Source organism: Nostoc sp., assembly GCF_036917315.1.
GTDB lineage: Bacteria > Cyanobacteriota > Cyanobacteriia > Cyanobacteriales > Nostocaceae > Nostoc.
Genome location: NZ_JBALDR010000068.1, coordinates 1 through 57671, shown reverse-complemented (window position 1 = coordinate 57671; position 57671 = coordinate 1). Strand labels below are relative to the sequence as shown.

Annotated in this window: 41 protein-coding genes (1 of these 41 running past the window's edge); 18 read left to right on the top strand and 23 right to left on the bottom strand. The window is 41.2% G+C overall.

Annotated features, from left to right (window positions below):
• On the top strand, positions 1-1545 hold the 3' portion of the coding sequence (gene mutS / locus V7K84_RS32290; protein ID WP_334844322.1) for a DNA mismatch repair protein MutS. 1068 nt of this gene lie to the left of the window's left edge; only the last 1545 of its 2613 coding nucleotides appear in the window; the start codon falls outside the window, past its left edge; its stop codon occupies positions 1543-1545.
• 199 nt (positions 1546-1744) lie between these two features.
• On the opposite strand, the gene V7K84_RS32285 is transcribed toward mutS, so the two are convergent.
• From V7K84_RS32285 to rpmI, 6 genes are all read right to left on the bottom strand, one after another.
• Positions 1745-2314 carry a peptidylprolyl isomerase gene (locus V7K84_RS32285; RefSeq protein ID WP_292738596.1) on the bottom strand — a complete coding sequence of 190 codons (570 nt, stop codon included), beginning with the start codon at positions 2312-2314 and terminating at the stop codon, positions 1745-1747.
• Positions 2315-2432: 118 nt separating this feature from the next.
• Positions 2433-4415, bottom strand: coding sequence for a primary-amine oxidase (locus V7K84_RS32280; protein ID WP_334844319.1), 1983 nt, complete (start codon positions 4413-4415; stop codon positions 2433-2435).
• Positions 4416-4589: 174 nt separating this feature from the next.
• On the bottom strand, positions 4590-5114 hold the full coding sequence (locus V7K84_RS32275; protein WP_334844317.1) for a tetratricopeptide repeat protein: 525 nt from the start codon (positions 5112-5114) through the stop codon (positions 4590-4592).
• A gap of 127 nt (positions 5115-5241) precedes the next feature.
• Complete coding sequence (locus V7K84_RS32270; protein ID WP_334844314.1) at positions 5242-6057, bottom strand: transporter substrate-binding domain-containing protein; 816 nt, start codon at positions 6055-6057, stop codon at positions 5242-5244.
• A 12-nt stretch (positions 6058-6069) separates the two neighbouring features.
• Positions 6070-6426, bottom strand: a complete 357-nt coding sequence (gene rplT, locus V7K84_RS32265) for a 50S ribosomal protein L20 (RefSeq protein WP_094350283.1) — start codon at positions 6424-6426, stop codon at positions 6070-6072.
• A 19-nt stretch (positions 6427-6445) separates the two neighbouring features.
• Positions 6446-6643, bottom strand: a complete 198-nt coding sequence (gene rpmI / locus V7K84_RS32260; protein ID WP_094350284.1) for a 50S ribosomal protein L35 — start codon at positions 6641-6643, stop codon at positions 6446-6448.
• Positions 6644-6758: 115 nt separating this feature from the next.
• Here rpmI and V7K84_RS32255 point away from each other — a divergent pair, with 115 nt between their 5' ends.
• Complete coding sequence (locus V7K84_RS32255) at positions 6759-7298, top strand: GrpB family protein (RefSeq protein WP_334844312.1); 540 nt, start codon at positions 6759-6761, stop codon at positions 7296-7298.
• Between the two features lie 4 nt (positions 7299-7302).
• Here the strand turns inward: V7K84_RS32255 and V7K84_RS32250 are convergent, their stop codons facing one another.
• The 3 genes from V7K84_RS32250 to V7K84_RS32240 all read right to left on the bottom strand — a co-directional run bounded on the left by V7K84_RS32250 (position 7303) and on the right by V7K84_RS32240 (position 12219).
• Complete coding sequence (locus V7K84_RS32250; RefSeq protein ID WP_334844310.1) at positions 7303-8025, bottom strand: hypothetical protein; 723 nt, start codon at positions 8023-8025, stop codon at positions 7303-7305.
• Positions 8026-8467: 442 nt separating this feature from the next.
• Positions 8468-10894 carry an ATP-dependent helicase gene (locus tag V7K84_RS32245; protein ID WP_334844308.1) on the bottom strand — a complete coding sequence of 809 codons (2427 nt, stop codon included), beginning with the start codon at positions 10892-10894 and terminating at the stop codon, positions 8468-8470.
• A 236-nt stretch (positions 10895-11130) separates the two neighbouring features.
• Positions 11131-12219 carry a RuBisCO accumulation factor 1 gene (locus V7K84_RS32240; RefSeq protein ID WP_334844305.1) on the bottom strand — a complete coding sequence of 363 codons (1089 nt, stop codon included), beginning with the start codon at positions 12217-12219 and terminating at the stop codon, positions 11131-11133.
• Between the two features lie 310 nt (positions 12220-12529).
• On the opposite strand from V7K84_RS32240, the gene V7K84_RS32235 reads away from it, so the two are divergent.
• The 3 genes from V7K84_RS32235 (at position 12530) to V7K84_RS32225 (ending at position 15642) form a co-directional block, all read left to right on the top strand.
• Entirely contained in the window at positions 12530-13474 is a 945-nt protein-coding gene (locus V7K84_RS32235; RefSeq protein WP_334844303.1) for a response regulator, read from the top strand.
• 82 nt (positions 13475-13556) lie between these two features.
• Positions 13557-14261 (top strand): bifunctional demethylmenaquinone methyltransferase/2-methoxy-6-polyprenyl-1,4-benzoquinol methylase UbiE, encoded by a 705-nt coding sequence (ubiE, locus tag V7K84_RS32230; protein ID WP_334844301.1) that lies wholly within the window; start codon positions 13557-13559, stop codon positions 14259-14261.
• A gap of 145 nt (positions 14262-14406) precedes the next feature.
• Positions 14407-15642 carry a DUF445 domain-containing protein gene (locus V7K84_RS32225; RefSeq protein ID WP_334844298.1) on the top strand — a complete coding sequence of 412 codons (1236 nt, stop codon included), beginning with the start codon at positions 14407-14409 and terminating at the stop codon, positions 15640-15642.
• 184 nt (positions 15643-15826) lie between these two features.
• On the opposite strand, the gene V7K84_RS32220 is transcribed toward V7K84_RS32225, so the two are convergent.
• A complete protein-coding gene (locus tag V7K84_RS32220) occupies positions 15827-16642 on the bottom strand; it encodes an Rpn family recombination-promoting nuclease/putative transposase (protein WP_334844296.1) in 816 nt (271 codons plus the stop codon).
• 96 nt (positions 16643-16738) lie between these two features.
• Entirely contained in the window at positions 16739-17335 is a 597-nt protein-coding gene (locus V7K84_RS32215; protein ID WP_334844295.1) for a Uma2 family endonuclease, read from the bottom strand.
• Between the two features lie 420 nt (positions 17336-17755).
• Here V7K84_RS32215 and V7K84_RS32210 point away from each other — a divergent pair, with 420 nt between their 5' ends.
• Positions 17756-22408, top strand: coding sequence for a DEAD/DEAH box helicase (locus V7K84_RS32210; protein WP_334844294.1), 4653 nt, complete (start codon positions 17756-17758; stop codon positions 22406-22408).
• On the opposite strand, the gene V7K84_RS32205 is transcribed toward V7K84_RS32210, so the two are convergent.
• Both V7K84_RS32205 and V7K84_RS32200 read right to left on the bottom strand, forming a co-directional pair.
• Positions 22409-23764 (bottom strand): cytochrome P450, encoded by a 1356-nt coding sequence (locus tag V7K84_RS32205; RefSeq protein ID WP_334844293.1) that lies wholly within the window; start codon positions 23762-23764, stop codon positions 22409-22411.
• Positions 23765-23834: 70 nt separating this feature from the next.
• Positions 23835-24785 carry a Rieske 2Fe-2S domain-containing protein gene (locus V7K84_RS32200; RefSeq protein WP_334844292.1) on the bottom strand — a complete coding sequence of 317 codons (951 nt, stop codon included), beginning with the start codon at positions 24783-24785 and terminating at the stop codon, positions 23835-23837.
• Positions 24786-25118: 333 nt separating this feature from the next.
• Here V7K84_RS32200 and V7K84_RS32195 point away from each other — a divergent pair, with 333 nt between their 5' ends.
• Positions 25119-25775, top strand: coding sequence for a TetR/AcrR family transcriptional regulator (locus V7K84_RS32195; RefSeq protein ID WP_334844290.1), 657 nt, complete (start codon positions 25119-25121; stop codon positions 25773-25775).
• Positions 25776-25850: 75 nt separating this feature from the next.
• Complete coding sequence (locus V7K84_RS32190; protein ID WP_334844288.1) at positions 25851-26030, top strand: DUF4160 domain-containing protein; 180 nt, start codon at positions 25851-25853, stop codon at positions 26028-26030.
• A gap of 96 nt (positions 26031-26126) precedes the next feature.
• On the opposite strand, the gene V7K84_RS32185 is transcribed toward V7K84_RS32190, so the two are convergent.
• The 5 genes from V7K84_RS32185 to topA all read right to left on the bottom strand — a co-directional run bounded on the left by V7K84_RS32185 (position 26127) and on the right by topA (position 33780).
• Entirely contained in the window at positions 26127-28844 is a 2718-nt protein-coding gene (locus tag V7K84_RS32185; protein WP_334844287.1) for an HD family phosphohydrolase, read from the bottom strand.
• Positions 28845-29073: 229 nt separating this feature from the next.
• Positions 29074-30018 carry an ADP-ribosylglycohydrolase family protein gene (locus V7K84_RS32180; protein WP_334844286.1) on the bottom strand — a complete coding sequence of 315 codons (945 nt, stop codon included), beginning with the start codon at positions 30016-30018 and terminating at the stop codon, positions 29074-29076.
• Between the two features lie 79 nt (positions 30019-30097).
• Positions 30098-30547 (bottom strand): type II 3-dehydroquinate dehydratase, encoded by a 450-nt coding sequence (gene aroQ / locus V7K84_RS32175; protein ID WP_414518646.1) that lies wholly within the window; start codon positions 30545-30547, stop codon positions 30098-30100.
• 22 nt (positions 30548-30569) lie between these two features.
• Positions 30570-30710 (bottom strand): hypothetical protein, encoded by a 141-nt coding sequence (locus V7K84_RS32170; protein WP_012410890.1) that lies wholly within the window; start codon positions 30708-30710, stop codon positions 30570-30572.
• 418 nt (positions 30711-31128) lie between these two features.
• On the bottom strand, positions 31129-33780 hold the full coding sequence (gene topA / locus V7K84_RS32165; protein ID WP_334844283.1) for a type I DNA topoisomerase: 2652 nt from the start codon (positions 33778-33780) through the stop codon (positions 31129-31131).
• A 445-nt stretch (positions 33781-34225) separates the two neighbouring features.
• Here topA and V7K84_RS32160 point away from each other — a divergent pair, with 445 nt between their 5' ends.
• The 3 genes from V7K84_RS32160 (at position 34226) to V7K84_RS32150 (ending at position 36707) form a co-directional block, all read left to right on the top strand.
• Entirely contained in the window at positions 34226-34519 is a 294-nt protein-coding gene (locus V7K84_RS32160) for a hypothetical protein (protein ID WP_334844281.1), read from the top strand.
• Complete coding sequence (locus V7K84_RS32155; RefSeq protein WP_334844280.1) at positions 34506-35540, top strand: DUF6745 domain-containing protein; 1035 nt, start codon at positions 34506-34508, stop codon at positions 35538-35540. The genes V7K84_RS32160 and V7K84_RS32155 overlap by 14 nt, the downstream gene beginning before the upstream one ends.
• A 63-nt stretch (positions 35541-35603) precedes the next feature.
• Positions 35604-36707 (top strand): DUF6745 domain-containing protein, encoded by a 1104-nt coding sequence (locus tag V7K84_RS32150; protein WP_334844278.1) that lies wholly within the window; start codon positions 35604-35606, stop codon positions 36705-36707.
• A gap of 123 nt (positions 36708-36830) precedes the next feature.
• Here V7K84_RS32150 and V7K84_RS32145 read toward each other — a convergent pair whose 3' ends face one another.
• The gene (locus V7K84_RS32145; protein ID WP_334844275.1) at positions 36831-37910 is read right to left on the bottom strand and encodes a hybrid sensor histidine kinase/response regulator; all 1080 of its coding nucleotides are present in this window, start codon (positions 37908-37910) and stop codon (positions 36831-36833) included.
• A gap of 12 nt (positions 37911-37922) precedes the next feature.
• Positions 37923-43703 (bottom strand): PAS domain S-box protein, encoded by a 5781-nt coding sequence (locus V7K84_RS32140; protein ID WP_334844274.1) that lies wholly within the window; start codon positions 43701-43703, stop codon positions 37923-37925.
• A 661-nt stretch (positions 43704-44364) separates the two neighbouring features.
• Between V7K84_RS32140 and V7K84_RS32135 the strand changes: the two genes are divergently transcribed.
• The 4 genes from V7K84_RS32135 (at position 44365) to V7K84_RS32120 (ending at position 50522) form a co-directional block, all read left to right on the top strand.
• Positions 44365-44661 carry a hypothetical protein gene (locus V7K84_RS32135; RefSeq protein ID WP_334844272.1) on the top strand — a complete coding sequence of 99 codons (297 nt, stop codon included), beginning with the start codon at positions 44365-44367 and terminating at the stop codon, positions 44659-44661.
• A 281-nt stretch (positions 44662-44942) separates the two neighbouring features.
• Positions 44943-48281, top strand: a complete 3339-nt coding sequence (locus V7K84_RS32130) for a PAS domain S-box protein (RefSeq protein WP_334844270.1) — start codon at positions 44943-44945, stop codon at positions 48279-48281.
• Between the two features lie 157 nt (positions 48282-48438).
• Positions 48439-49173, top strand: coding sequence for a response regulator transcription factor (locus tag V7K84_RS32125; RefSeq protein WP_334844268.1), 735 nt, complete (start codon positions 48439-48441; stop codon positions 49171-49173).
• A 257-nt stretch (positions 49174-49430) separates the two neighbouring features.
• Positions 49431-50522: a hybrid sensor histidine kinase/response regulator gene (locus V7K84_RS32120; protein WP_334844265.1), complete on the top strand. Its 1092-nt coding sequence runs from the start codon at positions 49431-49433 to the stop codon at positions 50520-50522.
• A gap of 323 nt (positions 50523-50845) precedes the next feature.
• On the opposite strand, the gene V7K84_RS32115 is transcribed toward V7K84_RS32120, so the two are convergent.
• The 3 genes from V7K84_RS32115 to V7K84_RS32105 form a co-directional block, all read right to left on the bottom strand.
• A complete protein-coding gene (locus tag V7K84_RS32115) occupies positions 50846-52174 on the bottom strand; it encodes a dihydroorotase (RefSeq protein ID WP_334844263.1) in 1329 nt (442 codons plus the stop codon).
• 317 nt (positions 52175-52491) lie between these two features.
• A complete protein-coding gene (locus tag V7K84_RS32110) occupies positions 52492-53844 on the bottom strand; it encodes a histidine phosphatase family protein (RefSeq protein ID WP_334844261.1) in 1353 nt (450 codons plus the stop codon).
• A 411-nt stretch (positions 53845-54255) separates the two neighbouring features.
• Positions 54256-54609 carry a hypothetical protein gene (locus tag V7K84_RS32105; RefSeq protein WP_334844259.1) on the bottom strand — a complete coding sequence of 118 codons (354 nt, stop codon included), beginning with the start codon at positions 54607-54609 and terminating at the stop codon, positions 54256-54258.
• Positions 54610-55186: 577 nt separating this feature from the next.
• Between V7K84_RS32105 and V7K84_RS32100 the strand changes: the two genes are divergently transcribed.
• The 3 genes from V7K84_RS32100 (at position 55187) to V7K84_RS32090 (ending at position 57305) form a co-directional block, all read left to right on the top strand.
• Entirely contained in the window at positions 55187-55582 is a 396-nt protein-coding gene (locus V7K84_RS32100) for a hypothetical protein (RefSeq protein WP_334844257.1), read from the top strand.
• Between the two features lie 598 nt (positions 55583-56180).
• On the top strand, positions 56181-56579 hold the full coding sequence (locus V7K84_RS32095; protein WP_334844256.1) for an NINE protein: 399 nt from the start codon (positions 56181-56183) through the stop codon (positions 56577-56579).
• Between the two features lie 21 nt (positions 56580-56600).
• Positions 56601-57305 carry a helix-hairpin-helix domain-containing protein gene (locus V7K84_RS32090; RefSeq protein WP_334844253.1) on the top strand — a complete coding sequence of 235 codons (705 nt, stop codon included), beginning with the start codon at positions 56601-56603 and terminating at the stop codon, positions 57303-57305.
• The last annotated feature ends 366 nt before the right edge of the window (positions 57306-57671 follow it).

The following is a 57671-nucleotide window of genomic DNA, read 5'->3' as shown; positions in this document are numbered from 1 at the left end:
ATTCGGGCGCGGCAAGATACCATCCAAGAATTGATGGAAAATACCCCCCTGCGTCAAGATTTGCGACATTTATTAAGGCAAATTTACGATTTGGAACGCCTCACAGGAAGGGCGGGTTCTGGTACAGCGAATGCTAGAGATTTAGTAGCTTTGGCAGATTCCCTCTCACGCTTACCAGAATTATCCAACTTAGTCGTTGAGACGCGTTCTCCTTTCCTGAAAGCTTTGCAGAAAGTCCCCAGTGTGTTGGAAGAATTGGCACAAAAGTTACACGCACATCTTGTAGAGTCGCCACCCATACTAATTAAAGAAGGCGGATTAATTCGCCATAGTGTAAATCCCCTATTGGATGAAAGGAAGGCGACTGTAGAAGCAGACCAGCAATGGATTGCCAACTTGGAAGTTGATGAGAGGGCTAAGACAGGAATTTCGACACTGAAGGTAGGATTTAACAAAACCTTTGGTTATTACATCAGTATTTCTCGTACCAAAGCCGACCAAGTACCCGCTAATTATATCCGCAAGCAAACTTTGACCAATGAGGAACGTTACATCACCCCTGATTTGAAGGAACGAGAAGCCCGGATTTTGACGGCGCGAGATGATTTAAATCAGTTGGAATATGAGATTTTTACGGCGTTGCGGGAAGAGGTAGCACAAGAGGCGGAAGTAATTCGCAATTTATCTCGTGCAGTGGCGGCGGCGGATGTGTTGTGTGGTTTGGCGGAGTTGGCGGTACATCAAGGTTATTGTCGTCCCGAAATTTTGCCAGGAAGAGAGATAAACATTGTTGATGGTCGTCATCCTGTGGTGGAACAGTCTTTACCTGCGGGGTTCTTTGTGCCGAATTCGACGCAATTGGGAAGTGAGGAAACGAACCGCCAAGGCGCAGAGGACGCAGAGGAGAAGGAGAAGAGTTTTCCCGCACCTGACTTAATTATTCTGACTGGGCCAAACGCCAGCGGCAAAAGTTGTTATTTGCGTCAGGTGGGATTGATTCAGTTAATGGCGCAGATTGGTAGTTTTGTACCAGCTAGATTTGCCAGATTGGGAATATGCGATCGCATTTTTACCCGTGTTGGTGCAGTAGATGATTTAGCAACGGGTCAATCTACCTTCATGGTGGAGATGAATGAAACCGCAAATATTCTCAACCATGCTACATCTAGATCGCTGGTACTATTAGATGAAATTGGTCGCGGGACAGCAACATTTGATGGTCTTTCTATAGCTTGGGCGGTGGCGGAATATATAGCAGTTGATATTCGGTCACGGACAATTTTTGCCACGCATTATCATGAGTTAAATGAACTGGCTAGCATTATCCCGAATGTGGCTAACTATCAGGTGACGGTGAAAGAATTACCCGACCAAATTATCTTTTTGCACCAAGTTCAACCAGGAGGTGCTGATAAGTCTTATGGAATTGAAGCGGGAAGATTGGCGGGTTTACCAGCCGTAGTTATTCAACGGGCAAAACAAGTGATGGGGCAAATTGAAAAACACAGTAAGATTGCGATGGGGCTGCAAAATCTTGATGGGTAAGCAAGTTTGTAGTAAGGACTTTAGTCCTTATTTTCTAAGCACTAAGGCAATTTACGTTAATAAATCTACCGTCGCCGTTGGTTTCGACTCCGCTCAACCAACTAAGGGATCGAGAGTTGAGCGAAGTCGAAACTCGTCAACCTGGGTATATTCTTTGTGAGAAATCACCTAAAGTGCTTACTACAAACCGAGGTGTTAATTACTGCCGAAAAATTTCTACTTTTTGTAACACCACTTCTTGATTTGGACGATCTCTAGTTGTAGGCACATTAGCGATCTTGTTGACTATATCTAGACCTTGGACAACTTCACCAAAAACACTGTGTTTGTTGTCAAGGTGAGGTGTTGGTGCTTCTGTAATGAACCATTGCGAACCATTAGTACCGCGTCCGGCATTAGCCATCGACAAGATACCTGCACCAGTGTGTCTCAATTCAGGATGAAACTCATCCTCAAATTGATATCCAGGGCCACCAGTACCCCATCGGTTGGCTGTATCTAGATAACGGCTCAGAGGATCGCCACACTGAATCATAAAATCAGGGATGACCCGGTGAAAGCGAACTCCATCGTAAGCTGGAGTTCCTTTACCAGATTGACCTGTTTTAGGGTCTTTCCAGTCGATTGTTCCAGTTGCTAGACCGACAAAATTTTTGACAGTGTTGGGGGTTCGCTCTTCTTCTAAACGAACTACAATTTCACCCAAGGAAGTAATTAAACGAGCGTGCAGTGTTCCATCACCGGGAATATTAATTTCTGGAAAGTTCATTAGATATCCTATTTTAACCAGTGCCAGTATTTGAACTATATAAGTTTATCAGCATTCAAGTTACCGCCTTTAGACATGAAAAAAACCTGAAGGCAGGAAACTTGAGCCAACAAATACTTTACTCAGGCAAATTTATTGCGGGATTCCGGCTAAAGAATCCTCTAGGGACTAGCTTAAAGCCAACTCGGTGAACAGGCATCACCGGCCAATCTTCCGATCGCGGAATATGAGTTACGCCCATTGTGTACCACAGTACGATATCTTCACCCATCAAGGCTTCATCGTCTGCAATATATTTTGGCAAACCCTGTCCAGGTTGAGTTTGGTTGGGATAATCTCCCCCAGCATAAAGTTCAGTAGGTTTATATTTTGTTACCCACACGTGATGAGTCGCAAATTTTGCCCGTTCCCGGATTTTTGAACCTTCCACAGGGAAAAATATGGAATTTCCTTCAGGCATCAGCATATATCCAGGTGCAGCACCGAGCGTATTCTTTTTGTCTGCGCTAATAATCATCCACTCCCGACTGCTTTTCATATCCAAATCACGCACAGCAGCCGTTTCTTTAGCTAGTGGGGTTTCTGAAAGTGCGATCGCATTTCCTAAAGGATTTTTCTCATCCATCGGCAAAGCTTTCACATTCATTTCCATCACAGAATTCGCCTGACCATCGACATCGAAATCTAGGCGATAATTGAAAAAGTGCTGATGATTTACTCCAAAGATATTCTTAGCAATTAACCGACCATAAGAATCATCATCAGATTGCTTTTGAGCAGCCGTTCCTTGCGCCAGTACGATACCCGTTAATTCATTTTGGACTTCCAAAGTCCCATCTTGGTGAAAGATCCAATTGATGCTGTAATCATAGTTATCAATGGCTACCGTCATCTTCATCACTAATTCTCGACTGCGACGGACATCATTACGTTGAGTATTATACTCATAGTGTTTCCAAAGCATTCCGTTCTCGCGTTCGTAGATACCGATAACCCCTGGTATTTGATAAGGTTCTCCCTGCTCATTAGCAAATACAGCATTTAGCAACAAGCCATTTTCGGGAATTTCTTTACCTAATTCCATCGTATTTGCTAGTAAACCTAAGTTGTATTCTCCAACATCAAAGGCATTTTTGAATGACCAAGTAGGCTTAGGATCGCCATAAGGTACTACCATTTCTGAGAGGCTAGCGCGGTATAAAACTGGTCGAATATTTTCCCCATCTTTATGCGTCACTTGATAGAGCATTAATCCATTACGAGGATGCATTGAATAGCGAAACTTCCAACCTTGCCAGCTAATTTCATTGTCTTCGATCTGGAAACTTCTACCATTAGGTTGGAGAATCTTCAATGCTTTCAGTGGTGACAATAATTTACCCAAGGATTTGAGATCGTAATCCCAATTTTCTTTAGAGAAAGGTACGTTTCCTCTATCAATAAAACTGGCAATTTTCCCCGTGTTTAAATTAACTGTTGCTAAGACTCCCTCAATGGGACTACCGTAATAGTTCCAGCCTTTGCCTTTGTAGTAAGATAAGCCGCGACAAAGACGATTACCTGTTGCTTCTTCCTGTTCGCTGAGAATTCCTGGTGCCCACCAACTGATTTTAACTCGATCGAAATCGGTAATTCCCCGCTTTTGCATCGCTTTTTGCCATCGGGGATCGGCTTTAACTACCTGAGTTGCTAGTTCGTATTCTGAATTAACGATCGCAGGTTGAATAGACGGTATTTCTTTCCAAGAACTTAAGGTTTTGCTTCTTAGGTCAACGATACCTTCAAAAGTTTTGTTTTGCGATCGCTCATAGATTACCAAAAAAACTTTTCGCCCAAAGACTTTACCAGGTGTAAAATTTAGAACTTCTTCTTTATCTGGTTCTTGTAAAGCAATCAGTGGAAAAGCTGCCATTTCGCTCAAAGTTTTTTCTCTTTGGATGACCGAAACAGCCGTGCTAATTTCTACCTCAGTTAGCGAAGTGAGAGGATGGGAAATCAAAGGCTGTTGTGCCGTCAATTTTTCCATTAATCCGATTGAGATAGAAATGATGGAAACGATCGCAATAGATAGCCATAAAAAACGCTTTAGCCGCTTAATCATCTTTTACATTTTTACAAAAGACTTATAGTTACCTATTTCCAAACCTAAGATTGAAAACCGATAAATTAAGAGGCTAAAGCGAAATTAATTATAATAAAATAACCCCACCCCGCTAAAGCACAGCTATGACGGGGTGGGGTTCCGGGTATTAGGCTTAATTACCTGGACATTATCTTATGCAGAAACCAAACGGCGTAAAGATTCAGCACGACGTTTAGCAATAGGGTTATTTGGAGCCAATTTGAGTGCTTCTTCGTAACTTTGTAACGCCTGAGTCGTTAATTTTTTCTTCTCGTAGGCGTGACCGAGATTATTCAATCCTGTTACGTAGTCTGGTTTAGACTTGAGAGCTTCTTTGTACTGACGAATTGCTAAGTCATATTGCTCTTGGGTGAAATAAATATAGCCGAGTCCGTTGTAAATGGGGGCGATATCTTCTTCTTCCTCTTCTTCAGCAGCTTTGAGAGCTTTTTGAAATAGCGCGATCGCTTGAGAGTACATTTTTTTCTCTGAATAAATACTGCCTAACTCATAATATTCTTGAGTCGTACCCTTTTCTTTCTCTAATTTCTTTCGCAATCTTGCAAAAGAGCCTTCAACCTTGCGAGTTTTGAAAATCTGGCGAAACACACTCACGGCTGCAATTGTGAGTATAACCACCAAAATTGAGAGATAAACAACGGCTAGACTGTTATCCATTACTGCAAATACAAATATTATAAAGTTTGTTATTTGTCATTTGTCATTTGTCCTTTGTGTTATTCACTAATAACCAATGACTAATGACCAATGACCAATGACCAATGACCAATGACCAATGACCAATTTACGGTAAACCCCAATATTGAGAGCGTTCCTGGAGCCAACCTTTTTCTAAATAACGAGCGATCGCCTGATTCACATTTCGTCTAAACTCATCGTACTGCAATCCCTTGGGCATTACTACACATAAGGGTTCAGTTGATAATTTTGTTGGCAGTAGACGATATTGAGGATATTGTTGCACCCAACCGCTAAGAACACTAGCATCTGCGGCAAAGGCTACGGCGGCATTATTTTCTATTCTCTCTCGCGCTTCTTTATAGGAATCCACTCCTACTAACTCGGCGTTTGGCAGATAGTACCGCACTTTCGCAATGGTACTGGAGTTGTTGAGTACGGCAATCTTTTGTTTTGACAAATCATTCAACTGCTGTACAGAGGGATCTTTTGTAACTAATACAGTGCCATCCAAATAGTAGGGAACACTGAAACTAACTATGCGGGTGCGTGACTCGGTTGCTGTGACTCTAGCGATCGCAAAATCAACTTTCTTGTCTAAGACTACAGAAAGGCGATCGCGATTCGCTACAGGTTGAAATTTTACAGCCTCGGCTTTACCAACCAAGTCAACTGCCAAATGCTTTGCTAAGTCTATTTCTAAGCCTTGCAAATTTCCGTTGGTATCCTTAAATCCCAAGGGACGCAAGTTATCTTTAACGGCAACATTTAAATAGCCCCGCTGCTGAATTTCTGACATTTCGGCAGCAGATGCAGTTAATCCCGTCCCTACTAGAGAAAAGCAAAAAAGCCAAAAGATAGTGGCGGATAATACCAGATGTAACCGAGTAATTGCTTGCCGTCTGTTACATCTGTTATACATCCCTCACCACCTTTATCCTTTAGCTTGAAGTGCCAATTCAGCAACTTTGCCGAAACTAGCTGGATCGAGGACTGCCAATTGCGCCAACATCTTGCGATTTAGTTGGATATCAGCTTTTTTCAAGTTACCGATCAACTGGCTGTAACTTAAGCCATGTTGCCTGGAAGCAGCGTTGATGCGGGCGATCCAAAGGCGACGAAAATCGCGTTTTTTCTTTTTGCGATCGCGGTAGGCACTCCGTAGCGCCTTCATCACTTGTTGGTTGGCAGTTCTAAACAGAGTTGAATGGGAACCGCGAAAACCTTTAGCTAGTTTGAGAATTTTATTGCGGCGTTTGCGAGCTACATTACCGCGTTTTACCCGAGTCATAACTTATTTCCTAAAATACTTACAAATATGGGAGCATCAAGCGCACGTTAAGTTCGTCGCGTTCGTGTACAAGCGCACTCTTACGCATACCACGTTTTTTGTCAGAAGATTTGTGTTCTAAAAGGTGGCTTTTGAACGCTTTGCGACGGACGATTTTACCGCTACCGGTGGCACGGAATCGTTTTGCCGCGGCTTTACGAGTCTTTAGTTTAGGCATGGTCTAGCTTTGATTCGACACGATCCATTATTATATACTATTAAAATTGCTATAACTGCAATTAAATAAAGGATTTAGCCAACGGCGATCGCTGTAGATAAACTTTGCTTCACTTATGGATGAGGTGAATATAGTTGAATATGACCCACGTTGGGCGACTTTGTTTGCGGAAGAAGCCGAGCGGATTTGGCAGTTACTAGGCAATGACTTAGTTGTAGAAATTGAACATATTGGTAGTACCGCAGTACCAGGAATGGCAGCTAAACCAGTTATTGACATCATGGTGGGAGTGCGTTCTTTGGTAGATGCAAAATCTGCTATTTTGGCTTTAGAATTTTTGGGATACGTTTATTGGTATGAAGATCCGCGTCCTGGACGGATGTTTTTTGTCAAAGGAATGCCACCATACGGAAAGCAACGTACTCATCATATTCACATAGTCGAAATTGACAGCGAATTTTGGGAACGCAAGTTATTTTGCGACTATTTGAGAAAGCATCCTGAAGAAGCGAGACGTTACGAAGTTCTAAAACGGGACTTGGCGGCAAGTTTTCGGAGCGATCGCGAAGCTTATACGAATGGTAAAAATAACTACATCCGTGCTTTGATGGTCAAAGCACGGAATGAGGATATGGGAAAAAACCAAAGCCATTGATTATTTAACTTTTTTCAGTGGCGTTGGCTTTGGGATCTAAAATTATTTGCGAAGTGGATTTGTTCACATGGTAAATCCAAGATTGCTCTTTAACCTTGACAATCACTTCCCAACCTTCCACGGGGTCGTACTGCTGGGTGCAGACTTCGCCAAAGTTGAATTGGCAGAGATTTCCAAAGGTTTTTGGTGTAGTTTGAGTAATTTTTAAATCAGTAATTTCCACCCCAGAACGGCTTGAGGCATCGCTCAAAATTGCATCTGCGATCGCCTTCGGCAATGTTTGTGAAGTAATCACTTTCGGATCTAAAATTATTTGCTTTCCAGATTTATCTACATGGTAAGTCCACGAATCTTGACGGACTTTGACAACTACTTCCCAGCCTTCAATGGGGTTGTATTCCCTAGTACAAACTTCTCCAAATTTGAATTCACAAGGATTACTAAAGGTTTTCGATGTGACTTGGGTAATCTCTAATTCCCGTTTACGCAAGCCAGAATGCCTAGAAGCATTTCGTAAAATCTTATTAGCGATCGTTTTCGGCAACTCGTTTGCTTGGGATTGGGATAATTGAGTGCCGTCTGGGTAAGGAATAGCCCCAGCAGAATTGTTTTCAATGACTCCGAATCCATAAGATAGCAAGCTTGTCAACACCAGCGCCAAGAAAATTCCTCTGGGTGACTTGAAGGTGCTTTTAATTACAGCAGATGCTTGGATGATTGATTTCATAATATATATTGATTGTTAAAGATTGAACGGATAATATCTCATACTTCTCGGTTAAGGGGAAAAGAAAAAAGCTTTAACCCAAACCCAGTAACCTTTTCCCAAAACCCAATTCCGAATTAAAGATGCCTAACCAAGAAGTATTGGGATAATATCGCAATTGAATCATAATTTGTTTGACGTTGCACTCTTAATTCAGTTTCCTTATAAAGAGTGAGCTACGGTGTACACACAAGTCTGAGAGGGTGTTTGAAAAGCCTTGGCGACTAGAAGGCGACTAGAAGTCACGGCTACACAGACAAAACCCACCTACGTAGGTTAAAGAGTTTGATTTTGTGTTAGTCCGCACAGGCGGACTTTGCTTGTGTAGCCGCAATTTCCAATCGCCCAAAACTTTTCAAACATCCTCTGAAATAGCTGATTAACTAAGGTTTTACCCCACCCCTTATACTTGTTTGCTCATTGCCGCTAAATTCACCACACATTCAGGAAATTGGCGTTTTAATGCTGGAAACACCGGACAAGGCGCTTGTTCTTGCAAATTGTCCGGTTTACTCCAAGTAAAGGGAGCTTTCTGCGCCGCAGACATCCACAACAGAAGCTTTGCTCGTGTCATGGCCACATAGAGTAAACGATACTCTTCAGATGTTTTCAAATTTTTTGCCACCTCCCATGCCTGACTAACATCCGGTATGACAGATTCTTCGTGGAGAGTAGCGCGAATTTGGGCGCGGGCTACTTCTGATAAGGTAAAGTCGCCTAGAAATTGGCTTTGGGGAGGAACCCAAAATCTGCCAGGAATCAAGTTTTCGTGGAGAAAGGGAAGAAATACATAGTCCCAATCTAGACCTTTAGCTTTGTGCATAGTGATAATCGTCAGTTGACCGCGACGGGTATAACGTTCTTCCGAATCCTCGGTTTCCACTGGTTCAAACCGTTCGGAACTAACGATTTCACTTAAAGCTGACAGCATTCCCCCCATCGAACTATTGCCAGCTATCTGCTGGTTTACCCGTTCTGCAAGTTTATCAGCAGTTGCTAATTCTGCTTGGTCGTAATTTAAAGTCAAGGCGAGAAAGGAAATTAGCTGGTAAAGAGGCAGTTCTAAACGAGCGCGAAGTAAATTGCGACACAAACGAGCAGCTTTTTGTACTGTTTCTGGCTGGGGTGCTGCTAGGGGACCAGGATACAAAAACTCTTCTGGCAGACTAGCAAGGGCGTTGAGGTCTTGAGTAGGAATTAATTGGCGCTGTACTAATGCTTCTAGCGCAGCTTTGAGGTAATCGGGGGAGTGGGGGCGATCGCAAAATTGCAATAATGCCAAAATTTCTTGAGGAACATGGGAACGGCGATCGCGTTCTCCCACATCATAAAGTGTAATTTTATGCTCTTTGCACAGAGGTGTCAGAGCTTCTGCTAACCATCGTCCTTGACGATTTTCTCGGACTAAAATCGCTGCACTATTTTTTGTTGGATCTTCACCAAATAACTCAATCACCCTTTGAGATAACAATTCAACGGTGTGATGAATATCGCGCGGTGTATAAAGTTCTAAACCTTGTCCTACGGGTGCGGGGTTGGCGTTAGCTTGCGGATCGCCAACTTCCACAGGGCGAATTGTCTGCAAGCGAAACGGTACTTGTCGGTTGTCAGCAGTCTGTTGTTTGTTGTTAGTTTTGGTTGTTGCTAACCACTGATTATTGATCCATTTGAGAGCAAAGTTAGCAGCTTCAATGATAATTCTAGTACTGCGACCAGCTCGATCCATCGTTGCCAATCGTTCGATGCGATCGCACTCTTCGCAAAATTGCCGAAAATAAATCGGATCGGCTGGAGTAAAGGTAGAGTTAATCGCCTGGTTAGGGTCGCCAACTCGGACTAAATTGAGTGGGGAGTACGTAGAGGCGCGATGAATCGCGTCTGTATTCATCCCCTCATATTCCCGATTACTCGCCAAAATTTCTAATAGCTGCGTCTGAAGAGGGCTAGAATCTTGAGCTTCGTCTTCAAAGACGGCGAATATTTGGTTTTGCTCGACGTGACGGGCACTGTCGTTTTCTAAAACGCGCAGTGCAGCTAAAATCATATCGTCATAATCTATAAAATCACGCGATCGCATCAAGTTTTGATATTGCTCGTACAATCCCGCCGCTACGCTCAAAATTGCATATTCGTCTGTGGTTTGTTTACTCCACTCCCGCAACAATTCTGGCGATATCCCAGAACTTTTTGCTTCATGAATTACCGTATTAGCCAATTCCGGTAATACTTCTGTTCGCAGCACCGATTGACGACGCAACCTTTCTGTCTCTTCTCCATCAAATTGATGACCTTCCAATAACCGCAAATATATATCTGGATTATTTACAATCCATTGTTCTACAGCAGTTCGGATAAAACGGTGACTTTGGGTTGGTGTAATTAATATGACATTTTCTAACTGCAAACCTGACAAATCAGAATGGCGGTTGGCAATGTTCAACGCTAAACCGTGTAGGGTATAGACAAAAAATCCTGTCTGAGGTAGAGATAAATCATCTCGTAAAAATTTACGAATCTTCGCTTTAATATTGGCAGCAGCGGAGCGAGTAAAAGTAACGACTACCAACTGACGGCGGGAAGATGAACGCTCATATTGACGGGCGATCGCGATCGCTGCTGCCGCCGCCATCCCAGTAGATTTGCCTGCACCAGGAACGGCTGAAATCGCCAAAGGACCAGATTGCCAATCAGCCATTTGCTGCTGTCCAGGGCGGAGACTGTTGCGGATTGCGAGAATCTTTTCCTGTAAAGAAGGAATAGGCGATCGCTCAGACAATTCTGAGTCAAGTAATTCTTCAACAACAGGGGTAGTAAATTTAGAATCGGACATTCTCAAATTATATATTTTAAATAGATATTGAATTTAATTTCCAAACCACAGATATGAATAATCTTCGGTGATTCTAATTCAAAATTATTAAATAAATTAGTCCACTGTTTTTGCCCTAATTCCGATTTTCATTAACTCAACCGTGTTGATATTTTTGCTCCAGTTAGTTTAATCTCCAACACTCCCACACCAGAAGGTGTGGGAGTGTTACGCAGTTAGCTCGTCTAAAATTGAATTTATTCGTCAATCTGCCATGAATCCTTAGTTAATTCTTCATCCAGAATTTTCTTAGGACGCACGATGATAATAACTTGTCCTAATAGAGGAATTTCTGGCTCAGTTTCAAACCATTGAAAATCTAATTCACCACCATTTTCAACGACAAAATAGCTGGAGGCATCCCATTCTCGTTGGGCACGATCTATCACTACTACAACTGGCCCTATTTGGCTTTGGGTTTGGATGGGGAAGCGATCGCTATTCGCTAAAATCACTACTGGATCTTCTGCCGCCAACAGCACTTGCCAACCTGGTAAAGGTATCCAAGCTTGCTCTCCAGAAAACTTGACCATCCGAAATGGTTCAATTTCTGTCAATATGGGCACAGCTTGCAAGTCTTGCCGTGACAATGGCAACTCGCCTACCACGGGCAAGATTCGGGGTAACTGTTCTTCAAATTCCAGGCGGTAAAACGGTAAAATTGGCGCTGGACGTTGGGGAACGGTAGTAAAATCAGTCAGTAGTTGTTCGATTTTTTGCCTTGCACCTGGCGTATGAGCAAAACGCAAACCTTTGGCGATTAAGCGCGATCGCTGTTGTAAATCTGCATTTTGGCGTGCCAGTTTCCAAACTTGATGAGCAACAGCATCCCCAGGATGAGCAGAAAACCCTTCTGGCAAAGTGCGGTAATAAGAGAACTCTTTCAGGGCTTTGGCTATATCCCGTGCCTCATCAGCATCAACATTGTGGACGAAGATTAGTTCAGCGGCGGCGGCGCGTTCTTCTTGGGTGAGCAAACGCAGTTCATATAAAACATCACTGCCGCGTGTGGCATAATGCGATCGCGTGGCTTCCGATACTCCAAACTTTTCCAAAGAATTGTAAACTTGAGAACCAACAACCACCTGGTTTTGTTGAATCGGCTCAAATCCAGTCGCCTCAAAAATTTCTTGAGGGTTGTAACCGGTTTTTAGCAACGAGGCGATCGCGGCTCCCCATTCCACCCAGTTGCCTTGTTTTTGCCTCAGTCTTCGCAGTAACTCTTGTGCTACATCGTTTGTAGGATTATCTTCGGGATTCTGAGTGTTGGGTGGTAAATCAGTCATAATCGGAGTGCAAGCTTCAACTTGAGAGGTTAATTGAACACCTCATGAGCAAGTATTATTCTAATCTATACCCAGACCTACACCTCATCCACGATCAAAACTGCCATAGTTTTGCTGATTTAGTTAGTTTTTATAGCGCAACATTTTTTAATTGAGATATTTGGGCAGACAAATTTCCTGTGTAGCGCTCACTATTAGCGTTCTCAAATATGCAAAATAACTCCGTATAAACCCTTGGCGCTCTTCGGCTATTCTCAACTAAACTTGGTATGGAATATAACAAGAGAGTGAATATTTAAAGGAAAATCTTATGGATAAACCCAATCTCGAAATTGATAAAGTCCAATCTCAAGTTATGACTCTCGAACGACCAAAAAAGCTGAAAATACTGGTAGTTGACGATGAGCCAGATAATCTGGATTTACTTTATCGCACATTTCGACGCGACTTTAATGTTCTGAAAGCTGATAGTGGGGTGAACGCTCTACAAGTTTTGGCAACAGAAGGTGAGGTAGCAGTGATTATCTCCGATCAACGGATGCCAGAAATGAAAGGGACTGAGTTTCTCAGTAAGACTGTACCTCAGTTTCCCGATACAGTAAGAATAATTCTCACTGGATTTACTGATATAGAAGACTTGGTAGAAGCAATTAATGCTGGGCAAGTCTACAAATATATCACCAAGCCTTGGGACCCAGGGGAACTGAAGGCAGTGGTGCAAAGAGCAGCAGAAACCTACGACTTGCTGAAGCAACGTACAGAAGAATTACGCCGCGCTCATGCTCAAATGGCGCTGCTGAGTGTTTTGGTACAGGTAACTCAAGCCGCTTCTAGTTTAGAAGAAACTCTCGCTCCCATTGCTAGGGCTGTGAGTGAAACTTTTGGAGCAGACGGCTGTATTTTACAACTTACAGATGGAAATACTCTGGTTGCAACTCAAGGAACTTACAGCGATATAGGTACAATAGAAAATTGGCTATCTCTTGACCCACTAACCAGGGAAGCGATCGCTACAGGACAAATGCAAGTTTCCTTAAATGTACTTAAAGATACTAAATTAATTGATGCGATTCACTACCAAAATACGGGTGTGCAAGCACATTTAGTCATCCCAATTAGCTACCGCAATCAACTTTTGGGTGTATTGTCGCTCCAGTGGAAACAACCTTGCACTTTGCGAGAAGATGAATTGGTGCTGATTAATTTATCAGCACAACTAGTGGCGATCGCTCTGACAAGTAGTCACTCTCATTAAGGTATTGTGTAGTTGTCATTAGTCATTTGTCCTTTATCCTTGGCAAATGACGAATGACTAATGACCAATGACTTATTGACTAATGACTAACGAAATTCAGTCCATTTTTAACCGTATTGCTCCAGTTTATGACCAGTTGAACGATTGGTTGAGTCTGGGACAGCATCGAATCTGGAAGGAAATGGCAGTAAAATGGAGTGCAGCTAAACCAGGAGATACTGCATTAGATTTGTGTTGCGGTAGTGGTGATTTAGCTTTACGTTTGGCACGGCGTATCGGAGCAACAGGACAGGTGTATGGAGTAGATTTTTCCCAAAACCTGCTAGAAAAGGCTAAAGAACGCTCCCAAAAGCAATACCCCCAACCTGCTATCAGCTGGGTAGAAGCTGATGTCCTCAATTTACCCTTTGACGACAACCAATTTGATGCCGCAACAATGGGCTATGGTTTAAGAAATGTTAAAGATATTTCCCGCAGTCTCCAAGAGCTATACCGGGTTTTGAAGCCGGGAGCTAAAGCCGCAATTTTAGACTTTCATCGACCGAGCAATCCTCAGCTACGTACCTTTCAACAGTGGTATCTGGACGGTTTTGTGGTACCAGTTGCCAATTATTTAGGCTTAAAAGAAGAATATGCTTACATCAGTCCCAGCTTAGATCGCTTTCCCATTGGCAAAGAGCAAATAGAGTTAGCTCATCAAGTAGGTTTTGCAGTTGCCACACACTACCCCATTGCGAACGGTATGATGGGAGTGTTAGTGCTTAGTAAGTTAGGAGTTATTAGTTAAAAATTATGAATTATGAGTAGTGATAAATTCTCATTTAAAATTTATCATTCCTAACTCCTAACTCTTGTACAGACGCGATTAATCGCGTCTCTACTGTTAACTCCTAACTCTAAGCTCTAACCCCCTAACTTTTTAAATTCTTCCCTTGGACTGGTCTCATCTTTGGCTTTATGTGTCTCCCCCGGTACTGGGTGGAATTATTGGCTATTTCACAAATGATATAGCCATCAAAATGTTGTTCCGTCCTTACCGAGCAATTTATATCGCTGGACGAAGAGTACCCTTCACCCCTGGATTGATCCCCCGCAATCAGGAACGTCTCGCTAAGAACATTTCTAATACAATCATGGGGTCACTATTGACACCACAAGAATTGCAAAATCTGGCACGGCGTTTGTTGCAAACAGAACGCGTGCAATCAGGAATTCTCTGGTTGTTGCGGTTAGCAATTGAACAAATCAAAACAGATAAAAACGAGAAAAGTGCCAAAATTGTAGCTGGAATTTTGCGGGATTTACTAGGGGAATCTTTGCCACGATTGCTCAAGGTTTTAGCGCGGCGTGAAGATTTTTTGGAGGCGCAGATCAATCAAATTTTTGACCAGATATTGCTGGAATTTCAACTGAGTGAAGAACAAGCTACGCGGCTTGCTGATTGGTTGTTGCAAATAGTTTTACCGCCGGATCTGCTCCGCCAAACGATAGTTGATTTTTTGACCGATCGCACGATTCAAATTATCGATGAAGGCTTCCGCGAAAAAACCAGTGGGACTTATTGGGTAGTAGCAAACTTGTTTGGCTTACGTAATACTCTTACACGCCTACGAACTTTTTGTTTGGATGAAAAGGAGGCTGCTAATAGTCGCTTGCAGGAATTGACTCAAGATTTGCAGATCCGCGATCGCATTCGGAAATTGCTGCAAAATTTATCATTACAAAACTTGCCAATGGGTACGGTGCGCCAACTCCGAAAAACCACCCGCGAAAGTGTCCGTCATTACCTGCAAAATAGTGGCAGCGATTTTTTACAAGGATTAACTGATTCTGTCGATTGGGAAAATATTGCTGTAGTGCTGCTGAATCGTGTTAGTACTTCACCAGTTGTCAGTACTTCTTTAGAAGTAATGAGTCAAGAGTTGGCTCTAATTTTAGAGAAATATTTGGAAAAAGATTTAGAAGCAATTGTGGCACAGGCGATTCCCATTTTATCGATAGATGAAGTCATCGTTGACCGTGTAAAATCAACTTCACCGGCTGATTTGGAAGCTGCCATTGAAGGAATTGTGAAAAATGAATTGCAGGCAATTGTGACTTTAGGTGGTGTTTTAGGTTTTGTTATCGGGTTATTGCAGACGGTATTTTTAATATTAAGTCAATATTAATTTTTTCTTTGTAACTGTAAAATTTTGTCAAATTATAGTTGCAATTTGGCCAGATTATGGAATGAAGAGAATTAGAGCGATGTCTACGATGGTCACTTCGGCAATGCTCAGTGACCATCGTAGACATCGCTCTTGTTTTTATTCAGAGTCACTCAGATTCATCCATAGGGTAATAATTACAATATTATGTTGACCTATCTTCTATCTCTGTTTGCAACAACTGTACATCTTCAATTGATAACCCAGTCAATTTTGTCACTTCCTGCAAAGGCATTTGGCTTTTGAGGAGATTCACTGCAACTTGCCGAATTCCTTCTTGTAAACCTTCGGCTCTACCTTCGGCTATACCTTGCGCTCTGCCTTTTGCCTGAGCTTCAGCCTCAATCTCTTGATAAATTACAGATTCGCGCATATTGTCTCTCCGTAATACTCTTTGAATTAACCCTTTCTCTAATACTAGACCAGCTAGAATTGCTGTGGCAGCTGCAACATTATTCTGTAAGCGTTGGTCAGGAATCCCGATGATTTCCTGTGCTACTTGCTGTAATGTACTTGCACGGTCATCTGTCTGACCTAACACCGCGAATGGAAATAAACCTGGATAGCGCAAAAGTACTTCTGTTGGCTGTTCCCATAATCGAACGACCTCGAACTCGTGGCGAGTACCAGCAATGGTAAAAGTATTTTGTTGCACGAGTTCTGAGCTTGTTTCTTTAAGATAAATTACCACTTGACGCATCTGCTTTTGGGGAAAGCGGCGATACACTCGCAAGCGATAATCAATCATCCGAAATGGGATATTAGCATCGGGTTGAGTCTGAAACTCTAGGTGAAGTACTACCTCTGCTGATTCCAATAAAATTAGTGCATCGGCTCGAATGGGTTCTAGCGAGAGTTCAGAAGGACTTAACTCCGTAAGGGAAATGGGTTCTCCCAGCAGCCAGGTCGCAAAGTCGGTGGAAAAGTTTTCGGCGAGGAATTTGCAGATGTTATCAAACATCCAAAAATCCTACCACTCCAAAGCTTTCAACTGGTCGTGGTAACAAAAAAACCGTTTTTAATCACACAAAAATTGGAATTTTGAAAGAGCGATCGCCTAATTCAAAATTTGCGTCAAATCAAGCACAAATCCTGGTAATACATCTTCTCCTGATAAGCTAGTAGGCGATGTCTCCGACGGGCTACGCCTACGCAGAATCTCAACATCCTGTCCTGGACGGTAAATTTCCACCTGTTGATTCTGGGGGTCAATTAGCCATCCTAAACGCACGCCGTTATCAATGTACTCCTGCATTTTTTGTTGCACAGTCTTTAAGCTGTCTGAAGCAGAGCGCAATTCTACCGCAAAATCTGGAGCGAGTGGTAGGAATTTGTCGGGGTCTGAATTCAGAGCTTCTAATCGCTTGCGGCTTACCCAGGATGCATCTGGAGAGCGATTTGCACCATTGGGGAGTTTAAAACCCGTTGAGGAATCAAAAGCCAAACCTGTGCCATCAGCGTCAGCCCAATTACCTAAGCGCTGTGTCAGTTTACTATTGCGATTTCCGATTCCCCATCCAGTTGGTGGCATGATAATTAATTCTCCCTCTGCCGTGCGCTCAAGTCGCAAATCTCGATTATTTTGACACAGTTGGAAGAACTGTTCATCTGTTAGTTCAATGGTGGGGCTGAGGTTCAGAATTAGGGCAGTCATAATTGCCTCTCAAACTTTCTAACTGTAGCGTAGCACTGGGTTGACATACTAGGTTAACCATCTAACAATTACCATGCTTACTAGAAAGCTATTTCCAATCATGTAGAAATTTGTTTCACTGTTATCTGTCTGATAAGAGCAGATGAGAGTTAATATTTTCTCTCTCAGCTTTTAATAGCAGGATGCTGTATTCAATCATACTCTCTTATTGTTATATTGACTTAGCGCATTTAGTCTAAATTTCCGAACCTACCCTCCCCCAAAAGTAAAACAGACTAAGCGTTATAGCTCTCGTTGAATGCTTATGGAATCATTTTGCTATTTTACTAATCTTTTAGTATTAAATTTTACATATAATTTTAAATTATTTTAGTTCAAGGCTTATATTGTAAATCTGATTAATATTAGAGAGTATATTAAATGAAAGAAAGACAAAAAATCACTAGATTTAACGGAATATCAAAGTGGTTATCTAACTCAGTTAGTGAATCTGAAGATAAGCGATACACACATCGTCTTCTCAAAGAAGATAAAAGCCAACGAGATATAATTCTCAATGAATTAATATTAATCGTTCAAAAAGCCCATGAAGATGCTCGATATCGTCTTCGTAAATTAGCAGGAAATCCTCTTGAGCCATTTGGTGATTCTTCAGAAAGTGATCCAAGCTTTGGCTATCCTGAGCGTTTTAATATTATATCTCTTCAGGGTTATTTTGGAGAGATATTTTCAGGAATCATTGCTGAAAATTTTGCTCCTTTTGGGCAGGATGATTGGGAAGTTCCTGCTTTTCTTTTTCGATTTCATCTAGTTGAATTTCAGCATTTAGAATTTCTAAATCAAACTGAAGAGATTGCAAAAAAGCGACCTGGACGTACAGGCGATGATTGTCTTGCTTTTCTACGTAACAGCAAAGGAGTAATTATTGCTTCTCTAGTTTGTGAAGCTAAATGTACAACTAATCATTATACAGAAATGATAGCGGAAGCACATAAAAAGGCAAGTACCCCACATGAAAAACCTGTTGATACCCCACAACTAATTGATATTTTGCAGGATTATGATGATCCTTTGTCATCTGAATGGGTTAACTCTCTAAGAGTTCTGTGGCTAGAACCAGTTGATAGAAATTATGAACGCTGTGATTTAGTTAGTTATATTTGTGGTAGACATCCTATCATAAATCCAACATGGATATCTCTCAAGAAACCACACGAAGAATATACAGCAGAAAGAAGACTTGAAACAGTTGAAATTCATCTTCATGAAGTTGAAAATCTTGTTAAAACTGTCTATAGTCAGCCAGCAAGTACAACACCTTTAGTAAATATTTCTAACCAGACAGTTTACCAATCAGATGACTCAGAGGTTGCTTTTGCAACCTCTGATGTCATAGTAGAAGGTGAAGTTCTGCAAAATGAGATGACTCAACCAAGTAACGAAGTCATTGCTTTAGCGAAAGAACTACAAAAGAGTCTGGCAGGTAGCAGACTAACACCAGCAATTGCAAAACTTTATAGCCAACATACGAGACTTCGGGCAGGAGAAGATGGGTTAACTGGGTGGCGAGAAGATGAAGCAGGTGAAAGATTAAATGATGCCATGCGACTTATTGAGGCTGCATTTATCCAGCGAGAAGATGAAGATACTAACTGGCGTAATGGAATGCTACGGGCTGGTGAGTTATTTGAATGGCTATCTCATCCCCAACTAAACCCGGATCTTTTACCAATTCGTTTACTTGCAGCAGCTGTGTATGAACTTGCTGGTTATCCTGCTAGGGCTGCGGGTTTACTCAATGAAGATATAAGTGAGGGAGTAGAGTCAGAAATTTTACGTTCTTTGCTAAAAGCTGATTTTCCTAGTTTATTACAACGGCTGACAGAATATTGGGCAACTCTAACATCATCAAATTTCCAAACTGAAACAAGTCTTCTTTGGGATGACACTGATACAGCTGCTGACAGATTTAACAAGTTGATTGTTAAAGAAACTGCTAGTTCTTTAGGAATTTTATGTGCAAAAATGCGCTGGGGAAATGAACCAAGATTAGAAAAAGCTATTGAAAAGCTTTCTGATATTGCTAAGGTGCTTCTTCATGGACATGACACTTATTCTTGGCTTTTAGGAAAATTGTGCGCTGAAGTTACGTCTGTATATATACAAACTTCTCTACGACATCATCTAGAATTACTTTCTCAGATGATTACTCCAAATGGTAGAAATTTCTTAGAACGTTATTTACGTCAAAGTTATCAAAAGTGTAAAGCTTTAGCATGGCGTTCTCAAATTTGTGGAATCGAACGACTAGCAACAGCAGAATCATTTGCGCTCTGTACCCCTACAGGTTCAGGAAAAACAACGATAGCTGAAATTGCAATTTTGCAAAGCTTGTTTTTTGAAACAACAAATTCTAACAACTTAAGTAACTCTACTCCTTTAGTAATTTACATAGTGCCAAGCAGAGCGCTTGCTATAGAAGTTGAATCAAGTCTGTCTCGTGTTTTAAAGCGTTCCACTAATAACAATGTTATAGTTACAGGTTTATATGGAGGGACTGACTGGGGGCCAACAGATGTATGGCTGACATCAGAACAGCCAACAGTTTTAATTTGCACTTATGAAAAAGCAGAAGCTTTGATGAAATTTTTGGGTACTCTATTTATTCGTAGAGTTTCTCTTCTTGTTATCGATGAAGCTCATGCAGTTCAATTTGATGGTAATAAAGATTCTTTACAAAAAGCTGAAAGTAGATCCTTACGCTTAGAGTCATTAAGTGCAAGACTGTTTACTTATATAGAACAAAATAATAGCCGAATTATTGCACTATCTGCTGTTGCATCACAAACAGAAAACGCATTAGCAAGCTGGATAGAGAATCAAACCAACGCTAGCCCAGCAAAGACATATTACAGAAGTACGCGCCAATTAATAGGCCGACTTGAATGCTTACCAGGAAGAAGATTTGAAATACGCTATGACTTACTAGATGGTAGAGGGTTAGGATTTCAAGAAGGAGGACAAGCTGACACACCCTTCATTCCACGTCCATTCCCAGCATATCCCCCTGCTGGTAAATTAGAAACAAATAAAAGTTCTGGAAAGCGTCTTCGCCCTCATCTATTCTGGACCGCTATGCACTTAGCATCTCCAGATGATAAAGAACAACAACGAGCAGTACTGATTTCAATAACACAGAAAATTGACGGATATGCTCAAGACTTTCGTGCTCTTTTAAATAAAGAATGGGAAAACATATCAAAGCCTTTATTCTTTCAACCACCTTCAGAACCAGAAAAAGTTAAAATTTGGCATAATTGTTTACGCTCTTGTGAAGACTATTTTGGTGCTGATTCCTGCGAATACCAATTACTACAGAAGGGAATTGTGATACATCATGGAAAAATGCCTGGGTTAATGGCTAGATTACTGATAGATTTAATAAGAGAGCGAATTGTACATTTAGTTGTGGCAACTTCTACAGTTTCTGAAGGTGTTAATCTCCCTTTTGAAACTGTTTTAATTCCCAACTTACAACGTTGGTCTGATTACGATCAAAGGTGTATAGATATCAATTATCGTGAATTTGGTAATTTGGTTGGTCGGGCTGGACGTCCTGGATTTGGGACTGAAGGGCGTAGCTTAGTGGTTTTGCTTAGTACCGAATCTATAGAGCAAATAAAAGATCCGAAAGAAAAATATAATGCCAATAAAACTCGTAACAAATATAACTCTTTGATAAATAATTTAACAATACAAAATAATGACAATTATGAAATTTCAAATTCCCCAAGCCCTTTAGCTCAATTATTGATTCATTTAGAACAACAATGGCAAAGTATTTCTCTTTCTAGCTCACAAGATACTTTTTTAACCTGGCTAGAACAAACTGCACCACTTTATTACAACAATAATCTTTCTGAAGCAGAATCATCAGCAATTGAAACTCTAGATTCACTAGATAGTATTTTACTGTCTGCAATTGTTGAAATTGAGCATCTAGCAGCAAAAGATTTAAGCCCTGATGAGTTGGAAGAGCAACTAAAAAAAATTTGGCGGAGAAGCTTTGCACATTATGCTAGTTCCGAGCAAGAAAGATTAGAAAATTTATTTATCAGGCGAGGTAGAGCATTAAAAACAGAAATTTATAGTAATTATTCACAGCGCAGGCGTTTGTATCGTACCAGTCTGCCACCGCGTGCTGGAAATGAACTTTTAACTATTTATCCTAGACTTAAAGAGCAGTTAGAAAAAGGTAAAAATTATATAATTTGGACATACGAACAACGCTTTAACTATATTCAAGCTGTGGTTGGTGAACTCGGAAAAATATCAAAATTTAAGCTGAAGATTCCATCAAAGAAAACTTCAGGTGATACTTCTTGGAATGAAATATTACGCTGGTGGCTCGATCCAATTAGAGCAATTAAACAACCCAAGCCTAGTCAAGTTTCAAATTGGCATTCATATATTAGTCAGAATTTTGGATATAGATTCAACTGGGGCTTAGGAAGTATTATTGCACTAGCAATAGATGAAGCTTTTGGTGGCGAGTTAGTTGAATCATCATTAGAAAACTGGTCACAAACTGGGCTACCTTGGATTGTTTTCTGGATGAAAGAACTTATTGTATGGGGAACTTTAGATCCCGTAGCCGCATACTTGCTTGCTAAAGTAGAAGATGTAACAACTCGTAAACAAGCTGAAGAACTAGCGCAAACTTACTATCACTACATTAGCGAAAGAGAATCTGAACCAAATGAATATCTTAATGCAGTTAATATCAAAAATTGGGTAGAGGAATCATATTCCAGTCTTGAACGACATTTACCAACTCCCAAACCTCCTAACCGAATTAATGTCAATTTGCTGAAAGATTTTAGTAAGGCTCCAAGTAAAAATTGGAGAGTAGTACCAGTAGAAATTGGGGATGATATTCAATGGTTTGATTTAGCAGGATTTCCACTCGCAATTTGCCAAAAGCCTGAAAAGTGGCAGTCTGATTTTCTAAATACCTACGACTTCATCCTAGATGCGGAAAATCGATTTGTTTCATCAAAGATTTATGTTTGACTATTCAAGGGATGCTGTGATCAGCAAAGGCTCAATATATGCTTCTAGAGTATCTTTAACTTTAGAAGGTTGACGAACTGGAGCGATCGCAGAATAATCCGATTTTACTGTCCAGTCGTAATGGCGAAGCAGTGTGGAAAGCACGATTTTCATTTCCATCTGGGCAAATTCCATACCTAAACAACTGTGCGAACCATAACCAAAACCCATCAATGCTAAAGGATGTTTTTTATCTTCTTCACGAGGTGGTGCAAAGCGATCGGGGTCAAAGCGATCGGGATCTGTGTACAGTTCTGGTAAACGGTGAGTCAGCATCGGCGAAATAGTCACAAACCAACCAGCAGGGATGCGATAACCTCCATACTCAATATCCTTGAGGACGCCACGATTATAGGCATACACTGGCGGATAGAGCCGTTCTGCTTCTTTAAGGACGTTGGTTAACTGTGGAAGTTGTTTGAGATGGGATAAGTTAAGGGGATTATTTCCCACAACTGCTAATTGTTCTTGGCGCAGTCGCTCTCGCCACTCTGGATGATTACCTAATTCAAAGATTACCCAAGTCAGCAAAGAGGCTGTTGTCTCGTGTCCAGCAAATAGTAATAATAATGCCTCATTGATTATCTGTGCTTCGCTCAATTTATTGCCGTCTTCATCAACAGCGGCTAGCAGCAATCCCAAAACATCTTTTGATTCTTCTAAATTACCCTGCTCGATACGTTGGGCGATCGCTTCACGTAAGAAAGCCACTAACTTACCCCTAGCATTTTGACCGCGACCATATAAGGTAAAAGGGACATTCCATTTCAATATCGCCATACTGCTATCTAGGAGTTGTGTAAACCACTGACTGGTTTGCTCAACTTCGCTCTTGTTCTGACTTCCCAAGAACAGGCGAGTCGCAACCATTAGGGTAAGCTGACGGAAACTAGAATTTAAGGAAATCGTTCCTCGCTCTCCCCAATCTTTGAGGAAGTCTTGCACAATATTTTGAATGGTATCGAAGTATGTAGCGATCGCTTTTCCGTGAAATGCTGGATACATTAAGCGACGAGTTAGGCGATGTTCTTCCCCATCTTGTAATAAAATATTGTTGCCAAATGTTGATTCTAAGAAATACCACCCGATCCGCGACGACATATTTTCAGCTTGTTCTACCAGCACCAGCCGATTAGCATCAGGGCCAATTAGATAAGCACGTTTGTATCCCATGACGCTCGTCTTAAAAACTGAACCATGCTGCTGGAATCGTCGCCATAGATACAGTTCTAAATCCCGAAATATTTCTAAAGTCTCCCCCAAGATGGGCAAGCCATAACTACCAGGCATTTCCTCGGCTGATTTTAGCTGCCGCATATTTGAGTACCTCCAGCAGGAATTAGCTACAGTTTAATTGTAAAGGGCAGTTAGGCTTTACAAATCAAAATTACCAATTGTGGTAGAGTTTTTCTGCATAGAACATAATCTCTTCATTTGGCAATCTAATTTTTGGTTTTTGTCGAGGATACAAACTTTCTACAGCACTTGTATCTTGCTCAATAACAGTGGCTGCTGCTTGTAAAACTGAATTCTTAAACAGAAATTTCATCAAAGGATTGACGACTTTGGCATACATCAAAATAAACGTCTTGGTAATTTTTTCTGTTTCCGGGTAGAGAATATGAATTTGAGCAATATCCCCAATAGGGGTTTTAGCCAACAAAGCTGTAGTTGAAGGAAAAGCGTATTCGAGTCTGTTAGCAAGCGTTTTAGGAAAGATTCCCAAAATAGGATTTTTGATAATTTCTCCTAATGTGTTGTTGGCTCTTGTCAGTTCTTGTTTGACTGTAGCAAAGTATCCTTTTTCTTCAAAATGACTTACATTACAAGATGTAATTTTAAATAGTTTTTTATGAGTACCATTTTGGTGATTATAGTCATAGTTAACCATCAGGTTATTCAAAAATTCACCTTGAATACTTTTTTCCCCAGTTACTCCAATGAACTCGTATTCATCGACAATTTTCTGATGCAAATCTGGGATGGGCAATCTTGGCTCAAATCCGGCATAAGTCCAGATACAGTCATTGCTAATAATTAACTCTAATGCTTTGGTAATTGGCTTGTCTTTTTTATCTCCTTGCTGTAGTCTGCCTTGTCCATCAAATTCTAGTGCATGAAAAGGGCAAGTAATAGTATCTCTTTCTTGGCAAATCCAGCCGTCTGATAAGGGTGCTTGCATGTGCGGACAGATGTTATCAAGGGCAAACACTTCGCCTTTTTGGTTTTGCCAAATAACATAATCCTGTCCATTTAATGTGATTTTATTTGGTTTATTCACTCCCAATATAAATTTGTGCGCGATTAACCAAGGCGCACCAGGTAAAATTGGTTCCATTTTTCCTCCAAAATCTTGATAATTTTTTCAAAAGTTGCTAGATGCGTTAGCAAAAGGTAACGCAATCTTGAAACTTAAAAGTTGTAGGCAAGCTGATGTCGCCTGTTCTACGTCACTCTTTTGAATGTAAATTGGGATAACTAAGGTCTTGTCTGCAATGGACGAACTAATACTACCGGGCATTTGCTCGGCTAACTTCGGCTACTGCATGGACAAGTTATACAACTAACTAATTTTTTAGTTAGTGGATATTAATTTAATAAATTTCATCTTCTATGTCAACTACTAACCAAGTTTTTAGTTAATATATTTTCGTTATGCTGATGGAGCAATGTGAGTCGTTCAACGCAGTCAAAATTCTCATCTAAAAAGCCGCGTCAGGTGCGCGATGCAGAGGCAACGAAAAAGCAGATTCTCGATGCGGCAGAAGCAGAGTTTGCCAGAAATGGACTTCAAGGGGCGCGGACAGGAGCGATCGCTAGAGGTGCAGGTGTCACCACAGCGATGATTTACTACTACTTCCAGAGCAAGGAAGGACTATACCAAGCGGTTCTGCAACGTCCGGCGGTGGAAATGCACGAAGGGTTTGGGCAGCTAAATCTGGATCGGTTCCCACCAGAGGAAGCCTTGAAACTGCTTGTCAAAGAAGCGATCGCTTATGAAGCTGCTCACCCGCATAGAGGAATGCTTTGGTTCCAAGAAGCAAACCAAAATCAGGGAAAGTATTTTAAAGAGGGGAATTGGCAAGAAAATTTTAGCTATCTCATCAAGATTTTAGAGCGGGGAATGGCGGAAGGTTGTTTCCGTCAACTCGATCCATTTTTCACCACCCTGCATATTGTTGGGGTTTGTAATTTATACTTCAACGCTTATGAAAACATTAAGCATACTAGACCCGATTTGCAACTGCTAAGTCCAGAAATGATTGAACAGCATACTCAAGCAGCAGTTAATTTTATCTTGGCTGGTGTGCGATGTAGTGAGAATTAGGGATTGAATATTGGGTACTCAATCTATTCCTAAACCCAAGCGCTTAGGTTATATCTGATAAAATTAAGATATCAAATGCCAACAATTTTAAAAAAAGGCGGTTTCGAGGTTCGTATCTACCTTAACGATCGTATTCCTGCTCATGTCCATGTTTTTAAGGGGGGCGGAGAGGCAAAAATTAACATAGGAGATGAAAACCTTTGGCTTGAACAAGTTATTTTAATCTCTTTTGCTTTTCGTCTGGTACACGAATAGTTAAAGTTGCCATTTTTGTTTAACCCCTAATAATTTATTCGCGTTTCAATATTGATAAGTTAGTAAATAAAAATTCAGTATTTTGGAAATCTTTAATTACGAATTCCGCACTGTGTTACTAGCCTTCAACTTCGGATAAGCAATCCGTTTGTGATGAAATTGCTGCCAAACATCCACAAATATCTGGGCAATTTGTGACATCTCTTCCCGTTTTAGTCCTGAATCAACGAGTTGATTGTCTTGCCACTTGGCACGCAGGATATTATTCAGCATTGCTAAAGCTTGTTCAGTGGAGACATCTTTAACCGATCGCTTCTCTCCCACAGATTTAGCCGATGCTTGCAGCGATCGCAGCGCCGCTTCACAAGAATCTGCTAACATGACAATTCCGGTTTCGCGTGATTGGGGAATTGGTCCATCGTAACGAAAGTCTGCGTCATCTACAGTTAAACTTGGATCTGACTGAGCCATTTGCTGGGCTTGGTGATGGAAATAAGCAATCAGCATCGTTCCCTGATGCTCTGGAATAAAAGCTTGAATTGCTGTAGGTAAAAGGTGTTTACGCGCCATTACCAACCCTTCAGTTACGTGCTTCTTGATAATTTCTGCACTCTTCCAAGGATCTTTAATCTCTGTATCGTGTTTATTCGGCCCCCCCATTTGATTTTCAATAAAGCCAAGGGGGTCGTGCATTTTGCCAATATCGTGATACAATGTTCCAGCCCTGACTAGTTCAACATTGCATCCTAATTCTTTGGCAGCAGCTTCAGCAAGGGTAGCCACAAGCAACGTATGTTGAAAAGTTCCTGGAGTTTCAGTAGCGAGTCGTTTTAATAAAGGGCGGTTAGGGTTCGCCAGTTCTGCTAGGCGAATTGGGGTAACTAAATCAAAAACTTTTTCTAGATAAGGACTTAAACCCAAGGCGACAACACTCCAGCCTAAGCCGGATAAAGCAAATAATCCCGCTTCTTGGAAGACAATATACCAAGTTGAACCAAATACTTGACCAATTAAGATTTTAACAACCAGATAAATACCGCCTTGAGTTAAGGCGATCGCAACGCCTAATAAAGCCAACTCTTCACGCGATCGCAATCGTTGGGCAATATAACTACCTAATATTCCTCCCCCAACACCAGCTAAAAGCGCAGCCTTGCTCATATCCAAGCTAATTCCTAATATCGGCCACAGCAGGCCGACAACTGTCAACCCCAAAGTAGGTCCGTAAAAGCTTCCCAACAATAAACCAAGGGCGCTCCAGGTGGTATAGGGCAATCCGATGACGATTACTCCTGGCACACTCAGAGTTAGCAATAACACCAACAGGCGATCGCGTTGTCGCAATTCGTAATCAATATGGCGTTCTACCCAGACAAAAATGCCAATAGCGATCGCAATCACGCCTCCTAACTTCACCAACTCCTGCCACTTTACCTCCCGACGAATCAGGTGATAATGCTCCAGCACCTGAAAGTTCCATGCAGTAATCTGCGCTCCTTTTTTGACAATTACCTCACCATGCCGTATCTTCACCATCACGGGTGGCACGCCAGCCGCCGCCTTTTGAGCATTTTGTCTGGTTTGTTCTTCATCTTTTTGCAGATTCGGCTTGAGTACAGCTAACAACAGATTTTTTGCCAAAGTTTCAGCGGATTCTGGTACAAAGGTCTGTAATTGTAAACTTACCGCATCTTGCAAGATATTTTTTGGCAGTCCTTGTGGGATGCCTTGGGTGAGAATCCGCTCTACACTTTGATGGATTCCCATTTGGGTTTTTTCCCATTCCACATCTGATAAATCCAAAAGTAGAGATTCTTCATATGCTGCTTTGGGGCTAAGAGTCTCTAACTTTAAAAGTTTGGCAGTGGCTTGGATATATCTTTGACGGGTTTGGGAAATTTCGGCAATCATTAAGGACAAGCTTTTCTCAGAAGTTGTGAGGCGGTAAGATTCTAGTTCTGCTACAGCTTGAGTAAAATCAGTGTTTTGAGAAAAATCTACCGGCTCTGTCTTCTCTAGATTCTGGGTATCAGATTTGGATGTGATGCGCGGCTGGCGTTTCTGATTGGGTGCAGTTATGGATAATGGACGGGATGAAGCAGTGGTTTGTCCGATTCCCTTCTGCTGCTGATTTTTACTATTTTCTACAGCCGATAGCAATGCTTGCCATTCCGACTCAGAACAAGAGCGGAGATAACGTTGGGTAGAGATAGATAAAACTACAGGATCAAAAAAAGGAAAAGCTCCAGCAACAGCGCGAATTTCATTGCCATCATCTAGAAGTTGTTGCAAATTTTCGTTGATTTTTTCGTTGATTCGCGCATCAAGCATCAACACCTGTAAGGAGCTTGTACTGACGGCTTTGCGCTCGGCTTCGGTTTTTTTCCGATCTTCGATGCTAGCTGTGTAAGGCGCTGTAATCGTTTGGGGTGCGGGATGTCCTAGTTGGAGTTGAGTTTGATTGTATAATTTATACCCAATAATACCTGTGAGGGACACTACAGCGATCGCTAAAATCACCGAATAACGCTGTTTATATGCCCAATCTAAACCAACTGCACAAATACTACTCTTAGTTTTAACCGATTTTACCTTTGCCCTTAGCGCTCTTTCTTGTTTTCGGCGTTCGTTTTTCTCATTGGTTTTTGATAAAAACAGGAATACATTCTTGAGCATAGTCCTTAGAAGTTCTCTTCTATGGGTTTTACCTTTGGGACTTCTCATTAACTTTCCTTTACGGCGTAGTGTTTTGTACTGTCGCCGCCAGTGAGTCAATTGCTGGTTCAAGAACTGCAAAAATTGATGCATTTTCATTATCTCTACCTGCAATTGCCGACTTTGATAGCTCAAAAAAAGACAATTATCAGGAAAGTTCGATCTGCGGCGGCTGCAACTTGGTAGCGGGGGCTTTTTTATTGCTGATTTACCACAATAGCTAGCTACAGAATCAGTCCGAGGGTTTACTGAAAAATTCTAGTATATGAGACTAATACACAGTGGCGGAAGTTTGCCTACTTTTAACCCCTTATTTGGTTAATTAAGATTAACGCGATCGAATAACGCGAGGAGCTGCGTAAACTGAAAGCGGAGCTACTTCACATCCGCCCTCTGTTAACTCCCTTGGGTTTAAAGTAAGATTATACACTCCTGACCACACCGCCACAAATGCATCGGTCAATTCTAACATTTGGAAAAAGCTAGTTAATCCCCATACTGGAGAATTCCTCTGCAAGAGCAAGACTTGCCAATTTACGGGAATTCCGCCTGTACCGTTATATGCTCCCGATAAAGCACCAGTAATTGCACCTGTAGCTTGTGAGCTTAGAAGCGTAGCATCTTGCACTTGAGAATTGTCATTGTGAGAAGCCTGTAAAACTGTCAGGCGAAAGTCTTCCAAGCTACTCAAAAAGCAGTAAAATGCCATAGCAATAGTGTTACTGAGCTTTTCTTCCTTAGCAAACTCAGCTTGCGCCGTTGATAATCCAACCCCTTGCTCTAATAAATTCTGGACTCTTAATAATTTTTTTGGTATTGATGTCGGTGTTTCTCCGATAAAAGAAATTGTTTGGGGGATAAGAGTTAGAGGGTCAAGTTTTTCAGTTAGTGCAAGAGCGATCGCATATCCTACTGCTAGCGTTCCATCCCTGACTACTGGATCGTCCTCCCAGATTTTTAGTACGCGCAGCAAGTTTTCTCGGAGCTTAATTGGATTTTCGTGAAAAAAAAGTGCTACTGGTAATGTGGCAATAATTATTTTTATGGAGATGTCATCAGTTGCTGCTGAATGAGGAGATTCTTCTTGCTGACGCTCTATCCAATCATCTAAATCTAATCTACCCAAGGCAATCAAACTCTGGATACCCAGAACCGCCATTCTGCCTAAATCTAGGGAACTCTCAAACTGTACTTTACCACCAGGAGCTACACTTCCCCCCAGTAATGCTCCGAGTAAAGTTCCTTTAAACCGACTTATAGGAGAGTAACGCATAAATTATGTAGTTAAAAGTGAGGAGTTAATGAAATATTACTAATTCCTAACTTTACTACCAACTACCAATTCCTAACTTCTAACTCCTAACTCTTAAATGATCTATCAAAGCTTGTAAGCCCAATAAGTAACTTTGAACGCCAAAACCACTTATTTGCCCGATCGCAACTGGGGCGATATAAGAATGATGGCGAAATTCTTCCCGGCGGTAAATGTTACTCAGATGTACTTCCACGGTGGGCAAATTAACAGCAGCGATCGCATCTCGCAAGGCTACACTTGTGTGCGTGTATGCTCCTGCATTAATCAGAATTCCCTGATGTTGCCCTAACGCGCCATGAATAGTATCTACCAAAATTCCTTCATGATTTGACTGCAAAGGAAAAACTTTCGCCTGTAATTTGAATGCTTCTTCTTCTAACAGGCGGTTAATTTCAGCTAGTGTCAACGAACCATAAATTCCTGGTTCTCGCTGTCCTAGCAAATTTAAGTTTGGCCCATGCAGTGCCAAAATACTTAAGGGTTGCAACGTCAAATTTACCACTTTGGGATTAGTGGCGACGGCGCGAGCGATCGTTCACAGGAATCGGAATCAGTTCCGGTTCCGGTTCAGCCTCTGGCCCTAATAGGCTTTCAATTAGCCTACGAGCTAATTCCTTAAGCTTTTCCAGCACCTTTTCTATATAGTCCATGAACTGACCGCTCCTGAGATACTACCTCAATTTTTGATTAACAGGTACGCAGAAAAAAACATACTTTCGCACCTCTGGCTTCCAATCGGGCTGATACACAATCCCGCATTTGGGACATAAGCCACTTCTAAAATTTAGCGTTGTGTTTTCCCTTACTTTTTAGAGTATCACACTTGAACCTACTGAACTGTATCCTATCAAGGATGGATATCAAGGGTCAAGAGTTAAAAATCGGACTTTAGATAGACTATTGAGTAAGAATTTTAGATTTTAGATTTTGGATTAAGAGAATTTTGAGATTCATGCCTCGCCCGTTATAGGCGAAATAAATCTAAAAGACGCTTCTTCTCTGCGAGACGCTGCGCGAACGTCGCTAATGCTAGCGTAAATCTAAAATCCAAAATTGTTTGACTTGTCACTAGCCTTCTGTACCCTTTTTCTTTGCAGCGGTTGTTGATGATTTAGCTGTTGACTTAGATTTGGAAGTCGTTGATTTACTCGTTTTGCGAGTCGATTTTCCGGTCGATGTCTTAGCTGCCAACAAACTCAGCGCCGCCGCCAGGGTTATATCTTCTACCGTTTGACCTTCTGGGATACTGACATTAGTTTTGCCATGCTTGATGTAAGGGCCATAGGGGCCATCGTAGATGTTAATTGTTTCCCCGTCCTCTGGATGCGTACCCAATTCGCGTAAGGCTGCCTTGGACTTGCTGTTGGTGGAACTGCGCCCCTTTTTTGGTTCGGATAACAATTCCAATGCACGTTCGAGGCTAATTGCCAATACATTATCAGCAGCTTTCAGGGAGCGGTAGTCTTTTCCTTCCTTACCCTGGTCGTGAACCACATAAGGGCCAAAGCGTCCCAAACTTGCTTGGATTTTGCCGCCAGTAACTGGATGAACTCCTAATGTCCGGGGTAGTGCCAACAGACCAACAGCCATTTCCAGGGTAACGGTTTCTGGGGTGACACCTTTGAGTAGGGAGGCTTGTTTCGGTTTGGGGTTTTCGTCGGTTTTGTCACCCAATTGCACATAAGGCCCGTAAGCACCAATTTTTACATAAATTGGTTCGCCAGTTTCTGGATGGCGACCTACCTGATCGGGTCCTGTGATTTTTTGCCGCAGCAATACTTCTACCTGTTTGGGGTCGAGGTCAGCTGGCGTTAGGTCTTTGGGAATTGAAGCGGTGATAACTCCTTCACCATTTTCGACTTCAATATAAGGGCCGTATTTACCGATGCGGACTTTGGCATCTAGATTCTCCAGTTCTACAGTCCTAGCTTTGGTGGCATCAATTTGACTTTCCCGTTCTTTTACCAGGGTTTCTAACCCTTTTTCTCCCAGATAGAATTGCTGCAAGTAGGGCAGCCATTTCACTTCACCGGTGGCAATGTCATCAAGGGTTTGCTCCATCTTCGAGGTGAAACTGGGGTCAACAATGTCCGGGAAATGTTTTTCCAGCAAGTCGGTGACGGCGAAAGCGGTAAAGGTGGGAATGAGAGCGTTAGTCACCAAATGGGCATAACCCTTGTCGATGATTGTGCCAATGATGCTGGCGTAGGTACTGGGACGACCGATACCTTCGCTTTCTAAGGTTTTCACCAAAGAAGCTTCGGTGTACCTAGCTGGCGGTTGGGTTTCGTGCCCAACTGCTTCTAGCTCTGTACAATTTGGACGATCGCCCACTTTCAGATTCGGCAAAATTACTTCCTGGTCTTCCAGTGCTGCTTCTGGGTCGTCTGAACCTTCCACGTAGGCACGTAAGTATCCTGGAAATTCAATCCGTTTGCCAGAAGAACGGAATCCAGCATCCTCAACTTGCAATTGCACGGTAATTTGAGTTTGCCGGGAATCAGCCATTTGACAAGCGACAGTACGCTTCCAAATTAAATCGTAGATAGCAAGTTCTCGACCGCCCAAAGGAGTTTCTTGAGGGGTGCGGAAGGTGCTACCTGCTGGACGAATTGCTTCGTGCGCCTCTTGTGCGCCTTTGGATTTGGTGGTGTATTGCCGGGGTTGGGGACTGAGGTATTGTTGACCGTAGAGCTTTTCTACAGAACTCCGAGCAGCTGCGATCGCTTGATCTGACAAATGCACCGAATCTGTCCGCATATAGGTAATATACCCTTGCTCGTACAAATTCTGGGCAACCCGCATTGTGTCACGGGCTGAGAGACGCAGTTTCCGGTTAGATTCTTGCTGCAACGTCGAAGTGGTGAACGGTGGCGACGGTTTGCGCGTCACAGGGCGTTCTTCGATGTCGTTAACATTCCAGGTTTTCCCAGTTAGGCGTTCCTTGAGGGCTACCGCTTGTTCTTCGTTGAGCAACAAGACATTGCGACCTGCGGTAATTTCTCCGGTCGTTGCGTCAAAATCGCTGCCGTTAGCGATTTTGGTTCCTGCTAATGTTACCAGTTGGGCTGCAAAGGGGGTTTTTTCCTTTGACAAACTAGCTTTCAAATCCCAGTATGTACCCTCATGGAAAGCGCGGCGTTGGCGTTCCCTAGTGACTAAAAGCCGCACGGCTACAGATTGCACTCGCCCAGCAGATAATCCCCAGGCGATTTTTTTCCACAGCAATGGAGACAGGGTATAGCCCACCAGTCGATCTAAAATCCGCCGCGTTTCTTGGGCGCGAACCAACTGCTCATCAATATTGCGGCAGTTTTTCAGAGCTTTTTTGATCGCCTCTTGGGTAATTTCGTGAAACACCATCCGTTTAGTCGGAACTTTCGGCTTCAGCAATTGGTATAAATGCCAACTAATGCTTTCGCCTTCCCGGTCTTCGTCCGTTGCCAGAATCAGTTCATCTACATCTTTGAGGGCATCTTTGAGCTGGGTGACAATTTTCTTTTTGTCTTTCGGGACAACATATACCGGTTCAAAGTCGGCGTCCACATTTACCCCTAGCTGCGCCCATGATTCCCCTTTGACGGCAGCAGGAATTTCACTAGCCGACTGGGGTAGGTCACGCACATGACCCATAGACGCCTCCACCCGATAGCCTGCTGGCAGGTAGTTGCGAATGGTACGAGCTTTGGTTGGAGATTCGACGATGACGAGAGTTGACATGGAAATTTCAATAAAAAGAAGAGCTAGTAAGCTAAACAGTCAAATTGAGGTAATTTTTGCAAATTGTCAAGATAAATGGTCACGCTTAGGGCAGTGATTTAATCCTCACATAAACTGCCTGCTTGGGAGAAAATCCGCTGAACTTAATGCCCAGTCTGTCCCAGAGGATAAATGAGGGTAGGCTGGGTCTGAATTTCCAGCTATTTCAATCTTTAACTTATCTAACGCATAATTGGCGACTACAGTTTTCAAAATATTCTTTAATTGGGGAATCGGGAATGGGGAATGGGGGGACAAGGGGACAAGGGGGAATTATTTAACAAGTCTCTACCTTGTCTCTTCTCCATACCCAATGCCCCACTCTCATAAAGCTTGTGCCAAAATTAAATCAAACTTGAGAGCAAAAGCGAAGTGGGATTTGTACCCATGTCAGGAAAGCAAAACCATGAAACCAATTCGTCAGGGTGATGTTATCTTACTACCTGTGCAGCAGGTTGAAGGACAAAAAATACCTCATTTAACTTTGGCAGAAGGCGAAGTTACAGGGCATAAGCATCGCATTACTGATGGAAACGCCGAATTATACGAGAAAGATAGCACACTCTACTTGCGTGTGTTTTCAGAGTCGGCATTGCTTGCCCATGAGGAGCATAAAGCTATTTCTATTCCCCAAGGTGACTGGATGGTGAAAATTCAGCGAGAATACGAGCCTGAAGGTTGGCGTTATGTCGCTGATTGAAAAGTTAACGCCTGAGCAAGAGGCTTTGATTCCAGTTTATCGGGAAAAGTGGAGAGCGATCGCGCTTTCAACTGAGCGAATTGATCGTGAAAAAGCGGCGGAAGCAGTAAAAATTAGTTATGTAGCAATTCGTAAACAAGAACCTGAAATTATATTTTGTGATAGTCCTTATGCTGGTCTAAAAATTGTAATTCAGAAGCAGCTAAAACACCGATTAAACACGGAATTTCATAACCAACTTTTGTACCAATTTAGAAATGAATTACGTAGCCAAGTTGCATGGCAGCTAGAGAGCCAATTAATGGAACAACTAGTCACTGTCGTGTTACCAGATTTAACTATACTAGAAGACATATTGAGAGTTGAATTAAAAACTCAACTTCAACTGATAACAAATCTTCGTAGTCCTTGGTTTAAAGCTCAGTTATATTCAAGCGTATGTAGTTGGGTAGATTTTTATATTTCGGTATTAAATTGCTCTTACAACCAACTAAAATGGCAAGCTTTACAGTCACTACTAGAGTATTGTAACTGGATTTTGCCTTATGAAAAAATTTGTATAGTATGCGATCGCCCCCTTCATCTGCGCTTTGACAATCAAAATCGCCTCCACGCTGAAGGCGAACCAGCCATTGAATTTACTGATGGATATAGCCTTTACTCCTACCACGGTGTAACCTTGCCTGAAAAATACGGTAAAACCCACCCGCAGCAATGGCAATCTCAATGGCTTTTAACAGAAGAAAACGCCGAACTACGCCGAGTGTTAATTCAGGGTATTGGTTACGCCAGAATTTGCCAAGAATTACAAGCTATTGAATTAGATTTTTGGAAAAAATATACTCTATTAAAAATAAATAATGATGTCGATGAAGAACCAATTTACTTATTAAAAATGACTTGCCCTAGTACACGGTTTATTCACGCCTTGCGAGTTCCACCGAATATGAATTCAGCGCGTGAAGCAATTAGCTGGGTAAATTGGGGTGTAGATCCAGAAGAATTTGGCGTGCAAACATAATTGCTTAAAGGACTTCCCCATTTAGAAATTGTTCAAATAGGTAAAAATTTTTGATTAGTAAAAATGATTTACACGCTAACACCTGAGCAAGAGGCTTTGATTCCAGTTTATCGGGAAAAGTGGAGAGCGATCGCGCTTTCAACTGAGCGGATTGATCGTGAAAAAGCGGCGGAAGCGGTCAAAGCTACTTATGTTTTGATTGGTATGGAAGAACCTGAGATAGTTTTTTATGATAGCCCGAATGCTGCTTTGATAACTACTTTAAGCAAATTATCACAAGAACTTGCTAGGAGTTGGGTTGGCAGTTGGGATGGTTCGGATCTGTGGGGGGAATTAGGTATTTATGAACTACCGCCTGCAAACGTATGTAACGACCTAGAGGATGAATTAGATAAACAAATTGATGACGAACTTGATTCTCTACTGAGGTTTGAATTAAAAACAAAACTAGAGAATAGTATGAATAATTTTACCCACTGTCAGCAATTGTGGAACGAATTACATAGACAATTGGAAAGTCAACTACAACTTGAAGTGGAATATGCCGAGGAAGACTGCATTGAATATGAAATATTAGCTTGCGGTGCAAGTTACAACGATTTTTGTATTTCGGTTTTGAATTGTGTGTACGATCAAGTTAAATGGAATTCCTTTGAGTCAGTAGTCAAAGAGTGCGGCTGGATTTTCGCAGGTAAATATACTTGTATAGTATGCGATCGCCCCCTTCACCTGCGCTTCGACAATCAAAATCGCCTCCACGCTGAAGGCGAACCCGCCATTGAATTTACCGATGGATATAGCCTATACTCCTACCACGGTGTAACCTTACCTGAAAAATACGGTAAAATTTACCCACAGCAATGGCAAGCTGAATGGCTTTTATCAGAGAAAAACGCCGAACTACGCCGAGTATTAATTGAGGGTATCGGTTACGCAAGAATTTGCGAAGAATTGCAAGCTATTGAATTAGATAATTGGCATGAATATACATTATTAAAAATTGATAACAATGTGGATATCGAACCAATTTATTTATTAAAAATGACTTGCCCTAGCACAGGGTTTATTCACGCCTTACGAGTTCCACCAAATATAAACTCAGCGCGTGAAGCAATTTGCTGGGTAAATTGGGGAATTGATCCAGAAGAATTTGGTGTGCAAACATAATTACTTAAAGGACTTCCCCATTTATAAATTGTTCAAAAAGGTAATGACAATCCATTCATGCTAGATGTCACATTAGCAGAAAGGGCATACTATAATTCTTAAATGGACTAAATTGAGAGTTAATTATTCATTTTTGAGTAGTACAGTGAAGACACTACCATTTGGATAATTATCTTCGACGGTAATTGTACCAGAATGTGCGTCGAGCGCCATTTTGCAGAAAGCCAATCCTAAACCAATTTGCGAAACTTCTGGTATCGGAGTTCCAATTTCATACTTATCAAAAATGATTTGTCGTAACTCCAGACTTACTCCAGAACCAGAATCAGCGACTTGCACTTTTACACCACCTGCTGCTAAATACTCTCCCCGTAGGGTAACTTGAGACTTGGACGGGGAGAACTTAATGGCATTGGAGAGCAAATTATCCAGCACTCGACGAAAGATAACTGCATCTACTGCAACAATGCCACCAGGTTCGGGTAGTTCGCGTATCAGGGTCAGGTTCTTTTGATTTGCGATCGCCTCAATACCTGCCAATGCTGACATACACAGCGTACAAAGGTCTACTTCTGTATAGTTGAGAACCATTTTCCCAGATTCCAGCTTTGCCACGATCAGCAAGCTATCGATTAACGATTGCAGTTGTTGCCCAGCAACTAAAATTTGATCGACTTTGCCTTGCTGTTGTTTTGGTGACAAATCTGGCAACCGCAGAATCTCTGCGCCTAAAACAATACTGGTAAGTGGATTTCGCAGATCGTGCACAATCATGTTTACCATGTCTTCTCGCAGTTTGAGCAATACTTGCATATTGTCGTACTGCTGCTTAATCCTTAACATGGAATGAACTCTGGCTCGTAATTCCACACCATTGACAGGTTTACTAATGAAGTCATCTGCACCCGTCGCCAGACATCGAGCCAAATCTTCTTTATCGGTTAATGCTGTCACCATAATAATCGGCACTGCTTGCCAGTGTGGATCGGCTTTGATGCGTCGGCAGACTTCCATCCCATCAAGATCGGGCATCATCACATCTAATAAAATCAGATCGGGCTGAAAACTATCGAGGCGGTTTAGAGCTTGTTGACCACTAGGAGCGTAGTATAGCTGGTAGTTTTCACCATCCAGCAAGGTTTCAATAACATCAAAGTTATCGGGTTCATCATCGATCGCTAAAATAGAGGGTTGACTATCCATCGAGAATTTCCGCTACCTTTCTAAAAATTGTTGAATTGTGGTTACAAGCTGTTTAAGTTTTACGGGTTTGGTCAAATATTCGTTAGCTCCAGCTGCTAAACAAGTTTCGCGATCGCCGGGCATAGCTAATGCCGTTAGTGCAATTATGGGAATATGCACAAATTGTGGTTCGTTACGGATGTGGCGGATTGCTTCCAACCCATCCATTCCCGGCATTTGAATGTCCATCACAATTAAGTCGGGGCGTTGAACTCTGACAAGATCGATAGCTTGTTGTCCATTGTTTGCCAAAATCAGATGATACCCTCGACTTTCAAGATAGGCAGACATCGTATCAATATTTGGTTGATGATCTTCTGCCAGCAAAATCAAAGGATTCTCTAGAAAGACTTCTGGCACTACAATTAGATTTGGCGAGTCTGAACGGGCAGGATGTTGTAGTTTCTCTATAGTTGCTTGAAGTTGAGCGCGGGTAATGGGTTTGACCAGATATTCAAACGCTCCCTGAGCCAGTCCTTTGCTATGTTCATCCACAACTGAAATGATGATCGTTGGAATATCTTTGGTTTTTGGGTTGGTCTTGAGTTGATTTAGCACCTCCCAACCCGATAGGTTCGGTAGTTGCAGATCGAGAATGATTAGAGCAGGTTGAACTCGCAGCACTTCTTCTACGGCTCCTTCTCCCTGGGGATAAATGGTAGATTGCATTCCCATCTCGCTGAAGTAACGAGTAATCTGATCGGCCGCCGCCACAGAATCTTCGATAATCAAAACTTGAGCATTTTCAACAAGTAAGGGATAGCTGGGTAATGAAGTAGTTACCTGCGTTCTTAGAAGGTTGTCGCTGCTATGGTAGGGAATGCGGACGGTAAAACAACTTCCCTTTCCAACTTCACTGCTAACTAAGACGGTTCCTCCATGTAGGGTAATAATCTTTTGTACCAGTGCCAAACCTAGACCGGTGCCACTGTATTGGCGATTGAGGCTGCTGTCAAGTTGGATAAAAGGCTGAAACAGCTTGCCAATTTCTTCAGAGGCGATACCGATGCCAGTGTCAGTGATATGGAAGCAGATATCTGGCGAAGACAAGGAAGACAAGGCAGAATTTACTTCCCCTGCCCCTCTGCTCCCCTGCCCCTCTGCTCCCCTGCCCCTCTGCTCCCCTGCCTCCTCCAGCCGGACTTCTAGCGTTACACATCCCCGTTCTGGCGTAAACTTGACAGCGTTACTTAGCAGGTTGATCAGTACTTGACGCAGGCGGCGATCGTCTATTTGGATGCTGTCAATATTGTCAGAAATATGAGTACTAAGACGAATACTTTTTTTCAAAGCCATCTGTTTGACAAAGGCAAGGCTGGTATCACACAGGCTCCTAACAGAAACATCACTTAGTTGCAGTTCCAGTTTGCCAGATTCAATTTTCGACAAGTCTAGAATGTCGTTGATTAGTTCTAGTAAATGTCTGCCACTGCGCTCGATAGTGGCGATCGCTTTTACTTGTCTTTCATTAATGGAGCCAAATACACTTTCTTGTAAACCCTCTGACATACCCAAAATCGCATTGAGAGGTGTTCGCAGTTCATGGCTCATGTTTGCGAGAAATTCGTCTTTGAGGCGAGTGGCGCGGGCAAGTTCCATATTTGCGTTAGCAAGCTGCTCATTCGTTTGCCGTAATTGTGCTTCGGCTTGTTTGCGTTCTGTGATGTCTTCGTGAGATACTACTACGCCAATCACCTCACCTGCGCTATTGGTCAGAGGAATTTTATTAGTTCGTAGCCAGAGTCGTTCGCCATTATCCCCTTCAAATGGCTCTTCATAACCGAGTTTAGGTGTTCGAGTGTTCATCACCATCATATCGTCTGCACAGTAGAGGTGTGCCAACTTTGCCCAAGGTAATTCAAAATCGGTCTTGCCGATAATCTCATCAGTTGTCAGTTGAGAATGGCGGATAAATGCTGGATTGCAACCAATAAACCGCGATTGGCGGTCTTTCCAGAAAACACGTTGCGGAAATGTATCTAGTACCGTTTGCAGCATTTTACGTGATTCTTCTAGTTCTTGCGCGGTTTGTTTGCGTTCGCGGATATCAAATAGGGTGGTACGGCTGTATAGATAGTTACCCTCAGCATCCTTGACAGCAGTAGCGCTTACCAGCACTGGGAAAACTGTGCCATCTTTACAAACCATGTCAAGTTCCACATCCTTCAACGAACCCTGCTTTTTGAAGCGAGGATAGTTTTGCGCGAAGGACAAGCCACTGGCTTGAGTGAAAAAATTTACCAGGGTTTGGCCAATCATTTCTTCACGGGTATAACCCAACCATTGCAGTTCAGTCTCGTTGACTTTAAGCAATCGGCCTTCGCTGTCGAGGGAATGGTAGCCACAGGGAGCATTATTGTACAAATCTTCGATCTCATGGGCATATTTCGCCAATGCCTCTTGTGCCTGTTTGCGTTCGCTGATATCTGTTATTCGGACTAGATGCATGGTACGTCCGGCTACAGTAATGGGCTTGGCTGCAATGTTGCCCCAGAAAATCTTACCCTGAAGAGTAACATATTCAATCTCTAGGCTCCAAACACCTTTTGACTGCATATCTCTGACGATCGCATCTGTTTCGCTGGCAGTGAATGGACGCAGTTGGAGTGTCTGCCCATTGATATCGATCAATTCAGTGTTGTCAACTGCCTCAAACAGTTCTACTGCCCGCCGATTGCAATCTAGAGTCAGCAGGGTTTGCGGATCGACCAGAAAGATGGCATCAGCAGATTCGTTAAAAATTGCTTCTCGTAAATCCCTGTTGTGGATGAGTTCTTGTTCGGCTTGTTTGCGTTCGCTAATATCATAGTTAACCCCAATCATCCGTACAAGCTCTCCCTGCCGATCGCGTTTGAGAATGCCGTAGCCTTTGAGGAAACGAATTTCTCCACTTGGTTGAACGATGCGGAACTCGACATTATATTCTTGATTTCCTTGTATAACTTGCTCCATAGTTTCCAGCAGATAAGGGCGATCTTCCGGATGTAAGCAGTTAAGCCAAGCATCAAAAGAACCGTTAAAATCAGTTTTACTCACTCCATACAGTTCGTACATGCGATCGTCCCAAATCTGGCTTGCTTGGACGAAATCATATTCCCAAATACCAAATCCTCCAGAACTGATGGCTATGGTTAGCCGTTCGGAGAGATGATGCAACTGTTCTTCAGCAAGTTTACGTTCGCGCAGCGCAGCTTGCTGTTCGCTAATATCTGTCAGTGTGCCGATGTAGCCAATAATGGTGTCGTTGGCGTTAATTTCGGGTAGCACTTGGACATAAAACCAGTTAATGCTGCCATCTGGGCGTAGATGCCTACCCTCACTCTGATAAAATTCCCTTGGGTCAACATGTCCTTGGTCAAATTTTAGAGACCATTCCCTCCCCAAACGCTCGGCGTCTTCTGGGTGCAAAGCCTCTATCCACCCCGCCCCCAATCCTGCCTGTATTGGTCTACCAGTCATCTCACTCCAGCGATCGTTGACATAGATGCATTTACCAACGGCATCTAGCCGGAAAATAGCTACAGGAGCCGCTTCTGCCAGATGTGCATAACGGAGTTCGCTGTCTCGAAGGGCTGTCTCTATTTGTTTTTGCTGGGTAATATCTTTGGCAATACTCAAAAATCCGATATTCTGTCCTTCCAGATCCTTAAGGATTTTCACTGACAGAAATACAGGGAAACGAGAGCCATCTTTGCGAATGTAAGTCCATTCGTTTTCATAGGTGCTTCCGTCTTGAGTGACGATAGTAAAAAATTCCCTACCAGGTGCAATTTCCCTACCCAATTCCAACGAGAGTTCTGCTGCGCGTTGTTTGAGTTCCTCTGGGTCGTGAAATGTAGTTGGATTTATTTGCCGAACAACTTCATCTGCTTTGTAGCCCAACATTTTCTGAGCGGCTGCGTTGAAGGTTTGGATGCCATTTGAGTTATTAAAAATAATGGCATAGTCAGTACCATCTAAAATGGCTTGCTGCAAATTAGCGATCGCTAACAATTGAGCTTCTGCCTGTTTGCGCTTTGTAATGTTAATATGGCAACCAATCATCCGCAGGGGATTGCCGTCTCGATCCCAGGCAATTACCCGACCGGAACAAATGACCCAAACGGTAGAACCATCCTTATGTCGGTATCTCACCTCATTGTAAAAGGGGATTTTTCCGCGACTTTGGACGTGTTGCTCGAAAAGTTCTAGAACACCCGGTAAATCCTCTGGAAAAATCAGGCGTTGCCAGCTCTCTGGTGTATTTGCCAACTCACAATCTTCATAGCCGAACATCTGCTTGAAGGTTAAGCTCAAGTATTCCTGATTGCCGGGAATATCCCAGTCCCAGTAACCTGCTAGGACTACTTCGAGAATTTGCTCCAGAAGACGTAATTCAATTCGCAGCATCTGGGCACGCCGCCGCTCTTCGTCTGAAAGCTTGCGTTCTGTGATATCTATTAGCACGCCCAGCATTCGCAGTAGTTGTCCGGTTACGTCGTAAACTCCCCGTCCTTTTGCCGATACCCGGTGAATGCTGCCATCTTGCCAGACAACTCGGTATTCCACAGCATAATCGGTTTGGGTGGCGATCGCCTGCCTCAGTTGCGGCTCAACCCATTCCCGATCCTCTGGATGTAGTTGATTGAGCCACTTTTCATAAGTCCAGTTCACATCACTCAGATCGGAACCAAAACAGCGAATTGCATTCTCGCTAGCAAATATTTGATGGGTGATTGGGTTCCACTCCCAATAGCCAATACCAGCAAAACTCAGGGTCAGCTTGAGTTTCTCTTCGCTAGCTTTTAGGGCTGCTTCTGTCCGTTGGCGTTCTGCCAGTTGTGCCTGTAATTGCTGATATGCACTTCCCTGTTGAATGGCGATCGCTATTTGCACCGCTAGTCGATCCAACAAATCTAGTTCTACTGATTGCCAGTGGCGAGATGCACTACATTGGTGAGCAATTAATAATCCCCATAATTGCTCTTTGACCAAAATGGGTACTACCAGATTGGCTTTAACTTCAAATTGTTCTAAAAGATGCAAATGACAATTCGTTAAACCAGCCTGATAAATATCGTCAATTGATCGTTTTTTCCATTGGCGATAGTCAGTTCCGGCTCCCTTTTGAAAGCAGGTGTCCAAAATCTGCTGCCCCAAAGCCACAGTCCAACCAGGAAGGACTGACTCCGCCTTAATTGTGCCGCTCATATCCGGCTGAAATTGAAAAACAAGTACTCGGTCTGCTTTGAGAAACTGCCGCACTTCTGTGGCTGTGGTACGCAGAATCTCTTCTAATTTCAGAGACTGACGAATCCGTAAGGCGATCGCAGCAATCAGTTGCTGTTGTTCCCGACTTTGTTCTAACTGTCGAGTCAAATCCATCCGTTCAATGGCATGATGAATTGCACCTTGAAGAACTTCAGGTGTAAGTTTCTTTTTAACCAGATAATCTTGCACACCACTTTTCATCGCACGGACAGCAGTAATTTCATCCCCTTGTGCTGTCAACATAATCACAGCAGTTTGAGTATTGCTATGGCATTCCCGAAACTGCTGAATAAACTTCAGCCCATCCCCATCTGGTAACAAAAAATCCAGCAAAATGATATCTGGAATCTCCTGTTGACACCATTTCAGTGCTGGCTTTCCCGTCTCAAATTCCAAAAAGCGGTAGGTATACAGGCTGTCTTGCTCCAAAAAGCGACGATATGCTTCCCGATCTTCAGCGCAATCATCAATCAGCAGGATCGTGAGGCAAGAAGGATGACTCATAAGTTAAAAATACAAACGCGATCGCGTTTCAAAAAAATTATAGCTCGATATCATCGTGTTAATAGCTTGATGTAAATCGAATCACGCTTGAACAAGAAAAATATAGAACAGGCAAAATACCTGAGATATCTTTATATTGCCCTTCAGCGCGATGTATTGTCCAAATCCCTTAAAATTTTTGCACTTTAATCGCTTTACGACTAAGTGTTATAAACGAGTGGGATTCGCAATTCTACCTAAACACCTCCTCAGAGCTTCAGTAAATTTGCGGCCTTCAAAATTCCATCCATTAACAGCCGCAAGAGTAACACTCAAACCTCTGTTTTGCAGTGATTTTTATCATTAGCCAGATTGTTTTAAAGTTTCACATCATCGGTTTTATTGGCTTGTTCTATGCCCTTCTTTTATAAAATCTCCTCTATCCTACGGATGATCTAGAGTTGCAACTCAGTATTTATTCAGCAATTCCAAATAGCCATTCAAGTAAATACTCTCAATTTAATCAGAAAAAAATCCTGTTTTTCATCGATTACATTTTCATTTAAATCCTGAATACTAAAACTATTACAAACAAGAATTACTAGAAATTATTTGTTTGTATCCAGTTCAGTGTCTTAAAAATTTCAAGCTTAAGTCCAATTGCACAAGGAGTTTTAACCTAATGTCACTAGCAAGTATAGAGCGCCGTTTACAGCATAAATTAGACCTTAAACAGGCTGTAAATCACAAATTCAATCCTGTTAATCTTGTGTTGCTCCTAGTAGCTTCAATTATTCTAGGAAGCTCTAGCTTTATTATCGCTTCTTATGTATTGTCTTCAGTTAGTTCGATAATTTCATCTTCCGATGCTAATCCTACATCAATTCCCTGGATTGACAATAAGTTTGACTGTCAATCCAGTAGTAGAACCTGGCGCGATCGCAAGTGTTGGGATTACGAACATAATCCTATGTTTTAAAGCTTAGTCCTTTATTTGCTTGCTCAAAATTTACTTTTTACTTACTTCTAATTTGTTGGATTACAGTTAAGCTGCATCTACCTTAAAAAACTGTTATTTTTTTACATCAAGGAACAACTCAGAACTCAAGACATGAGAAGATAATATACTTTAGTAAACAAAACAATATAAAAATACAAATAATTAATCATAGAAAACACTGATGCTTTTTCGTTAATTATAAGCAAAAATATTATTTACCTCTTTCTTAAAGATAATTCTATTTCAGGCATCTATACATAATGTTCATTAACTCTCTCATTTCTGATAATTTACAACAGACTATCATTCGTCATCCGCTTGTTGTTAGCTCTGAGATGATGCTTCCGAATGTAATTGCACTAATCAATAAAGCATCAGGTCATCATGATAGCTTGCCAATCAAAGATAGTAATTATTTGCTGAACTCAGGTAAAGATATAGCTAGCAACACATCTCAAGCCACTAGTTGTGTTTTAGTTTTAGAAAACTCACAGTTGATGGGGATAATTACGCAACGAGATTTAATTAAGCTGACAGCACAAAGTCAAAATCTAGAGGGTATCAGTGTTGCCCAAGTGATGACCAGAGAGTTAATAACATTAAAGTTAAGAGATTTTAAAGATGTTTTTAGCGCGTTACATTTGCTGAGTAAAAATCGGATTTGCCATCTGCCGATTATTGGGGATAAAGGAGAATTAATTGGATTAGTGACTCCTAGCAGTCTGCTGACAATTTCTATTCTACAAGCCGAACTTTACAATCATACACGAGTTAAACTTGTAGAACGTCAGAAAATCGAGGCAGAGCTGCGATTGGAGCGTAATTTTGTTTCTACCGTTTTGAATCTAGCAGACGCTCTGGTTATAGTACTAGATTGTCAGGGAAAAATTGTTCGCTTTAATCATACTTGCGAACAAGCTACAGGTTACGCATTTGATGAAGTTAAAGGAAGATTTGTTTGGGATGTGCTGCTGTTACCTGATACAACAAAATGTATCAAAGATATTTTTCAAAATTTAGCAGAGAGAGAATTTCCTCAACGTTATGAAACTTCTTTAGTTACTAAAGATAGCGATCGCCGCTTAATTTCTTGGTCAAATAAGGTCTTACTTAACCCTGATAATCAAGTTGATTATATCGTTTGTACAGGCATTGACATTACTGAAAGCCGAAAAGCACAAGAGGAACTTCAGCAGACTCGCAACTTTTTACAGTCGATGATTAATAATCTGCCTGTAGCCGTCTTTGTTAAAGATGCCAAACCAGAAGCTTTTGGGACAGTCAAGCTCTGGAATCATACCTGCGAAAATATTTTTGGTATTACAGCAGAGCAGGCTATCGGCAAAACAGATTATGAATTATTCCCGAAAGAACAAGCAGACTTTTTCTGTCAAAAAGACCTAGAAAGTTTTGCTAGCGGGGTACCTCAAGATATTTCTGAAGAAGCTATTGACAGTCCTAGTTTTGGCAGAAGAATTTTACACATGACTAAAATTCCTTTGTATGACAAAAACCAACAACCCGAATACCTGCTATGTATTTCCGAAGACATTACAGATTATAAACGAGCAGAAAAAAATTTGCAACAAGCAAAAGAGCAATTACAAACGGTTTTAGATGCAGTACCTGGGTTTGTTTCTTGGGTAAATGATGATGGATATTATTTAGGGGTTAATCGCCATTTAGCCGAAAGTTTTAACTTGACTCCCGATGCTTTTGTTGGTCAAGAATTGGGGTTTATGGAAAACAGCCCGAAATTTACAGAATTTATGTATGAGTTTTTAGATAGAGAAGATGTAGCAGATTCTAAGGTTATTGATGTCCAAATTAATGGTAAAATATGCAATTATTTGCTCGTAGCTCAAAAATATCAAAAAAACACAGCCGCCGTTGCCATCGGAATTGATATTACAAAACGCAAACAAGCTGAAATAGCCTTACAAAGTTTGATAGAAAGTACAGCTTCTACGACTGGACGTGACTTTTTCCCAGCATTAGTTGAGCATATTTCTTCGACTTTAAATGTCCGTAACACCTTAGTAAGTGAGTTAATTGATGAGCAAGCTCACACTTTAGGATTTTGGTCTGATGGGCAGTTACAACCCAATATTTTCTATGACCCAAAATCAACTATATGTGAAATTTTGCTCAAGCAAGGATTTTACCAGTGTAGTTCGAGAATTCAGCAACTCTTTCCTAATGCTAAAAGATTAGCTGCTATGGAAGCTGAAAGTTCTATGGGAGTTATTTTGAGTGATGAGTTTGGTCAACCAATTGGCTCACTATGCATAGTAGATGATAAACCCATACCTGACCAACATAAATTTGAAGGAATTCTCAAAGTATTTGCAGCCAGAGCATCTGCTGAACTGCAAAGACAACGAGCGCAAGAAGCTCTACAAAAACTCAATCAAGATTTAGAAGTCAGGGTTCAGCAACGCACTTTAGACTTACAACAAAGTGAGGCAGAACTTAGAGCTATTTTTAATCAAGCAGCAGTGGGAATTAAACTAGAAACTTTAGATGGTCATTTGATTAAAGCTAATCAAAAGTTTTGTGAAATTTTAGGCTATAGCCAAGAAGAAATACTTAATAAAAACTTTAGAGATATTACACATGCAGAGGATATACAAATCCATCTAAATAAGTTGCAACAATTAATAGCAGGAAAAATAGAAACATTTTCCATCGAGAAGCGTTATTTACATAAAAATGCTAATGTAATTTGGATAAATCTAACGGTATCTCTAATTCGAGATCCGATTGGCAAACCAATTTATACGATCGGTGTAGTTAAAGATATACGCGAGCGCAAACAAGCTGAAGAAAATATTTGTAAAGCTTTAGTAAAAGAAAAAGAACTTAGTGAGTTGAAATCTCGTTTTATTTCTATGACCTCCCACGAGTTCCGAACTCCTTTAGCTGTGATTGCTTCCTCTGCTGGAATCTTAAAAAGTTTTAGCCATAAACTAGATGAACAACAAAAACATAAACATCTCCAGTGCATTGAGACTTATGTTCAACACACTACTCAACTATTAGATGATATTTTGCTAATTAATAAGGCTGAAGCTGGAAAATTGGCATTTGAACCAACTTATATTAATTTGATTAATTTCTGTCGTTCTTTGGTAGAGGAAATTCAACTCAGTTCTCCCAAACATACCCTAGCTTTTTCCCCTCAGCATTTGGGTAACTTATCAATAAATGATTACTTTATGGCTTGTATAGATAAAAAACTTTTGCGACAAATATTGAGAAATTTACTTTCAAATGCTGTCAAATACTCGCAAGATGGCAGCAATGTTCAAATTGATTTATTAGTTCAAGATGAAAGCGCAGTTTTTCTAATTCAAGATGAGGGTATTGGTATTTTACCAGAGGATCAACAGAACTTATTTGAACCATTCTACCGAGCTAGTAATGTTGGTAATACGCCAGGAACTGGATTAGGTTTGGCAATAGTTAACAACTGTATAGACCTTCATAGAGGAAGAATTACCTTCACTAGCCAGGTCGGAGTCGGTACGACATTTAGGGTAGAACTGCCACTAATTATAAGTGACTACCTAAATGACAAATATCTAATGTGTTATTAATCAATAGTTTTAGGGAACAATAAACTGCGGGAGATTGTTTGGAGTCTAAAGTAAATTTCCACGTTTCTAAGCTGAATAATCAGTTCTAATAACTGTATTTACTGCGTCTGTACATATCACAAAACTGCCTAGTAAAAATCACTATTGAAAAAAGCCAATGAATAAAAAGATATTAGTCATTGAAGATGAAGCCCAAATCTGTTCAAATATTCAACAGATTTTAAGTTTCTCCGATTTTAATACTATTACTGCAAATAATGGTTTAGAAGGATTACGACTTGCTAAAACAGAACAACCAGACCTTATCTGTTGTGATGTTATGATGCCTGAACTCGACGGTTACGGTGTACTGACAGCCTTACGCCAAGACCCAATAACTGAATCTATCCCAGTAATTTTTCTGACTGCAAAAGTAGACCGTGGTGACTTACGCCAAGGTATGGAGTTAGGAGCCGATGATTACCTGACAAAACCTTTTTCTATGGAAGAACTTTTGAAGGCAATTAAGGTCAGATTAGATCGGGTGGAAAAACCAACTTTAATCAAACAACAATACGAACTTGAACATCAAGAAAACACCAAGTTGAAGCAGGAGATAGAGATAAATTCAGAAAAACTACAACAGAGCCAACATCTAGCAGAAATATGCAACGAGGTTTTACAAAAGCTTTTACAAGATTTAGGGAACCCGCTTTCAAATATCAATATGGCAATCTATATGCTGAAAAAATCTCAATCAGATGTTGAGCGCGATCGCTACTTGAGTATCCTACAACAAGAGTACGCGAGAGAAATGATCTTGTTGAATGAAATGAAAAATTTACAAACATTACTAACCCCAGAAAATGTCAAAATTCTGCAAAATTTTAATGTGCTTAACCATAGCAAATAATATAGTTGCGCAACAAACCTATTTAAATATTTCAGCGTTTATGCTTAGGACATGAATATTGATTATAAGGTATTATTGACAAGTAATTTTTCTGAGTTAGCAAGATAAGCTTTGTGTGGATAGAGCGTTTCCTAATCAACTGAAGTATACCCAAATCTTGTTTACCAAGGTTAGTAGCTTTAGAAACGTATCTCACTAAGTCGGAAATTGTTAGACCAAAAACATAAAATTGATATTTTTATTTTTCTTAATCATAGATGAACACAATTTTAATTATAGAAGACGAACCCCAAGTAAGGGCAAACATTCAGGAAATTTTACAACTTTCTGATTTTGAAACTTTGATAGCTGCAAACGGTAAGATTGGATTAGAAATTGCTCAAGCAAAATTACCAGATTTAATTATCTGTGACATTATGATGCCTGAATTAGACGGCTACAGCGTGCTGTCTGCTTTACGTAAAAATGAAGCAACTATCAATATTCCTTTAATATTTGTTACTGCTAAAGCAGAGCGTTCAGATTTTCGTCAGGGAATGGATTTTGGGGCTGATGATTATTTGACCAAACCGTTTACTCCTGAAGAACTACTAAATGCGATCGCTTCTCGTCTTAACAAACACGCTTTGGTTGAGCGCCAAACTCAAGCCAAGCTAGACGAACTCAGAATGAATATTGCTCACTCATTACCTCACGAACTAAATACGCCTTTAAATGGTATTCTCGGTATGTCACAGATGTTAATAGAAAGTTGTGGCATCATGCCTGACTCTGAAGAAGTCGAAATTGCCGAATTAATTTACACATCTGCCAATCGCTTGAATGCATTAGTTCAAAGGTTTTTATTATATAGTGACCTGGAATTAATATCTAAAAATCCCGAAAAAGTCCGTCAAATTAAAGAAAAAAAAGATAGATGTTTTACTGAGAAAATTATTAGTGAAGTTGCTCTCAAAAAAGCTATAGAAAACTCTAGACAAAAAGATTTAAAGCTAGATATCCAAGAATCTACAGTACAATTACCACAAGAAAATTTGAGTATTCTAATTGAAGAATTACTGGATAATTCTTTTAAGTTTTCTTTACCAAGCAGCGAAATTAAAGTTATGAGTAAGAGAGAAGGTAATAAATTTAATTTATATGTAATTGATAATGGCAAAGGTATGGCAATTGAAGAGATTAATACAATTGGAGCTTTTGTACAATTTAATCGAAAGTTATGGGAACAACAAGGCTCTGGCTTAGGGCTGGCTATTGTTCAGCATATAGTTAAATTATATGGTGGTGAATTTACAATTGCTAGCATTCCTGAACAAGGAACTACTGTAAGTGTGAGTTTGCCTTGCTAGGGGATGCTGACAAATATAACTCAATACGGTTCAGTTAAGGCTTAACTTTTTGTCAAAGTCAATTTTTTTAACGAACCGCCTACCCCTTCGGGGAAGCAAGCTACGCGCAGCGTCTCGCAGAGAAGGACGCCATCGCGTAGCGTCTCGTTAGAGAAGGACGCAAAGGAAGAGAAGAAAGAGAAGGGAGAAATGCTTAACTGAACTGTATTGAAATATAACTACAGTAAAATATAAATTTACAAAATAGTAATTCAGGCAGTAAGGGGAATCTATCTTAATCTTTTAGGAGATTAGTTATATTCCGTAGTTTTAAGTACGCTTTTTCAACACCAGGTTTGCAGAACATGACCCTTCAACTGTTGTCCTAACCAAGGTGTATTCTGTGAAAGTGTATAAAGACTTTTCCGTTCGACTTTCCAAGTTTGCTGGGGATCAAATAAAGTAAGTTCCGCTGGTTGATGAGGTAGAATCGCACTTACTTTTTGCCCTAAACACTCTGCTGGATTGGTACTCAATGCCCGCCATAATTCTAAAGCTGTAAATTCCTCAGTTTCAACGAGATATTGCCACAGTAAAGGTAATGCTAGCTCTAAACCAATTGCCCCAGCTGGTGCTTCGGCAAAGGCTTGGACTTTTTCTTCGTAGCTGTATGGTGTGTGATCGATAGCGATCGCATCAATCGCACCGGCACGTACCCCTGCACGCAACGCCGCCACATCACGAGGATTTCCTAAAGGCGGGTCTAAATGCAAGCTGGTGTTATAACTCTTAACTGCTTTGGTATCAAGTAAAAGGTGCATCCAGGTGGTGCTGGCGGTGATGGGTAAACCAGCCGCTTTAGCTGAGGCAATTAATTCCACGCTGCGAGCTGTAGAGACACGCATGATATGGACTGGTGTGCCGATGGTTGCAACCAATTCCAGCATGGCTGCGATCGCAGTTGTTTCAGCGCTGGCGGGGATTGGGGGTAAACCAAAACGGAGAGCATCTGTCCCTTCTCTCATTACACCATTTGCTGTTAACTGGCGATCGCTAGGCCAAAATGCGACTGGTTTGCCCAACGGCTGGAGATACTCTAACACTCGCCGCACCAGCGCCAAATTTTCTAAAGGTTTACCATCAGTAAAACCAACAACTCCAGCAGACGCTAAATCTGCCAATTCCGTCATCTGCTTCCCAGCAACATCTACGGTGATAGCACCCCAGATATGAAGCAGAGGTGCAGGAGAGCAGGGGAGCAGGGGAGACAAACTCTTTTCTGCCTCTGTGCCCCTCTGCCTCTCTGCTCCTCTGCCCCTCTGCCCCTCTGCCCTCTTCTGCTGCAACTGTGCCACAAGCGCAGGGTTATCAATAACTGGGGATGTATCGGGTAAAATGCTAACTCTAGTAAAGCCGCCAGCAGCAGCAGCTTGTAAGAAAGACGAAAGGGTTTCCCGTTCTTCAAAGCCAGGTTCGCCAGAGTGGCTGTACAAATCGACTAATCCAGGGCCGAGAACTAATCCCTGACAATCTCTGATTTGAGTATCAGAACTGATATCAGAAATGTGCGAAGCCACTTCTCGGATATAACCATCAGCAATCAGCACATCAAAGAGTTCGTCGATTTCAGAAACAGGGTCAATCACTCGTACTTTTTGCAGCAGTTCAGTCATAAAAGTTTTTAGTTATAAGTTAGGAGTTAAGTAGGTAGGCATAATTAAACATAAAGTAAAATCCTAGTTCGTAGTGAGCGATTCATCGCTCAAAGCAAGGATTATTAGGACTAAAGTCCTTACCCTTCTCCTAACGGAGACGCTGCGCAAACGGGTTCGTTAGTTGCTCATGGGGGAAACCCCCAAGACCGCGCTAACTCACTACAAACTTTAATTTATTTACGTCTAGCTACTTATGAGTTATTTGTTCTTCAGTCATTAGCTTCTAACTTTATTCCTCACTCCTAACTCCTCACTCCTGACTCAGCAGTCAGCACTCACAACGCTCCCGCTGCTGTTTTATCTAGTACGCCTCCACCAAAGTGATAGGTGATGTTCATCGCTTGCAGTACTGGTAAACCATCGATTCCAGCAGGGTAGTCGATAACACTAACTGCACCGTTACCTTGGCGAAAACTCCAGAAGTTTTCCAGCGATAAACCCAGAATGTGACAAAGCAAGGTTTTGTTAGTAGCGTCATGAGCTACTACTAATACAGTTTTGAATTGATTATTTGATGCTGCTTGCAGAATTGATTGCCAAGCTGCAACGCTGCGCTCCCACACTTGTTGCAAATTCTCCCCTTCAGGCATTTGCACTTGCGTTGGTATCAGCCGCCATCGCTGCAATTCTCCCGGAAACTCTTGCTCTATCTCTGTTTCTAATTTGCCTTCCCAGAGACCATGACTGATTTCTCTTAAACCATCTTGCAATTCTAACTTGACATTCGGATGTTGTTTTAAGATAATCTCTGCTGTTTCTTTAGGGCGCAGCATTGTGCTACTGACAGCAAAATTAATCTCTACGTCTTGGAGAAATTCGCCTGCTTTTTGCGACTGTTGTCTACCGTTGTCGTTGAGGGGGACATCAATTTGTCCTTGAAACCGAGTTTGGCGATTCCAGTCGGTTTCACCGTGACGCACTAGTAACAATCGTACTCCTTGATGATCCGGTCGCAATGAGGGTAAAGATTCTCCGGTGTGTTGCGTCTGATTTAAAGATTCTAGCTGGACTGGTTCGCCCAATCCTCCAGCAAAATTTAATACGGTGATGCCACAGTTAGATTGCTGTATTGAGTGGTAGCGACTGGGAGGGATGCCTAACGCTGTGCTAATCAGGGCGCGATTAATTCCGTTATGCCCCACGATGAGAATAGTTTCGCCTTGATGTTGAGACAAAATTTCTTGCCAAAACTGCCGTGCTTGTTCGTATAAAGCAAGAACGGGAAAATGTTCTCTTGTTCCTTCTGCATCATTAAGCAGCATCCGCAGTTCGTCGGGGTGTTGATGCCAAGTGCGGTAATCTTCGGCAAATTTTTGCTTGACTTCAGCAGTCAGCAATGCTTCCCATAAAGGTAGGTCGATTTCTAGCAGCAAATCAGAAACTTGAACTACAGCAGATTGTTTAGCATGAGTAGCTAACTCATTATGGATAATATCTGCTGTGTGTTTCGCTCGTTGTAAGGGACTGCTGTAAATCGCATTAAATAAGATATTACTGAGGGCTTTGCCTACTAGACTTGCATCATTACGACCTTTTTCGGTTAATGTTGACGCATCAGTGCGTCCTTGGATACGCCGCTCGGTGTTATAACCGCTTTGACCGTGGCGCACAATGATGACACGAGTCATCTCAAAGCCCTCCTCTTATCTTGACGATTAATTTTACTGCAAAACGATTGCATAATTATCGACTCAGGAAGGCGGATTGAGTCAGGTGCAAAATTTTATTCTGGTAGAGGAGACAGGACGATTGGCTAAAACTGCCGTTGTCTGAACGATGTTTTCTAATAAAGCTGTTTTGATTTAAGTATAAATACAAGAGTGAAAATGATGTAGGCACAATTCCAAAATTGTGCCTAGTAAAATATCTAAGCTAGTAATGAAAAGTTTATAGTAAGGACTTGAGTGCTTAAAAAATTAAAGACTAAAGTCCTTACTACGAACTTGTTTACCTTACTAATTGAAACTTGACAGATTATTAGCAAATATTTTGGGCAAGGCATAATTAATTAAAATTACAACCTTAGCCTTTATACTTGTCTATTCTCTTCCTATATCTAACTGTACTTCTAATCCATCATTGTCACTGTCTGACTGAGCCGGTGTTAAGAAAACTGAAGTGTCTGGCTGTGATAATGATTCGTTAAAGCGGATTTTGGCTGGAGTTCTATTTTCTCTTCTATTCTCGTTGGAAAGAGTTGCTGGATTAGCTTGCTCAAAAAAACTTCTAAAGTCCTCTTGGGCTGTTTTCTTATCGATTCCAAGGAGAGAATCACCACTTAATCTATATTGTCCGGGATTTGAGCTTGATGCTGGTGATTGAGCGTAGACTTGGCTTCCTAAGCTTGCAAAGGCTGCCGTAATCCCTAAGAAAGCAATAATTTTGGCGTTCATTTGTTTTATCCAAATTATTTGAATATTGCTTGTCTATTATTCTCTGGGAAAAGTATTTTGATTAACTCTATCCTTAGGTTCAACTATAATAATAGTATTGCTTATGTACTTAGCGTGTCAATGATTTTGGCTGTTTTAGGCCTTAACAAGTTATAGCTTTGGCATTTCTTTGGAAGTTAGATTATCTGGTTACGCTTCTTAGCGATCGCAGTTAAATTCTTTGAGATATGCCAGGATGAAACCAGGGATATTTAACAGTCGCAGTAGAGCGATCGCTTGGCTGAAGCTGTGTTTAATTACCACCACTACAATTCTTGTTACAATCTGACAAATTTGTTATTAAAATAACGAGTTTAGTTACCATCACTACATTTTTTGTTACAAACATCATAATTTTCGTTACAATTTTACAAATTTAGTTACTATCACTACGATTTTCGTTATAAACATCATAGTTTTAGTTAATATTGCTGAGTCAATTGTTACAATAAACACCAAATTATGTGGATTTTACCCAACCAAAATTAGGCTTTAGTAAGGCAAGCTAGCTCTAGAACACATTAAAAAGAGCATCATTATGCCTCGTCAAAAGCGTACATATCGCGTTCTAGAAAAAGCTGAATTGAGAATCGCCGGACTCAAAGCAATCGATCCCAGCATGGACTTTGGGGATGCTCGCAACTTGCAAAATGTTGCACAAGTTATTCAACAGTACCGCAGTAAAATAGATTCTTATAATACCACTCTGGCTGTGATTGACTCTTATAAAAGTGAGATGAAAGAGTTGGAAAAAACTTTGAGCGATCTGAGTGAAAAAATGCTTCTGGGAGTTGCTTTTAAGTACGGCAAAGATAGCCATGAATATCAGATGGCGGGTGGTGTTCGCAAAAGCGATCGCATCCGTAAAAGCAGAGCAACACGCTTGAGATCGATTTCAGAGGAAGCAGTTACTAAGGATGCTACAACTGTATAAAAGCGTCCTGAAATTAAAGTCTGCTGCTACTGAAACAAAGCTTGTTTTTAGCAAGATTTTAGGCATGAACAAGAACTCCCGATCGGTGTCATGCTTGAATTTTGCATAGTTTTGTTGTCTAGAAAAGCAAATAAAACAAAACTTCAGCGATTTTTCTGCTGTGTATTTTACTTTAGTCATCAGAAACTTTACGTAAATCTATTGATGTAACTATAAGTAAAGTCGGTAAAATTAGTGAGGTTTAACAGATAGAAATTAACTAAAATTAGCTTTAAATAGCAGTCAATATCTGTTAAACCAAACAAATTTGTGATAACCGCTCGATTGTTTATCAGCAACTATTGCTCAACATAACTTTATCCACTGATGAGCGACTTGAATAACCAAAGACTCAAACTCAAACTTCATCAGTTGCGTTTAGTTCCATATCTAGCAATTGGTTCTCTAATTTTTTATTTTAATTCCAACCTAGATTTAAACTACATAGTTAAAGGATATTTAGTCTTAATGGAATCTCAGCTATGTATAATGGTTATTTATTTTTTGACGGCAAAAATTACTAGCAAAACACATAAATAATCAAAAAAGGTCAAAAAGTTTGGTTGTATTATATGCCAATAGATATTTATTAGAGTTAATTAAGGAAGTAAATGTTATGAAGACTAAATCTACAGCAATTATACTTTGCTTTTTTGGCGGGTGGCTGGGAATTCACAAATTCTATTTAGGACAAAATGTAGCAGGTATTTTGTACTTATTGTTTTTTTGGACTTGTATTCCATCTTTAATAGCTTTTGTTGAGTTCTTCATCCTAGTTTTGATGTCAGATACCGAATTCAATACCAAGTATAATCAAGTTATCGCAAGCACAGGTGGAGCAGTCTCTGCAAAAGATGCAACCAGTGCGTTAGCTGATTTAAAAACTCTTTTTGACTCTGGGATAATTACCGCAGAAGAGTATGAAGAAAAGCGACAAAACCTTCTGAAATCTTTATAAATTAAAATCATTAGTCGATTTATGATCTCACAATCTAAATCTTGGTTTCAACAAACTCCTGCTTGGGTGTGGTTATCATTAATCCCGACATTGGGGGGATTTGCGATTGTCTATGCAGGTTATAAATCTAAGACGAAAACTTGGGTTGTTCTAGGAATTAGCATCTCTATTTTAGCTTTAGCTTTATCAGCAAATAGTTTAGCTTTTGCTGTCTGGATGGCTCAAATTGGCATTGCGTTCTATCTCAAGAAATCTTATTTAATCAAAAGTTATCCGAAAAATTTACCAATTCCAGAAGAACAAGAGTTAGCAAATTTAGTTGCGAATAATCGCGATAAAATAGATATTAATGAATGCTCAAAACATGAATTAGTTAATTATTTAGGGCTACCGATAGTTTATGCAAATAACATCGAATCATTGATGAATGAGGGATATGTTTTTACTCATATAGAAGAGTTAATAGAAATAGCCGGAATTCCCGAAAAGCAGGTAACTCGAATCACACCACTGATTACTTTTAGCTACAACTACAAAAAAGAAGCTGATTTTTCTTGGAAACGATTAAACACATATTCAACTGATGAATTAATTACTTGTGGATTGGATGGCGCGATCGCCGAACAAATTGTTGCCGAAAGGCAGCAACGAGGTGAGTATAAATCATTGATTGATGTGAAGCAGCGCACTGGATTACCGTTTAATACTTATCGTCACATCGCTTAAAGGATGTTTGAAAAGTTATCAAATATTTTTTACCCCACCCTAACCCTCCCCTTTATAAGGGGCTACGGTGTACACACATCTTTCTAGAAAACCAAAATCGTCCTAGATCCCCCTAAATCCCCCTTAAAAAGGGGGACTTTGAGAGCTTTTTGCCCCCCTTTTTAAGGGGGGTTGGGGGGATCAAAAGCCTGTGGCGCAACTCTAGAAGACTTGTGTATACACCGTAGTTTATAAGGGGAGGGAACCCGATTTTCTTGTTTCCCCCCTTTATAAGGCAGGGCTGTTTCATTCCACAAGGGCAAGAAGTTTGTCAATATCATGAGAGAGAAATCTTTGAGAAATTGTGATGGAAGTATGACCATTTCG

Coding starts and splice junctions, on each gene's coding strand:
- rpmI (WP_094350284.1), bottom strand. CDS start 6,643: ATGCCTAAACTAAAGACTCGTAAAGCCGCGGCAAAACGATTCCGTGCC.
- V7K84_RS32255 (WP_334844312.1), top strand. CDS start 6,759: ATGGATGAGGTGAATATAGTTGAATATGACCCACGTTGGGCGACTTTG.
- ubiE (WP_334844301.1), top strand. CDS start 13,557: ATGACTAACGAAATTCAGTCCATTTTTAACCGTATTGCTCCAGTTTAT.
- V7K84_RS32190 (WP_334844288.1), top strand. CDS start 25,851: ATGCCAACAATTTTAAAAAAAGGCGGTTTCGAGGTTCGTATCTACCTT.
- V7K84_RS32090 (WP_334844253.1), top strand. CDS start 56,601: ATGATCTCACAATCTAAATCTTGGTTTCAACAAACTCCTGCTTGGGTG.
- V7K84_RS32250 (WP_334844310.1), bottom strand. CDS start 8,025: ATGAAATCAATCATCCAAGCATCTGCTGTAATTAAAAGCACCTTCAAG.
- V7K84_RS32270 (WP_334844314.1), bottom strand. CDS start 6,057: ATGTATAACAGATGTAACAGACGGCAAGCAATTACTCGGTTACATCTG.
- V7K84_RS32125 (WP_334844268.1), top strand. CDS start 48,439: ATGAATAAAAAGATATTAGTCATTGAAGATGAAGCCCAAATCTGTTCA.
- V7K84_RS32220 (WP_334844296.1), bottom strand. CDS start 16,642: ATGTTTGATAACATCTGCAAATTCCTCGCCGAAAACTTTTCCACCGAC.
- topA (WP_334844283.1), bottom strand. CDS start 33,780: ATGTCAACTCTCGTCATCGTCGAATCTCCAACCAAAGCTCGTACCATT.
- V7K84_RS32215 (WP_334844295.1), bottom strand. CDS start 17,335: ATGACTGCCCTAATTCTGAACCTCAGCCCCACCATTGAACTAACAGAT.
- V7K84_RS32105 (WP_334844259.1), bottom strand. CDS start 54,609: ATGAACGCCAAAATTATTGCTTTCTTAGGGATTACGGCAGCCTTTGCA.
- V7K84_RS32130 (WP_334844270.1), top strand. CDS start 44,943: ATGTTCATTAACTCTCTCATTTCTGATAATTTACAACAGACTATCATT.
- V7K84_RS32100 (WP_334844257.1), top strand. CDS start 55,187: ATGCCTCGTCAAAAGCGTACATATCGCGTTCTAGAAAAAGCTGAATTG.
- rplT (WP_094350283.1), bottom strand. CDS start 6,426: ATGACTCGGGTAAAACGCGGTAATGTAGCTCGCAAACGCCGCAATAAA.
- V7K84_RS32285 (WP_292738596.1), bottom strand. CDS start 2,314: ATGAACTTTCCAGAAATTAATATTCCCGGTGATGGAACACTGCACGCT.
- V7K84_RS32210 (WP_334844294.1), top strand. CDS start 17,756: ATGAAAGAAAGACAAAAAATCACTAGATTTAACGGAATATCAAAGTGG.
- V7K84_RS32155 (WP_334844280.1), top strand. CDS start 34,506: ATGTCGCTGATTGAAAAGTTAACGCCTGAGCAAGAGGCTTTGATTCCA.
- V7K84_RS32170 (WP_012410890.1), bottom strand. CDS start 30,710: ATGGACTATATAGAAAAGGTGCTGGAAAAGCTTAAGGAATTAGCTCGT.
- V7K84_RS32205 (WP_334844293.1), bottom strand. CDS start 23,764: ATGCGGCAGCTAAAATCAGCCGAGGAAATGCCTGGTAGTTATGGCTTG.
- V7K84_RS32280 (WP_334844319.1), bottom strand. CDS start 4,415: ATGATTAAGCGGCTAAAGCGTTTTTTATGGCTATCTATTGCGATCGTT.
- V7K84_RS32110 (WP_334844261.1), bottom strand. CDS start 53,844: ATGACTCGTGTCATCATTGTGCGCCACGGTCAAAGCGGTTATAACACC.
- V7K84_RS32120 (WP_334844265.1), top strand. CDS start 49,431: ATGAACACAATTTTAATTATAGAAGACGAACCCCAAGTAAGGGCAAAC.
- V7K84_RS32150 (WP_334844278.1), top strand. CDS start 35,604: ATGATTTACACGCTAACACCTGAGCAAGAGGCTTTGATTCCAGTTTAT.
- V7K84_RS32140 (WP_334844274.1), bottom strand. CDS start 43,703: ATGAGTCATCCTTCTTGCCTCACGATCCTGCTGATTGATGATTGCGCT.
- V7K84_RS32200 (WP_334844292.1), bottom strand. CDS start 24,785: ATGGAACCAATTTTACCTGGTGCGCCTTGGTTAATCGCGCACAAATTT.
- V7K84_RS32235 (WP_334844303.1), top strand. CDS start 12,530: ATGGATAAACCCAATCTCGAAATTGATAAAGTCCAATCTCAAGTTATG.
- V7K84_RS32145 (WP_334844275.1), bottom strand. CDS start 37,910: ATGGATAGTCAACCCTCTATTTTAGCGATCGATGATGAACCCGATAAC.
- V7K84_RS32115 (WP_334844263.1), bottom strand. CDS start 52,174: ATGACTGAACTGCTGCAAAAAGTACGAGTGATTGACCCTGTTTCTGAA.
- V7K84_RS32245 (WP_334844308.1), bottom strand. CDS start 10,894: ATGTCCGATTCTAAATTTACTACCCCTGTTGTTGAAGAATTACTTGAC.
- V7K84_RS32275 (WP_334844317.1), bottom strand. CDS start 5,114: ATGGATAACAGTCTAGCCGTTGTTTATCTCTCAATTTTGGTGGTTATA.
- V7K84_RS32180 (WP_334844286.1), bottom strand. CDS start 30,018: ATGCGTTACTCTCCTATAAGTCGGTTTAAAGGAACTTTACTCGGAGCA.
- V7K84_RS32135 (WP_334844272.1), top strand. CDS start 44,365: ATGTCACTAGCAAGTATAGAGCGCCGTTTACAGCATAAATTAGACCTT.
- V7K84_RS32160 (WP_334844281.1), top strand. CDS start 34,226: ATGAAACCAATTCGTCAGGGTGATGTTATCTTACTACCTGTGCAGCAG.
- V7K84_RS32240 (WP_334844305.1), bottom strand. CDS start 12,219: ATGACTGATTTACCACCCAACACTCAGAATCCCGAAGATAATCCTACA.
- V7K84_RS32185 (WP_334844287.1), bottom strand. CDS start 28,844: ATGAAAATGCATCAATTTTTGCAGTTCTTGAACCAGCAATTGACTCAC.